This is a genomic window from Endozoicomonas sp. OPT23, from assembly GCF_009653635.1.
GTDB lineage: Bacteria > Pseudomonadota > Gammaproteobacteria > Pseudomonadales > Endozoicomonadaceae > Endozoicomonas_A.
This window is the reverse complement of record NZ_PPFD01000006.1, coordinates 575465-632397: the sequence shown is the minus strand read 5'-3', so window position 1 is coordinate 632397 and position 56933 is coordinate 575465. Positions and strand designations below refer to the sequence as shown.

The window sequence follows — 56933 nt, the reverse complement described above, 5'->3', positions numbered from 1 at the left end:
GATGCGATTGTCATTGGTGGCGGTGGCGCTGGCATGCGTGCTGCACTGCAGTTGACTGAATCAGGCATCAAAACAGCTTGTATTACCAAGGTGTTTCCCACTCGTTCGCATACGGTATCTGCTCAGGGCGGTATTACCTGTGCGATTGCCAGTAATGACCCGAACGATGACTGGCGCTGGCATATGTACGACACCGTAAAAGGGTCGGACTATATTGGTGATCAGGACGCTATCGAGTATATGTGTGAGGTCGGTCCTCAGGCAGTATTCGAACTGGAGCATATGGGTCTGCCATTCTCCCGTACCGAAGAAGGTCGAATCTATCAGCGTCCTTTCGGTGGTCAATCCAAAGACTACGGTAAGGGTGGTCAGGCTGCTCGTACTTGTGCTGCTGCCGACCGTACCGGACACGCACTGCTGCACACTCTGTATCAGGCAAACCTCAAGGGCGGTACCACTTTCCTGAATGAGTGGTACGCCGTTGATCTGGTGAAGAACAAAAAAGGTCAGGTGGCGGGCGTTATTGCTATCTGCATGGAAACGGGTGAAACCGTTTATATCAAATCCAAAGCCACCGTTATGGCAACGGGCGGCGCTGGTCGTATTTACTCCTCCACAACCAATGCTTTGATCAATACCGGCGACGGTATCGGTATGGCGCTCCGTGCCGGCTACCCAATGCAGGACATGGAAATGTGGCAGTTCCACCCAACCGGTATTGCCGGTGCAGGTGTTCTTGTTACTGAAGGTTGTCGTGGTGAAGGTGGTTACCTGATCAACAGTGAAGGTGAGCGCTTCATGGAGCGTTATGCGCCAAACGCGAAAGACCTTGCAGGTCGTGACGTAGTGGCTCGTTCCATGATTATCGAGATTCTGGAAGGTCGTGGCTGTGGTCCTGATAAGGATCACGTAATGCTGAAGCTGGATCATCTGGGTGAAGAAATTCTGAATTCTCGTTTGCCAGGTATTTGTGAGCTGTCCAAGACGTTTGCTCATGCTGATCCGGTTAAGGTGCCAGTGCCAGTAGTACCAACCTGTCATTACATGATGGGTGGTATTCCGACCAACGTTGGCGGTCAGGCATTGTTCCCGGATGCAGATGGCAACGATCAGGTGGTTGAAGGTCTGTACGCTTGTGGTGAAGCAGCTTGTGTATCCGTACACGGCGCTAACCGTCTGGGTGGTAACTCCCTGCTTGACCTGGTGGTATTTGGTCGTGCGGCGGGTATTCAGATTGAGAAGAACTTCAGAGAAGGTTTTGACGGCGTTGAAGTGTCTGACGAAGATGTTCAGGCAGCGATGTCCCGTCTGGATCGCCTGAACAATTCCACCGGTGGTGAGAAAGTTGCAGATGTTCGTAAGGACCTGCAAAGCACCATGCAGTTGTACTTCGGTGTATTCCGTGAAGGCGACAGCATGAAGGAAGGTCTGAAAAAGCTGGATGAGCTGGGTGAGCGTCTGAAGAATACTCATCTTGAAGACAAGTCCGGTGCGTTCAATACGGCTCGTATTGAAGCTCTGGAGCTGGAAAACCTGTACGAAGTTGCTTACGCCACAGCAGTCTCTGCTGAAGAGCGTAAGGAGTCTCGTGGTGCACATGCCCGTAACGACTTCACTGAGCGTGATGACGAAAACTGGCTGGCTCATTCCCTGTACTTCCCGACTGAAAAGCGGGTTGGCAAGCGGGCAGTAAACTTCGCACCTAAATCCATGGAAGCTTTCCCACCGAAAGCACGGACCTACTAAGGAGGAGATGACTGTTATGACTAGCTCAACAGAAAGCTCATTAGTAGTCAGCGTATATTGCTACAACCCGGAAATCGACAAAAAGCCTTATATGAAGGACTACACTGTCGCGATTCCTGGTGGTAAGGACTTGATGGTTCTGGATGTTCTGAACCTGATCAAGGAGCAGGACACTGGTTTGGCTTACCGTCGTTCATGCCGTGAAGGTGTGTGTGGTTCTGACGGTGTCAATATCAACGGAACTAACGCACTGGCTTGTGTTACCCCACTGTCTGAAGTGATGGGTGGCAAGAAGAAGCTGGTTTTGCGTCCGTTGCCAGGTCTGCCGGTTATTCGTGACCTGGTTGTAGATATGAGTCTGTTCTACAAGCAGTACGAAAAGATCAAGCCGTTCCTGATCAATGAGACACCAGAGCCTGCTATCGAACGTCTGCAAAGCCCGGAAGAGCGTGAAAAGCTGGATGGCCTGTACGAGTGTATTCTCTGTGCATGCTGCTCCACAGCTTGCCCGTCTTTCTGGTGGAACCCGGATAAGTTTGTTGGGCCGTCTGGCCTGCTGCAAGCCTACCGCTTCCTGGCTGACAGTCGTGATACCGCTACTGAAGAGCGTCTGGCTGATCTTGATGATCCGTTCAGTGTCTTCCGTTGCCGCGGTATCATGAACTGTGTTGCTGTGTGTCCGAAAGGCTTGAATCCGACCAAGGCGATTGGTCATATCAGGCAGATGCTGTTCAGCAGCGCCTCCTGATTCGGCAGCTTTTAACTGTCGTTTTGACAGGGCAGAATTGGCACGGAATAGCCACTCTGCCACTGTCTGATAAAAAAAGTGAAGATGTGTTAAATAGGGGTGTTTTATTCCATTAAATACATCTACACTCTGCCAGTACTTGAAGGCAGCGCTGCTAAAGAAATCTGAAGCGCTGTCACACTAGAGTCCTCTGTAAATGGGTTTTGACAATAAAACCGTTCAGCAGGATTTGATCAGTGGGGCGACCGGACACCGCCGGTCTACCCATGAGGGGGAAAGCCGAACTCGGGGGCTTTCACAAAACGGGTCCCCAGTTCGGTGCGTATGCGAACTGCTGTTTCTCGCAGTTTTCTCCAGTGCACCTCATGAGTAGAACGCCCCCAATTCACGGGGTAGTGATGATGCAAGAAGGTGTGATGCAGCAAATGTGGGATACCTCACATATTTCCGGGGGGAATGCTGCATACGTCGAAGAGCTCTATGAACGTTTCCTACGGGACCCAAATTCCGTTGAGCAGAAATGGCGCGATTATTTCGAAAAATTGCCACAGGTGAATGGTGGCAGTCCAGACGTTCCTCATTCTACAGTTCAGGAAAACTTCGTTCTGATGGCGCGTCAGCGTCAAACTACACGCCCCATTGAAACCAGCACCGTTGCCAGTGATCATGAGCGCAAGCAGGTTCAGGTATTACGCCTGATCAGTGCCTTCCGCATCCGTGGCCATCAGCAGGCAACGATTGATCCGCTGGGCTGCATGCAGCGTGAAAAGTTCCCTGATCTCAGTCTTCAGTACCATGGTCTCAGCGATGCCGACCTGGATACCGAATTTCAAGCCAGCACCATTTTTATTGGCAAGGAACGCGCAACCCTGCGTGAAATTGTCGATGCTTTGACAGCTACTTACTGTGGCTCTATTGGTGTTGAGTACATGCACATTGTGAACACCGAAGAGCGCCGCTGGTTCCAGAGCCGCATGGAAAGTGTTCGTGGCAAGCCTGACGTTGGTGCCGATGCCCAGCAACATTTACTGGAGCGTCTGACTGCTGCCGAAGGTCTTGAAAAGTATCTGGGTACTAAATACCCGGGTACCAAGCGTTTCGGTCTTGAAGGTGGCGAAGCCCTGATTCCGATGCTGGATGAAATCATTCAGCGCTCCGGTTCCTATGGCGCCAAGGAAATTGTTCTTGGTATGGCTCACCGTGGTCGTCTTAACGTTCTAATCAATATTCTTGGTAAGAACCCTTCCGAACTGTTTGATGAGTTCGAAGGCAAGAAGATGGCCGACTTTGGTTCCGGTGACGTTAAGTACCATCAGGGTTTCTCTTCCAACGTAATGACACCGGGTGGTGAAGTGCATCTGGCACTGGCCTTTAACCCGTCTCATCTGGAAATTGTATCTCCGGTAGTAGAAGGTTCTGTACGAGCCCGTCAGGATCGTCGTAATGATGATGTTCGTGGTCAGGTTATTCCTGTCAATATCCATGGTGATGCAGCATTCGCAGGCCAGGGTGTTGTCATGGAAACCCTGCAGATGTCCCAGACCCGCGCCTACAAGACGGGCGGTACGGTTCATATCATCATTAATAACCAGGTTGGTTTCACCACCAGCTACCGTGAAGATGCCCGCTCTACCGAATACTGTACTGACGTTGCGAAAATTGTTGGTGCACCCATTCTGCATGTGAATGGCGATGATCCCGAAGCTGTTTACTTTGCGACCAAACTGGCGCTTGACTACCGAATGGAATTCAAGCGTGACATTGTTATCGATCTGGTCTGCTACCGTCGTCGTGGTCACAACGAAGCTGATGAGCCGTCTGCTACTCAGCCGATGATGTATCAGGTGATCAAGAGCCATACCACAACTCGTGACCTTTACGCTAAGCAACTGGTTGCTAAAGGTGTACTGGGTGAAGCGGACGATAAGGGGCTGATCGACAGCTACCGTACGGCTCTGGATAACGGCGAGCACGTTGTTAAAGCTCTGGTTAAAGAGCCTAACACTGAGTTGTTTGTTAACTGGGAACCGCACCTTGGTCATGAGTGGACTGCTAAACATGACACTCGTGTTGCACTGAAGACCCTTCAAGGTCTTGGTCAGAAGCTGTGCGAACTGCCTGAAGGGTTTGTGGTTCAACGTCAGGTTAACAAGATTGTTGACGACCGTCGTAAAATGGCGGCCGGTGCCATGCCGATCAACTGGGGTGCAGCCGAAATTCTGGCTTACGGCACTCTGCTGATGGAAGGCAACCAGGTGCGTATCACCGGTCAGGATGTAGGTCGTGGTACCTTCTCCCACCGTCATGCGGTGCTGCATAACCAGAAAGACGGTTCCCGCCATGTAGGTCTGGCTAACATCTCCGATGATCAGCCGAGCTTCCAGATCTGGGATTCTCTGCTGTCTGAAGAAGCCGTACTGGCCTTTGAGTATGGCTATGCCACTACAACGCCTGATGCACTGGTTATCTGGGAAGCTCAGTTCGGCGACTTTGCCAACGGTTGCCAGGTGGTTATTGACCAGTTTATTACCAGTGGTGAGCACAAGTGGGGTCGCCTCTGTGGTCTGACCATGCTATTGCCGCACGGTTATGAAGGTCAGGGACCTGAGCACTCTTCAGCGCGCCTGGAACGTTACCTGCAGCTGTGTGCCGAGCACAATATTCAGGTGTGTGTACCGACGACACCAGCACAGGTATTCCACATGCTGCGTCGTCAGGTGCTGCGCCCATTGCGTAAGCCTCTGATCTGCTTCTCGCCAAAGAGTCTGTTGCGTCATAAGCAAGCCGTATCCAGTCTTGAAGAACTGGCTGAAGGCAGCTTCCAGACCGTGATTCCAGAAGTGGATGAGCATCAGGAACAAGACATTACACGTCTGATTATGTGCAGCGGTAAGGTTTACTACGATCTGCTTGACTACAAGCGCACTCATGAGTTGAACGACACTGCCATTATTCGAATCGAGCAGTTATATCCGTTCCCTCAGGACGATCTGGACGAGATTATTGCCCGCTACCCGAACCTGAAAGATGCTGTCTGGTGTCAGGAAGAGCCTATGAATCAGGGCGCCTGGTACTGCAGTCAGCATCACATGCGTCGGGCGCTGGATAATCATGATGCAAGGCTGAACCTGGTGTATGCAGGTCGTGACGCCTCTGCAGCTCCGGCATGCGGCTATATGTCCAAGCACGTAGAAGAACAGCAGAAGCTGGTCGCAGACGCATTTAACGTATAATTGACATTGCCCCGGTACTCGTAAAACAAGCAACGAGTGACCGGGGAGAATGGTCGAAAACCCAAGGGATCACAAATGGCCACTGAAATCAAAGCACCCACATTTCCGGAATCCGTAGCTGACGGTATCGTTGCAACCTGGCACAAGCAGCCAGGCGAAGCATGCTCCCGTGATGAGCTGCTGTGCGATATCGAAACGGATAAGGTTGTACTGGAAGTTCTGGCGCCTGCCGACGGTGTAGTAAAAGAAATTGTTAAGAATCAAGACGACGTTGTTTTGAGTGGCGAAGTTATCGCTATCTATGAAGAAGGTGCAGCGGCCTCTGCTCCTGTTGCCGCTACAGCGTCAGCTGCACCAGAAGTTGCTGCGACAGCTGAAGGTGAAGATCCAATTCTGAGCCCTGCGGCTCGCAAGATTGCTGAAGAAAAAGGTATTGATCCAGCGGCTATCGCTGGTACCGGAAAGGGTGGTCGGGTTACTAAAGAAGACGTTGTTCGTCACGCTGAAGCCAAGCCTGCAGCGGCAGCTGTTGCTGCTCCTGCAGTGGCTGCGTCTTCTGCACCACAGGTTGAAGCAACGACCCCTGTCTTCGCCGGTGAACGCGTAGAAAAACGAGTGCCAATGACCCGTCTGCGTGCTAGAGTTGCTCAGCGTCTCGTAGAAGCACAACAGACTGCGGCCATGCTGACCACGTTCAACGAGGTCAACATGAAGCCTGTGATGGAGCTGCGTGCCCGTTACAAGGATCAGTTCGAAAAACGTCACGGCGTTCGCCTTGGCTTTATGTCATTCTTCGTCAAGGCCTGCACAGAAGCATTGCGTCGTCAGCCTTCTGTTAATGCTTCCATTGATGGTAACGATATTGTTTATCACGGTTATCAGGATGTCGGTGTTGCCGTATCAAGCGACCGTGGTCTGGTAGTGCCTGTTCTGCGTAACGCTGAAGACATGAGCCTGGCTGATGTTGAAGCTAAAATCCGTGAATACGGTAAGAAAGCCCAAGGTGGCAAGCTGGGTATTGAGGATATGACCGGGGGAACCTTTACCATTTCCAATGGTGGTGTGTTTGGTTCGCTTCTGTCCACACCAATTCTGAACCCGCCTCAGTCCGCTATTCTGGGTATGCACAAAATTCAGGAGCGCCCCATGGCTGTTAATGGCCAGGTGGAAATTCTGCCTATGATGAATCTGGCTTTGTCCTACGACCACAGGCTGCTGGATGGCAAGGAAGCAGTAACATTCCTTTGCACAATCAAGGAACTGCTGGAAGATCCGGCTCGTATTCTGCTGGAAGTTTAATTTCTCATGGGTTTTTAGGTGGCTGATGACTACTATTCAGCCGCCACAGGTATTTTGGAACAGAAGATATGGCAAATCAGTTTGACGTTGTAGTCATTGGTGCAGGTCCTGCAGGTTACGTTTGCGCCATTCGCGCAGCACAGCTGGGTCTAAAAACCGCTTGCATCGAAAAGTGGACTGATGACAAAGGCAAGACAAAATTGGGGGGTACTTGCCTTAACGTAGGTTGTATCCCTTCCAAGGCACTTCTGGACAGCTCTCACAAGTTTGTTGAAGCGCAGAAGGATTTTAAACTGCACGGTATCAACCACTCCGGTGTTGAGATGGACGTACCGCAGATGGTTGCCCGTAAAGACAAGATCGTTGATCAACTGACTGGCGGTGTTGGCGGTTTGTTCAAGGCCAACAAGGTTACCCTGTTTGAAGGTGCCGGTAAGGTTCTGGCCAACAAGCAGATTGAACTGACCAAGGGCGACGGCAGTGTTGAAATTATCGACACTAAGAACGTAGTTATCGCTACCGGTTCACGTCCGGTTGAGATTCCACCAACACCGACAGATGGTGACCTGATTGTAGACTCCACCGGTGCTCTGCAGTTCCAGGAAACACCAAAGCGTCTGGGTGTTATCGGTGCCGGCGTAATCGGTCTGGAACTGGGCAGTGTTTGGGGCCGTTTGGGTTCTGAAGTTATCGTTCTTGAAGCTATGGATCGTTTCCTGGCGGCTGCTGATGAGCAGATCTCCAAGGAATCCCTGAAGATTTTCAAGAAGCAGGGTCTGGACATTCGTATGAGTGCCCGTGTAACCGCTTCTGAAATCAAGGGTAAAGAAGTTCACGTCACTTACTCTGACGCTGATGGTAACGACAATGTCGTGGTATTTGACAAGCTGATCGTAGCGGTTGGTCGTCGTCCATACACTGAAAGCCTACTGTCTCCTGATTGCGGCGTTAACATGGATGAACGTGGCTTCATCTTCGTTGATGAACATTGCGCAACTGACGTACCGGGCGTTTACGCTATTGGTGACGTGGTTCGTGGTCCAATGCTGGCGCATAAGGGCAGTGAAGAAGGCATCATGGTTGCAGACATCATTGCTGGCCACGTTGGTCACATGAACTATGAGCTGATTCCTTCTGTTATTTACACTCATCCGGAAATCGCCTGGGTCGGTAAGACCGAGCAAGAGCTGAAGGCTGAAGGTGTTGACTACAAGATGGGTACTTTCCCGTTCGCTGCCAGTGGTCGTGCTCTGGCTGCTAATGAGAAAGAAGGTATGGTCAAGGTTATTTCTGATGTGAAATCTGACCGTATCCTCGGTATTCATGTTGTAGGCCCAAGCGCTGCTGAACTGGTTCAGCAGGGTGTGATTGCGATGGAATTCGCAGCCAGCACTGAAGACCTGGCTCTGACCATCTTCTCTCACCCGACTCTGAGTGAAGCGCTGCACGAAGCTGTACTGGCCGTTGACGGTCAGGCGATTCATATTGCAAATCGTAAGCGTCGCTAAGACACACTGTTCTTTTTAAGAGCAGGGAGGGCTGGCACTGTTTAATCGACAAGTGTCAGCTTTCGACTAGATTCCTTTATTGATTTGACCATGAATGAAAGTATGAAGGGCTTTCGGGGATTCTGAATCCGGACTGGCTTGAGTGAATAAGCGAATTACAGCCTTGATAATAATTACAGCCACAGGCTGAACTCTGATCAAGCGCTGAATTGTCAACGGTACCTGAGGGTGTGTACCGCAGACAAAAGAACTGATCCACGGATGTGGGTATAAACAAAAAAATCAGACAACGTTGGTAGTGTCAGTATGAATCTCCATGAATATCAGGGTAAACAGCTGTTTGCTGAATATGGCCTGCCGGTATCCAAGGGTTATGCCTGCGATACTCCGGAAGAAGCTGCAGCTGCTGCAGACAAAATCGGTGGTAGCCAGTGGGTAGTTAAAGCTCAGGTTCACGCCGGTGGCCGTGGTAAGGCTGGTGGTGTAAAGCTGGTAACCACTAAAGAAGAAATCAAGGCTTTCGCCGAGCAGTGGCTGGGCAAGAATCTGGTGACTTACCAGACAGACGAAAATGGTCAGCCAGTGAGCAAAATTCTGGTTGAAAGCTGCACCGATATTGATCAGGAACTGTACTTGGGTGCTGTTGTTGACCGTTCTACCCGCAAGATCGTTTTCATGGCATCTACCGAAGGTGGTGTTGAAATCGAGAAAGTTGCGGAAGAAACACCTGAAAAAATTCTGAAAGCGATTATCGATCCGATGGTTGGCGCACAGCCATATCAGGGCCGTGAGCTAGCGTTCAAGCTGGGTCTGAACACGACTCAGGTTAAGCAGTTCACCAAGATCTTCCTGGGGCTGGCGAAACTGTTCCAGGACTTCGATCTGGCTCTGCTGGAAATCAATCCGCTGGTTATCACTGAAGCCGGTGACCTGCACTGTCTGGATGCCAAGCTGAACATCGACAGTAACGCCATGTATCGTCAGGCTCGCCTGAAGACCATGCACGATCCTTCTCAGGAAGACGCTCGTGAAGCGCACGCTGCTCAATGGGAACTGAACTACGTAGCTCTGGATGGCAACATCGGCTGCATGGTAAACGGCGCTGGTCTGGCAATGGGTACCATGGACATCGTTAAGTTGTCCGGTGGCGCTCCAGCTAACTTCCTGGACGTTGGTGGCGGTGCTACCAAAGAACGTGTTACTGAAGCGTTCAAGATCATTCTGTCTGACGACAATGTTAAGGCCGTACTGGTTAACATCTTCGGCGGTATTGTTCGTTGTGACCTGATTGCTGAAGGCATCATCGGCGCTGTTAAAGAAGTAGGCGTAGAAGTTCCTGTTGTTGTTCGCCTGGAAGGTAACAACGCTGAACTGGGTGCCAAGACTCTGGCCGAGTCAGGTCTGGATATTATTGCTGCTAGCAGTCTCTCCGACGCAGCAGAACAGGTAGTTAAAGCCGCGGAGGGTAAATAATAATGAGCGTACTGATTAATAAAGATACCAAGGTTATCTGTCAGGGCTTTACCGGTTCTCAGGGTACTTTCCACTCCGAGCAAGCCATTGCTTACGGCACCAAGATGGTTGGTGGCGTTACTCCGGGTAAGGGCGGCCAGGAACATCTGGGTCTGCCAGTATTCAACACCGTTGCTGATGCGGTTGCTGAAACCGGTGCTGAAGCTTCTGTTATTTATGTGCCAGCACCTTTCTGCAAAGACTCCATCCTTGAAGCAGCCAACGGCGGCATCAAGCTGATTGTCTGCATCACTGAAGGCATTCCTACTCTGGACATGCTGGAATGCAAGGTTCGTTGTGACGAACTGGGTGTTGTTCTGATCGGTCCAAACTGCCCAGGCGTTATCACTCCTGGAGAGTGCAAGATTGGTATCATGCCAGGTCACATTCACAAGCCAGGCAAGGTCGGTATCGTGTCCCGTTCCGGTACCCTGACTTATGAAGCCGTTAAGCAGACCACAGACTTCGGTTACGGTCAGTCTACCTGTGTTGGTATCGGTGGTGACCCGATTCCGGGTTCCAACTTCATCGACATCCTGAAGCTGTTCGAAAAAGATCCACAGACTGAAGCGATCGTAATGATCGGTGAAATCGGTGGTACTGCTGAAGAAGAAGCAGCTGCTTTCATTAAGGAAAACGTAACCAAGCCGGTTGTTTCCTACATTGCCGGTGTAACTGCACCTCCAGGCAAGCGTATGGGTCACGCTGGTGCGATCATCTCCGGTGGTAAGGGTACTGCAGACGAGAAGTTTGCTGCTCTGGAAGCGGCTGGTGTGAAAACCGTTCGCAGTCTGGCTGAAATCGGTCAGGCTCTGAAGGAAAAGACGGGCTGGTAAGCACCAGTAGTCAGTTCTTCAAAAACCCGTGCTGAGAAGTGCGGGTTTTTTTTGCGCTGGAATAAGTGAGTGATCTATCTCCTAAGAGGGACTGTAGATAATGGCCAAACTGCTATGCTAACCGGTCATATCATTCTTGCGGTATGTCGCTATAGGCTGGGAGCTTAGATAAGCGCATAGTCGCTGGTTTTTCAATCGGTAGCTGAGACACTGTTTGTGGAAACACCGAACCTGAATCCGGATAAGTATCGCTTCTTCACAGCGCTACGACCTTTCTCTTTTTCTGTTGCCTTGATCTGTTGCGGTCTGGGTATTGCCATTGCTTTTGCTCGAGGTGAGGGTGACTGGCTACGTGCTATCGATATCATTTTGTGTGGTCTATTACTGCAGGCGGCTGCCAATCTTGCCAATGACTACGCGGATATCCAGTTCTGGAAAGACAGTGGTCATCCTGACGAAGATCACGTGATAAAACAGATAAAGAGCAATTTCAAACTAGCAGGTATTTTCACCTTTACCGCTATTGGTTTGGGGCTCTGGCTGGTTTATCTGGTGGGCTGGGAGCTTTTTGCCCTGGGAATATCAGGGATTATTGCAGGTTATTTCTATACTGGAGAGCCTGTCGTTTATAAACATAGGGGCTTTGGTGTGCCTGCGGTGTTTATCCTTACCGGTGTGCTGATGGTGTCAGCATCTTATTATGGTGTGACAGGTGTCTGGGATAATCAGGTAGCTATTATTTCTATTCCTGTCAGCCTGATTACAGCGGCTTTGCTGGTGGCTAATGAGCTCCGTGATTACGTTGATGATAAGAATGATGGGATTGGGACGTTGACCGTTCGAATGGGTTTTGACCTGTCCAGAGCCTTTTATGTAATTTTACTGTTTGCGGTTTATCCCGTCAGTTTGAATCTTTATTTGTACGACTTTCTACAGCAACCGTTGTTTCTTCTGTTGCCATTGCTGGTAATTTGGCAGCCCATCAGGTTGTTAAAAGAAGAGCCGGGTAGTGAGGTTTTGAAGAAGTTGCCGCCCCTGACAGGAAGATTTTTTATGGTTTTTGGTGTCTGTTTTATTGCCGTGCTGTTTTAATTGCTGAAGGTGATGCATGAAAAAGCCAGCTGAAGATAGCTGGCTTTTTTGTTTCTCTGGTTACGAATTAATTTTCAGTTTGCCAGAATTTCTTATCTTTCTTTCTCAGGTCAAAGGCTTCCGGTTCAAACAGTGTGTCAGGGTCGTCTGGAAGCATCTCTGGAGTCTGTTTGTTCCTTCTCAGGTACTTGAGTTTGCTGAAGCGATCTCGTGTTGCCTTGGCTAATGTTTCTGAATTTCTCATGATAGTCGGTCTGATAAACAGCATCAGGTTTCGCTTATCCACTTTGTCTTCTTCAAATCGGAAGAACTGTCCCAGCAGAGGAATATCTCCTAGCAGAGGGACTTTCTTTTTAGTCTGAATTTTTCTGTCTTCAATCAGCCCACCGATCACAATAGTCTGGCCATCATCGACAAGAACAGTTGTCTTCAGGGTTCTGTTATTAAAGATGAGGTCACCGCCGCCCAGGTCTTTGGTCGCTGCTGAGTCCAGGGATGAAACTTCTTGTTCCATTTCGAGACGAATGCTGTTGCCTTCACTCAGGTGAGGCGTGATTTTCATCTTGATACCCACATCTTTACGATCAGTTGTGGTGAACGGTGAGTTACCGCCACCACCAGCACTGGTTTGATAAGAGCCGGTTTTGATCGGAATATTCTGGCCGACAAGGAATTCAGCTTCCTGATTGTCCAGAGTCAACATACTGGGTGTAGATAGAATATCGTTGTTGGATTTGGAGCTGAGAGCTGTGACCAGAGCACCGAAATTAGGCGCTCTAAAAGCAACACTGCCAAGTGTTATGGCTGCATTATCAAGAATGTTACCGGTGATGCTTCTCTTTTCACTGGTAGTTGTTGAAGTTGCATCACCTGTTTTTGTAGTGACATGCCCGGCAGATGTCTGAGTGCCATCTATGCCCCACTGCACACCGAGCGCGTCGCCGATACCACCAGAAACTTCAACAATGACTGCTTCAAGTAGGACTTGAGATCTGGGCACATCTAACTGACGGACTATGTGCTCCATCTCGGCCAGAGTATCCGGGTCAGCGATCATAATAAGAGCGTTCTGGGTTTCATCCGCTTTTACAAAGACATTCGGTGCAGATTTAGCCTTACCCTTGCTGCTGCTTTGTCCTTTGGTTTCCACTTTAGGTGCCGTGGGTGATGCTGGAGTTGGTGCGGGTGTAGCGACGGATGAGCTGCCCTTATTTTTTTTGTTGTTGCTGTCCTGAATCGTTGATGACGCTTCGGCCAGAATATCTGCAATGTTTTTGGCGTCACCGTAACTCAGGAAAATAACCTTGGTATTGGATTTGCGAATACCTGCCTTATCCAGTGTTTCAACCAGCTTTCTGACTCTCACTCTTTTGCTGCTATTGCCTTTAATCACCAATCGATTGCTTCTCTCATCAGCGATCACCTGCAAACCACTGGGTAGCTGTCCTTTACCGGTTACCAGTGTTTCCTGAATGATCTTGGAAACATCGCCTACCCATGCGTGCTTGAGTTGAAGCACTTCATAATCATTGTTACCAGTGTCATCGAGTTCTCGTACCAATTTGGTAATACGTGCAACGTTGTCAGCAAGGTCACTGACAATGACGGCGTTACTTGAGGCTGAAGCAGCGGCGTGGCCATATTGGGCAATCAAGGGTCGAATGATCGGAATCAGTTCGATAGCAGAGACGCTGTGCAGTTCAATGACCTTGGTGGTCATGATCGCGTCTCTGGGCCTTTTGCCTTTTTCATGAGGTGATGCGGTCTTCGCAGTAGTGCTGGGTGTGATATTGATGACACTGCCTTTAGGAATAACCGCGTAACCATTGGCAGAAAGTACTTCCAGAAAGACGTCGTAGACTTCATCGCTGCTTAAAGGTTTGGATGACAGTACGGTGACTGTGTTTCCGCCTTTAATGCGTGGATCGATAACAAAGGTTTCGCCGGTAATTTTGGCGATCTGACCTATGAATTCTCGGATATCAGCATTCTGATGGTTCAGTGTCCATTTCTTGTCACCTGGAGCTTTGCTGTCAGGCTTTTTCTGTGCGACAGGTGCTGCTTTGGGCTGAGCCTGCTGAGCAGAGGCGGGTTCCACTGACGGTATAGCTACCGGGGCGGCCGTGCTGTCTTGCAGAGGCAGGATCGACAGCAGTGATGCCAGGGCAAACGTGCTGCTACTGCTCGCTAATGGACAGATTCGTAGTTTCATCACTCAACCATTTTTATAAGTAACTGTTGTTATCAAATCCCTTGGTTTGCACCTTGCAGTTTGTCTCTTAGCTCCTGCATACGCTGTTCAAGTGATTTTCCGTCAGGTTCCTGGGTAAATCCTGGTTTCTCGGCTTTTGGTGCCGAACTCTCCACTGGGTTGCGATATTCCTGCAAGGCCCTGGAGTCTTTAGCTGCTTCTGGAAAAGAAAGTGTTTCCAGTTGTCCCCCCCGATTCAGAACCACATGGTCTGAATGAATTTCTTTTAGAGTGGCGCCACCTGGCAGGGTATCGCCAATACCGTAAAGCTTGTCCTGGCTGCTGCTCTGGATGATGGCGCTGGCTTCATCAGTCCTGCTGCCAAGTTCTCCCAGTGCTCCCCTGAGTGTCAGGTTTAATCTTGTCTTGGGGATATCGGCACCCTGTTTTTGTGCTTCAGCTTTGTTGCTGAAACCAAACAGAAGTTCAAAATCTTTGACGGTTAATGGCTTGTTATCAGCCAAAGCGGGGCCTGTTTGGCTATCATTTGGCATTTCTGGCTGACTGGCCAGCTGCTGATAAAATGAATAGCCATGGAGTGAGAGGCTGGCCAGCATGGCAACAGACAAAACAACCATCAAAAGGTTGCGATTCTTCTTCTGGCCCCATTTCAGATAGCTGGACACAAGCTCTGAATTCATAGTGCTCTCTGTAAATTGTTGTATTTCACTTAATATCGGATGGGATTAACCGAGCCATGAACTATTCTTTTATCTAAATAAAGCATAAGACTTTTATTTGTAAAAGAAGTGAGCCTTTCTTGATCAAATTAATACCCCGTTTGATCCTGTTGGATAAATGAAGTCTCACTATTTTTATTGTTTTGCAGAAAAACTCTATGTGCGTTGTATTTATTAAGAATTACCCGAAATTTTTCTTACCGTAATTTAGTGTGGCAAGAATAATATGAAGATCCAGGGAGTCTGACTTGAATACGGAACCATTACAGAACACTGACGAACTCACCGCAGATGATCTTCCGGGTGTTCAGAACCAGAGGTTGCCCTTCACCTTTGCCAAGCGTCATGGCGTAGTTCTTAGCTGGGAGCAGGAATATCCGGTGCTCTACTTTCAGTCGGTTCCTGATGCGCTGATCTTGTCTGAAGTAACGCGGGTCACCTCCCAGTCACCTCGCTACTGTAAGGTTGGGGCGGAAAAATTATCCGAGATACTGTCCGAGTGTTATCACAACGACAGTTCCGAAGCTTTGCAGAATGCAGCCGGCATCAGTGATGATCTGGATCTGAGCAGTCTTGCTGACGCAGTGCCAGTGACAGAAGACCTGCTTGAGCAGAGTGATGATGCCCCGGTTATTCGGCTGATTAATGCCCTTCTTACAGAAGCCATCAAAGAAGGTGCTTCTGATATTCATATTGAAACCTTTGAATCAACACTGATTGTTCGTATTCGTGTCGATGGCGTACTCCGGGAGATCCTCAGCTTGCAGCGCACACTGGCTGCATTGCTGGTTTCCAGAATCAAGGTTATGGCACGGCTTGATATTGCCGAGAAGAGAATTCCTCAGGATGGCCGTATCTCTCTGAAGGTTGCGGGTAAGGACGTAGATGTTCGTGTTTCAACCCTGCCGTCCAGTAATGGCGAGCGAGTCGTGCTACGTCTGCTGGATAAAGCAGCAGGACGATTGGAACTTGGTCATCTTGGAATGGATGCCCGGGATATGGAAGTTGTCTCCGCTCTACTCGCTAAACCCTATGGCATCATACTGGTTACCGGGCCGACCGGTTCAGGTAAAACCACTTCTCTCTACGCCAGCCTTACATCATTGAATGATAAGTGCCGCAACATTCTTACCGTCGAAGATCCTATTGAATATAACCTCGAAGGTATTGGTCAGACGCAGGTTAACTCAAAAGTTGATATGACCTTTGCTCGCGGCTTGAGGGCGATTCTTCGTCAGGATCCAGATGTGGTCATGGTAGGTGAGATTCGTGATACCGAAACCGCTGAAATAGCGGTGCAGGCCAGTTTGACGGGTCACCTTGTGCTGTCAACGCTGCACACCAATACCGCAGTAGGTGCGCTTACCCGGTTGCAGGACATGGGTATAGAGCCGTTCTTATTGTCTTCCAGTTTATTGGGTGTCGTTGCTCAACGGCTGGTCAGAGTGCTCTGCGAACACTGCAAAAAGCCTTATACCGCTGATGAAGCTGAATGTCATGAACTTGGTGTCAGTAATGATCAGGCCGTTCAGTTATACCACGCTCAAGGTTGTAAGGAGTGTAACTTTACCGGCTACAGAGGTCGCTGTGGTATTTACGAGGTCGTTACTGTCAACGAGCAGCTAAGAAGAATGATTCATGCTGGAGAAGGTGAGCAGGCCATAACGGATTTCGTACGTCAGTCTTCACCTGGCATTAGGGATGATGGCAGCCGTAAGGTGTTGTCTGGTCTGACAACCCTTGAGGAAGTTCTGAGAGTGACTCAGAAAGATTGATCCGTACTGGAGGCGGATTGAGACGACATGGCAGCATTTGAATATATCGCTCTGGATCAACAGGGTAAGCAACAGAAAGGCACGATGGAGGCTGACAGTAGTCGTCACCTGCGTCAGATGCTGCGTGATAAGGAATGGACGCCCCTTGCGGTCAATCAGGTTAGTGAGAGTCGCCAGCAAAAAGCCTCCATGGGTTGGTCGCAGCTGTTTCAGCGAGGCGTCTCTGCCATAGAACTGGCAACACTGACACGGCAGCTGGCAACCTTGATTCAGGCGGCCATGCCAGTCGAAGAAGCACTTTATGGTGTAGCGTGTCAGCAGGAAAAGAGACGTCTGAAGAATATGTTGCTGGCTATACGTTCAAAAGTTCTGGAAGGTCATACCCTGGCTCGAAGTCTTGAAGATTTTCCTAATGTCTTCCCCCAGATGTTCCGGGCAACAGTAGCAGCAGGTGAGCATGCAGGGTATCTGGATAAGGTACTGAACCGGCTTGCGGACTACACAGAAGCCCGAATGAAGTCGATGCAGAAGATCCAGCAGGCTCTTCTTTATCCCATTATTTTGATTGTTGCGGCATTGAGTATCGTCAGTTTTCTGCTGGGGTTTGTGGTGCCCGATGTTGTAAAGGTTTTTGTCGATACTGGTCAGGAGCTGCCATGGATTACAACCGCCTTGATTGGAGCCAGTGAGGGATTCCAGTCTTACTGGCCAATTATGTTGGGTGGCATTATTGCGATAGTGGTGGGGGTAAAGCAGGTACTGAAAAAACCAAGTGTTCGTTTTTCATGGGATCGTTTCTTTCTGAAGCTTCCTATCCTGGGGCGATTCAGCAGGACGCTTAGTGCGGCAAGGTTTGCCAGCACGCTGAGTATTCTGACTCGTAGTGGTGTATCGCTGGTGGAAGCGCTTCTTATTGCTTCACAGGTTATTGATAACAAAGCTATTTGTGAAGGAGTGAAGGGGGTTGCAAGACGTGTCAGTGAAGGCTCCAGTCTCAATCGTGCTTTAACAGAAACAGGCTTTTTCCCACCTTTAATGCTGCACATGATTGGCAGTGGTGAGTCTACGGGTGAGCTGGATGACATGTTGGAAAGAACAGCTCAAAACCAGCAGATGGAGCTGGATGGACGTATAGCTCTGCTGCTGGGATTGTTTGAACCCTTAATGCTGGTGGTTATGGGGGGCATTGTCATGGTGATTGTTTTGGCTATTCTTTTGCCTATTTTGAATATGAATCAGTTGTTGAATTAAGACAATAAAGCGGGCAGTCAGTGCCCACCAATTTAATGAATGGTATGGACTCCTCCGAGGTGCGGACATGAATAGAAAGCAAATTCAAAAGGGTTTTACCCTGATTGAAATAATGGTGGTGGTAGTCATTCTGGGGATTCTGGCCGCTATGGTTGCGCCCAAGATTCTAAGTCGTCCGGATCAGGCAAAAGTCACTGTTGCTCGCTCGGATATAGAAAGTGTTTCTCAGGCGCTAGAGCTGTACCGGCTTGATAATGGTATGTACCCGTCTACTGATCAGGGGCTTGAAGCTCTGGCCAAGAAGCCGACGATTTCTCCAGAACCAAGAAACTGGAACCCTGAAGGTTATCTCAAGAAAGCGCCTCTGGACCCATGGGGTAATGCGTATATCTATCTTCAGCCAGGCAATCACGGTAAGTACGATCTCTATTCTCTCGGTGCTGATGGTCGTGAAGGTGGTGAAGGTCTGAATGCTGATGTCACTAACTGGGAGGAGTCGTGAGGCGGAAAGGATCTCAGGGCTTCACGCTGGTAGAACTGCTGGTTGTTATTCTTATCATCGGAATTCTGCTGGGTATAACCTTACTCAGCCCGATTACCGGTAATGTGCAGAAAATGGTTCAGGAGCAGGCATCCAGATTGCAGGTGTTGTTTGCCCAGGCCAGAGATAAGGCATTGCTGGACAATGCTGAATATGGATTTTCCGTGGAAGAAGGCCGGTATCGCTGGTGGGTTCTGCCGCTTGAGAGCAAAGAGTGGCGAACCATTACCGAGAAGCCGTTTCAGCCTTTTCGAATACCGTCCGCTTTAGAGGTGATCCTCAGTACTAAAGAAGGTGATATTCCCTATCTGGACAAGGAGCAGGAAAGCAGAGATGGGCCAACGGTTGTTTTTTTCTCCGATGGTCAGATAACACCTTTTTCACTGGATATAGTGCCTGTTGAGAATAAAAAGCAAAAAGTGCTTCTACAGACAGATGGACTCTCGAATGTCGAACTCTTTCGATAACAGAGGTTTTACCCTGATTGAAGTCATGGTGGCTTTGGCTGTCTTTGCTGTTGCCGCCGCCATGCTGATGCTGGCTGATGGTAACAGTATTCGGCAAACACGCTACATGCAGGAGAAGGTCCTTGCAGCACAGTTAGCGGATCAACATCTCAGTCGTATAGAAGCAGAAAAAAAATGGCCTGATACCGGCCTCAGTGGTCAGGCAGAGGTTTACGCGAACCATGACTGGTATGTTCAGAGAGTGGTTCGAAACAGCAGTCTTGGTGATTTTCGTAAAATTGATATTGAGGTATTTACCGGTAATAAAAAGCCGGAGGACAACGATCAGGCCATGTACTCCCTGACGACGCATATCAGGAAGTACAAAAAATGACGGGGCAAAAAGGTTTCACTCTGCTGGAGTTGATGATCTCGATCATGATGTTCGCAATGATCAGTACCGCGGCTTACAAGTTGTTTGAATCTGTGAGCAGGGCCCAGCAGGTAACCGATGGCATTCTGGATCGTCTGGATGTTTTGCAAAGGGCTCAACTGATTATGGAGAAAGACCTTTTTCAGCTTGTGGGAAGGTCCATAAGGGATGAGTTTGGTGATCGGAAGCCTGCGGTTCAGGCACCGGCTGGAGAGGGGGAGCTTATTGCCTTTACTCGATCCGGTTGGAGAAATCCGTTGAATGAAATACGCAGTGATTTACAAAGAGTTCAATATGAGGTCGATGAAGGAAAGCTGATTCGCAGCTATTGGAAGATGCTGGATCGTGCACCGGACCCTATCCAGATTCGGCAGGTGCTTTTGGAGCAAGTCCAGAGAGTCAGGTTACGGTTTATGGATGAGAAGAAGAGCTGGCGCAGCACCTGGCCGCCCGAAAAAACAGAAGCTCCCAATCAGGCGCTGACTCAAGCACAAGGGCAGGCCAAAACCGCAAGTGCAGCTGGTAAAGAAGATAACTCATCGATGTTACCTGTTGCCGTGGAGCTGACAGTACAGCATCAGGATTTTGGAACGATGACGACTATTTTGCCTGTCAGTGATTTCAAACCGAGTGATATTAAAGCGCTTTCTGACGGACAACAAAAGAAAAACCAGCCAGCAGACAGCAAGCAGCAGAGGCAGCCTCCAAAAGGAAGAGAGCAGGACAGACCTGAAGGTGGGCCCAATAATGAACCTTAAGAAAAACCAATCAGGTATAGCTCTCATTTATGTGTTGCTGATTTTTGCCATCATTACCTTGATGGCTTCACAGATGGTGACCAGCCTCTGGTTGCACACAGAAAAAAACAGCCGCTATCTGGAAAGAGTGCAGGCCAGACATTTGGCGCTCGGCGCTGAGCAATACGTTGCTTTGCTGCTGGAACAGGATGCAGAAGAGGATAAGAAAAAGAAGAAGCTGGTGGACCATGAAAAAGAACGTTGGAACGTAACTGAAGTTGCTTACCCAGTAGAGCAAGGTGAAATTGAACTCAGGATTGTTGATGAAAACAGTTTGTTTAACCTCAACTGGTTGTCGGCCAAGGCACTTGATGCCAAACGATTTGATCGAATGTTCGATCAGCTGCTGAAAAATCAGGGAATAGACAGCGGCGTTAAAGACAGCATCAAGGACTGGCTTGATAGTGATCAGGAAGCTTTGGAGAACGGCGCTGAAGATAACTATTACCTGTCGATGGATCCTGCTTATCGCACGGCGGATACCGCTATTGCTTCTTTAACAGAGTTGAAGTTGATCAAAGGTATTGGTTTAGAGGAATATGAACAACTGCTGCCGCTTCTGACCAGTATCCCCGGATCCAGTCGTATCAATATCAATACAGCGTTGCCTGATGTACTCAGAACTATCTCTGACAATCTCTCGGAAGGTGATGTGGTTTCCATCATCGACAGCAGAGGGAGTGAGGTTTTCAGCAAGATTGACGATCTTGCAAAACTACCAGCCTTGAAAGAAAAAACAGCAGATCTGAAGTCCGCTCCTCTGGGGGTGGTCAGTAATTTTTTTACAGTATTTATAAAGGCCAGGTATCGGGATACGACATTCTATTTAAGAACTCAATTATTTCGTAATGCAGAAGGGCAGGTTCAGGTCGCAGGACGTGAGATTGGGCCTAATGATTACTGGGTAGTAGCCAAGAAGGAATCCTGAGGTCCAATAATGAAGAAAACTCTATTGATCCGTGTTCCACCGCCACTGACCTCTCTTTCAGGTGATGCTGTGGTGCAGTGGGCCTGTTTTGGTAGTAACGGCCAGATGCAGGGGGAGGTTCATGTTTCCGGTTTGGAACAGACACGATCCGAATGGCTGGAGCTGCAGTCGGGTTATGATGCAGAAAAGGACTCTGAAGGCGCTTTGGCGGAAGAGTTTCTTCCGGACGAAACAATTATTCTGCTTCCGGCAACGATGGTTGTTCATCGTCAGCTCGATGTCAGCCCTGGACAAAAAAAGCACCTCAATACTGCCTTGCCTTTCATGCTTGAAGAAGAAACGGCTGAAGATGTCGAATCATTGCATCTGGTCAGCCAGCTGGTGCCAAAAACTGACCAGGTTTTAGTATCAGCGATCAAGCACCAGTTAATACAGAAGATTCTTGTTACCTTCGAAGAAATGGGGCTGACGGTTCAGCACGTGCTGGCAGAGCAGCAGCTGATTGATCCTGAAGTCAGTGCTATCAGTCTTTATCCTGAAAGTCGTTCAATCCTTATGGCAAGGCCTGGGCAGGCAGCCGTTGAGTTGGACTATGATGCTGTAGAGCTTATTCTCAGCAATTGGCAGGAAGTTTCTGAAGAGTCAGGTGTGCAGATTGCAGACAGCGCAGAGCCTCAGGTTGCACGGGTTTGCTTAAAATTTTCAGAAGGTATTCTGCCGACACCAGAAGAGAATCGATTGAGTATCAGACGCTCGCTGGACGAGGCTGGCTGGCTTGTGACTGAAGAACCACTGAGGCAGTCACTGTTCGAACATCTGGCAGAGAAGTACTTTAAAACCAAAAGAGGCGTCAGGCGGGTCGATTTGCGTTCTGGCGTTTATCAATGCCCAAGAAAAGCCAGCAGGCAAATACGCCGTTGGAAACCTCTCGCTCTGGTTGCTTCGTTCTGGCTGGTGATGGAAATGGGGTTGATGATTACTGAAGGCTTTTTCTTTCAGCATAAAGCCCAAGAGCTCTGGTCGAACAGTGCCGGTTTGTATCTGGAGGTGTTTCCTCAAGATCAGATGGTGATTGATGCCAGGAAAACAGTCAGTGCCAGTGTGGATATTAAAAGCCGCATGGAGAGTCGGCTGAAGAAGACCGGGAATACTGTGGCAGGAGAGCCTTTTTTACCGATGCTGCAACAGGTCTCGAAAATATCAGCCTCGATCAAAGACAGTAACCTGAAGCCCGTCACTATGGATTTTAATGAGGTGAGTGGCAAGTTGATACTGGACCTGAAAGCAGACTCTCTGGAAGGTGTTGAAAAACTGTTGGCTGCGGTTAAATCTGATGGTTTGAATGCCAAGCTGGACAATGCCAATCAGGAAAAGACGGGTGTGAATGCCCGAATGACAATTGACAGGTAGAGCCATCATGAAGCTACTAAACACTCTTGATCAGCTACCTGTTATTCAGCAGCTGAAAGAAAAATATGAACTCTTGCAAGAGAAAGATCGCAGGGCTCTGTCGTTGCTTTCGATAGCACTTGTGGTGGCGGTATTCTATTTCATGGTCTGGGAACCTGTGGCAGGCTGGAGTAGTTCTCAGGAAGCAGAGTATAAGCGACAACTGAATACGTATGAGTGGATGCAGGTTAATGCTGAGTCTGCAAAGCAGTCGATTAAAAAACAAAAGTCGGGCATGGGACAGAAGGATCTATCTTCAGTGGTTTCATCGACTTCCAGACAGGCTGGTCTTGTTCTACATCGAGTGCAACCTGATCGTAAAGGTCTGGGGGTCTGGATAGAAGATGCCGCTTACCAAAAGCTGCTTATGTGGTTGATTACTCTTAACACTCGCTATCAGATCGATCTGCAACAGGTCAAAATCGAGAAGGGCAAAGAGGAGGGACGTGTTAAGGCGGTATTGCACTTGGCACGATAGAGCCTTCTTATATAAAAAGGATGGTCTTCGATATGAAGATCGTCCATTCCTGTCATTATTACCTCACTGCGAATCTCTCTTGAAATAGTCTATTGACAGGCTGTCCATATTCCGTAAAATGCCCAGTCAAATTCAACGACGTTTGATTTTTTGGGTGATTAGCTCAGCTGGGAGAGCAGCTGCCTTACAAGCAGCGGGTCGGCGGTTCGATCCCGTCATCACCCACCATCTCTTTATGAGATTGCGTGACTCATGATTGTGTATAAATAATCATGAAATGCAGCGGACCGGTAGTTCAGTTGGTTAGAATGCCGGCCTGTCACGCCGGAGGTCGCGGGTTCGAGTCCCGTCCGGTCCGCCATCTATTAAAAAGCCTGAAGACGACAGTTTTCGGGCTTTTTTGTATGAAGGAAAAACTATTTTTCTCGGTAACTGGTCCCAGTTAGCTAAATTTTCAAAAAATCTACTTTCTTCACCTGTTAATCTGTTGCTGTAACGGAAATTTGGTTTATACTCATTGTGAATAGCTTGAAGCCATGTAATATGGGCACCACGTTATAAGTGCGTTTGATTCTTTATGTATAGATTTAGTGTTCCGAGAGTAGTATCTCGTCCTGTTCTGCCATAAGTAATAACAAAACTTCTAGCTTAACCGCCTTTCAGTCCATCAGGGTTGGAAAGCACATTTACTTTGATACACAGGATATAGATATGTCTACTACTACCGGTACCGTTAAGTGGTTCAACGAAGAGAAAGGTTTTGGTTTCATCGCTCAGGACAACGGTCCTGACGTGTTTGCTCACTTCCGTCAGATCGTTGGCGACGGCTTCAAGACACTGAAAGAAGGCCAGCAGGTTGAATTTCGTGTAACTCAGGGTCAAAAAGGCCCACAAGCTGAAGATATCCGTCCTCTGTAAGGATTGGATTGCACCAGCTGCAATTAGAAGCTTCTTGCTCTAGAGTGTGAAGTTGAAAAAAAGGCAATCTTTAGGTTGCCTTTTTTATTGCCTGTAAGAAAGTCTTTGTAGAAGGTGTGCTGGCAAAATTATCTAGCACATATGTATCAAATAGATATTAGAGCTCTATTATTCTATCCACTCAATAACATCTGTCTCTTGATGCCGAGTTTTGGGGAAAGGTTCATTTTCCCTGTAGCCGAACGCAACCATGCAGCTGACACCAAATTCACCTCTTTTCAGTAAATTCAGCTCAGTCATTTTTTCTTCCAAAGGTTCACGATCAAAGCCTTCTATAGGGCAGGAATCGATTCCTATTTGGGCGGCCACGCTCATCATATTACCGAGAGCGATATAGGTCTGTTTACAGGACCAGTCAAACATGGCTCTGGGTGATTCAGTCAGGCTGAAATGTTCTTCCTGAAACTGTTTATAAAAACCTGACTTCATCTCAATTACTTCATTGGGAAGCTGGCTGATATTTTTCATATGATCGAGAATGTAATCCGAGGCGTGATGCATACTCGATTCACGTCGTGCAAGAATAACTACAAAATGGCTGGCTGTCGGAAGTTGTCCTTGCGCTCCCCAGCATAGGGGGTGAAGTTCTTCTCGAGTCTCGGAATTTTGTATGACGAGAAATTTCCAGGGTTCAAAGCCGAATGAGCTTGGGGATAGTCTTGCTGCTTCCATAATAAAAGAAAATTCTTCATCGGAGATTTTTTTCTCCAGATTAAAGCTCTTGCAGGCATGTCGAAAATTGAAGGCATTAAGGATCTGCTGGCGAAGTGCTGCTTTCATCTCTAAATCTTTCGGTTGAAGGAGGTATGCAAAGCATAGCCACTCAAATTTTGAGTGGTGAGAAAATCGAGCTCGGAGAAAGGGTTATTATTGATTGCCTTTCAGGTCAGTATTTAAGGCTACTTAAAGTGTCGTTTATTTAGGCCGTAAAACAGGCTGTTAGCTGCGAGGCTGCCGGTAAAAATATTCAGGATAAGTACTAGTATGTTGATGTAGTCATCGAGCATCTTTGCGGATATTTTTGTGGGTATGGCAGAAATAAATCGATGATTCTCAATACTATGGGCAATTTCTTCACTGGAGAAGACAATGTCAAAGCCTGCGATGGCACCGAAGATAATCAGGGTCATACTGACAACAAGGTAGTGCCATTGGTGTTGGCTTTGTGTCAGTGCCAGCAGTAATAAAATGATCGATAAGGCGTAGCCAATAAAACCGTAGGCAGGAAAGTGTTGATAGGGCTGAAACAACAGGGATACGCAGCCAAGTATGAAAAAAAGCAGGATGGCTGATAACCAGCAGGACAGAAACCATGAGTTGGTGGTTTTACGCAAATCAGGCCTCATCGGTGAGTTGGCAAAGCAAAAGATCTTTCTAAAAGAAATATAATACTTAGGGCTTTTAGTCAAATTGTTGGAGTTTGTTAGATGGCTTGCTTTAATTTTATTTTGTTATCGTCCATATGAGGTATATGGGTATAAAGGGGTATTTTTAATGCAGTTATTGGCTTGATGTGTGAACTGGGTCAAATTATTAGGGGTGATCTGACGTTTAATTACAGGCAGACTTTGTTGGCATCGGACCGATGGACATAACCTTTTGTGATAGTGGATGTTGCTACTGGTATAGGGCTCAACGCTTAGTCAGCCTGCTCCGGGTTCATTCTGTTAAACAATAATAGTAAGGAAGTTATGTTGAATCTTATCTCCAGATGGGCTTTATCCCTCTTTCTGTTTGGAGCGTTCAGTTTTAATGCTATTGCAGCTCAATTAAGTGTTGGTAATGAAGCCTTTACTGAGCAGCGATTGCTGGCTGAATTAACAAAACAATATCTGAACAGTCAGGGGCATGAAATCACCAGTAAGGGTGATATGTTTGATAAAAACCTGCGCCGCTCAATCGTGTCGGGTCGTGTCGATATTGCCTGGTTCTACACTGGCTCTGCCCTGAGAGATTTCAATCAGATTGAAACAGCCATGACTCCGGTTCAGGCCTATGAACTGGTTAAAAAACTGGATAAATCCCATGGCATTCTCTGGTTGGATATGTCCGAAACCAATAATAGTTATGGCATTGCTGTAAGAAGGGAGGATGCCGAGAAATATGGCATCAATAATATGTCTGAGCTGGATCGTCTCATGTTGGAAAACTCCCATTGGAAGCTGGCAACAGACTCCTCTTTCTATTCAAGAAAGGATGGTTTGAAGCCACTGATGAAGCATTACGCTCATAAGATGTCTCATGGTAATTTGAAAATCATGAAGCCGGATGAAACTTATGACGCCCTGAAAAGTGGTCGTGTAGATATTGCTATGGTGTATGCAACCGATGGACGTATTAAGGCTTATGATCTGGTTGTTCTTGAAGATGACAAGCATTTCTTCCCTGGCTATATTCTGGCACCAGTAGTTTCGGCAACGCTTCCTGCTGAGGAGCAGGCTCAGGTGACAGCTTTACTGAACAATCTCTCCGGGGTACTGACGACAGAGAGTATGATTGAGATGAATGGCCGAGTTGATCTTGAGCAGAAGTCTGTGAGAGAAGTAGCGAGCCACTTCCTGAAAGCAAATAAGCTGCTGTAATCATTCTTGTTGTTGCTGAATGTCTCTTTTCGTTTGTCGTAAAGAGGCATTGGCTGGCTTAACTGCAGGATTCTATTGCGTTGGGTGAGCTGTAACTGTGTTTTAACTCTACAACCTCTACTTTGTAGTTCTTGTACCAGCGATTTTTTCCTTTTTCTTGTGCTTCTATGTGCTTAGAACAATTTTTCCACTCTTTGATGCTGGCAAGATCTGGCCAGTAAGAAATGGCCAGCTCCTGTGAGTGCTCGCTGAATGATTTGAATTCAATGCAGCCGTATTTTTCAATAGCCAGCGTTCGCAGTTCTCCGGCCATTGAAAAATATTCAGAGTCGATTTCATTCATTTCTGCGCTAAAGATAACAGCAAACATTAGTCTTCCATAGCCAGATAGTCGGGCGCTTCTTCGATTTTCAAAAGCCACTGTTTTATGGCTGGGTACTTCTTCAGATCAAAGCCGCCTTCATCGGCTACATGGGTGTAACCGTACAGTGAGATGTCTGCAGTGGTCATCTGTTCACCCGTTAGGAATGGTGCTGTCTGCAATTGCTGCTCCATAATATGTAGAGCTTTGTGACCGCCATCCTGCTTGTTGTAAAACTCGGCTTTTCGTTCGTCAGGCATTCCCTGATATTTATTGATAAACCGGGCAACAGCAATGTATGGCTCATGGCTGTATTGTTCGAAGAATTGCCATTGTTGAATCAGAGCCTGCTGAAAAGTATCTTGCGGGTAAAGCTCAGAGCCTGCTGCCAGATAATTCAAGATGGCATTGGACTCTGACAGATATTGATCATCGCTCAACTCGAGCAGTGGTATCTTGCCGGTGGGGTTTTTCTGAAGAAACGCAGGTGTGTGAGAATCACCATTCAAAATATCAACATGAACCCACTGATGTTCAATATTGAGCAGCGAAAAAAGTAGTTTGATTTTGTAGCAGTTACCGGACTGACTATCGCCGTATAGGATCATTATTGTTCTCGATGGACGACTGTTTTTTTGAATAGTAATGTTTATGCTGTGGGCTGTATAGCACAAGAGCCGTGTTGGCGGCTCTTGTGCAAAGGTGTAGCAGTTTGAACTGGAAAGGGTTTAACGGCTGGCTGTTTGCTGTTTCTCCAGAGTAATCAGGTCAGCAAGGATTTTTCCAGCCTCAAGGATAAAGGCGTCATCATCCTTGTCCTTGCTTTTCTTTTTGCCGTGGTTGGCAGCCGTTTCTTTTTGCTCGGCATCTTCCAGCTCATCAAGGTTGTTGAGCAGATTCTGCCCTTTGGACTTCCTCAGTCTGTTTTCTATGGCTAGTCGCTGGCTGCGCATGGTTTGAAGCTCAAGCTTGCGTTTATTTTCATTGAGCGACACTTTTTCAGTGTTTTCGTACCTGGACAAGTAATTTTTCATCTCGTTCAGGTAAACGAAATCTGCATTATCCTTTGTACGCTTGATGTGAGCCTGCTCCAGAGGTTTCAGGTAGGGTTTGAAGTCTCCGTAGGATCTGAAACTGATCGGGCTGATAGTGTCCCAGGGGAGGGCATCTGGCAATTTACTTTCACCTATATCACGGCCGTCATAGAGTGATGGGTAAGTGATGTCGGGTAATACACCCTGATTCTGAGTGCTTTGGCCCGAAATGCGATAGAACTTGGCCAGTGTCAGTTTCAGTTGACCATGATTTAGTGGCTGAATGCTTTGAACAGTGCCTTTACCGTAGGTCTGGCCACCGATAACGATAGCTCGGCCATAATCCTGCATGGCACCGGCAAAGATTTCTGATGCAGAGGCACTTAAGCGGTCGACAACAACGGCCATTGGTCCACCATACACCTGGCTTGGATCAGGATCTTGCTGTCGTTCAGTTCGGCCTCTACTGTCGCGGACAAGAACCGTAGGTCCCTGGTCAATAAATAGCCCGGTCAGCTCATTGGCTTCCTGTAGTGAACCGCCACCGTTGCCGCGAAGATCAACAATAAGACCATCAAGGTTTTTATTCTTCAGATCATTAAGGATTTTCCGCACGTCACGAGTCGTGCTTTTGTAATCCGGATCACCACGTTGTGCAGCTTTGAAATCAATGTAGAAAGTAGGGATTTCAATAACACCGATGCGTTTGGTTTTTTTGCCTTCCTTAACTTCAAGGATACGGCTGCTGGCATCCTGTTCTTCAAGTTTTACCTTGTCACGGACAATCTCATAAATTCTGGTTGTGTTGCTTTTGCTGGAGCCGGGAATCACTTCAAGGCGAACCAGGGTCTGCTTCTTGCCTCGAATCAGTTTTACGACATCATCCAGGCGCATGCCGACAACATCTTCCATTGTACCCTTTCGGCCTTGAGCAACACTGACAATCTTGTCGCCCGGTTTAAGCTGCCCTGCTGTTTCTGCCGGGCCACCTGGAACTACGCTGACTACTTTGGTGTACTCGTCCTCGGAGGATAGAACTGCACCAATACCTTCCAGAGAAAGGCTCATATTGATGTCGAAGTTCTCGGCTGTTTGAGGCGAGAAGTATTGAGTATGAGGGTCAAAGATACCGGTAAAGGAGTTGATGTAAGTCTGAAACGCATCTTCGCTCTTGCTCTGGTGCAGTCTGCGAATCAGGTTGTTATTACGGCGAGTCAGCTGTTCAGAAATCTCTTCATCTGTTTTATTGTTCAGTTTGAGTGATAGGACACTGTCTTTAAACTGTTTACGCCACAGGTTTCGCTGTTCCTTTTTGCTGGTTAGCCATGGCTCTTCCTTGCGATCGACGACAAGGGATTCATCTCGCTTCAGGTCAAGTTTACCAAGACCCTGTTCGACCAATGCCAGCATAAAGCGGGCTCTTTCTTCGGCACGGGTACGGTAGCGGTTAAACATGGCAAAAGCGGGTTTCAGGTCGCCATTCTTCAGAGAGCTGTCCAGCTTCTCCCGGTAACCGTCAAATTCCTTGATGTCACTTTGCAAAAAGAAACTGCGATTAGGGTCCAGTCGATCAAGATAGCGCTGAAAAACCTTCTCGCCATTTTCCTGGTCGATCGGTAATTTTCGGTAATGGTTTCGTGATAAGAGTTGAACCACATTGACACTGGCTATGGCTTGCTGGAGGCTGGGTTTCAGCTCTTCAACATTGCGTCCAAGATCCTGATCGGCAGCAATAGCAATATTAACAGACAGGCATAGTGCAGAGATCCAGCCTAGGGTTACCGAGGTGCTTTTCCTGGCTTTTCGCAGGGTCGGAATCATGAATTATGGAGCTCCGTTTCGTTTTCGTTGAACTTGCCGCCTCGGCGCAGTTACAAAAAGTTCTGTTCAGTCTGGGCTGAAACTGATGTTCAGGCTGTTGCATCAAGATTGAAGAAGAGTCTTGCGAGCAAATTCTGCATTTATGAATCTTTTCATGTAAAAAGAGCCCTGAATTCAAAGTTACCAGTGCTTGCGACAATAATACAATCTATATCCATCTGAGCCAATCGAAGGCGTCCTAGCAGGAACTATCGGCGGGGTTAAGGAAACTTGTTATGAATCAGGAAGTCTATGGGATTCGGGCTGAATCAGGTCATCCAGACTGGCAGAAAATAGCGGTTCCGGAAGTTGGTAAAGGTCAGGTAAAAATCAAGGTTACAGCGGCTGGATTGAATCGAGCCGATCTGGTTCAGTTGGCTGGACAGTATCAACCGCCTTCAGGCACGACTAACGTACTTGGTCTTGAGTGTTCGGGGGTCGTTGTTGAGGCAGGGGAGTTATCGGGCGACTGGGTAGTAGGACAGCGAGTCTGTGCTCTGCTAGCCGGTGGTGGAATGGCTACAGAAGTAGTGTGTGACCATCGACAGTTGCTGCCAATCCCGAGTGGTTGCTCGATGATTGAGGCTGCATCATTAATGGAGACTTTCTCAACCGCATGGCTCAACCTTTTTATGCTGGGGGAAGCCAGAAAAGGCGAAAAAGCGCTGATAATGGCTGGTGGTAGCGGTGTGGGAGTGGCTGCTGTGCAGTTATGTCGTGAGTTTGGTGTTGAGTCTACCGTTGTTGTCGGCAGTGATAAAAAGCTGGCTGAGTGTCTCAGTCTGGGGGCTCAGTCAGGCATTAACAGAAATCGTCAAGATCGGTTGGAGCTAAAACAGTATGGGGCTTTTGATCTGGTTCTGGACTGTTGTGGCGGGGACTGGCTGGAGCATCATTTGTCACTGATGGCTGATGATGGCAGGTTGATTAATATCGGCTTTATGGCGGGTCGATACGGGAAGCTGGATTTTGCCCGGGTATTAATGAAACGTCTGCAAATCAGGGGTTCAACCCTGAGGTTTCTTTCAGTAGAGAGGAAACAGGAAATCCTGACAGATTTGCACAAGCAGGTCTGGCCCTTGATCGATAAGGGCAGTATTCAGCCTGTGCTGGATCAGGTGTTCTCAATCACCGATTGCAAGGCTGCTTTTGCTCATCTGGCCAGTAATCAAACGCTGGGCAAAGTCATCCTGACTCTGCCCGACAGCTGATGAATGCAGGCTCAGTTATAGCCAGTCTCATAACACTGCTCATCAACACCTTTTTGTGTTGGCAGACGGCTTGAGTTTTTCATCAGTGGTTTAGCGGTTTGAGGCCAGGTTTCAAACGCCATGGCCTGAGAGTTTTGCCTAACGCTGTTTCTTTTTCTTGGTCTTGAGGTAGCAAAGTGTTGCTGGGTTTTCATCGTCTTGCCTGACTTTGAATGTGAGTGGGTACTCTTCAAGACTAACAACAATCGGCAGAACCGGTTAGTTGCAATATGTACTTATTAAGCAGCAATGATTAGCGGTATGAAATCAAAAGTAAGCTGGGTAACTGAAATGTGTTCAAATGTTAATCAGAAAGGTGTCCGGACAAACAAAACTGAATGTCCGGATACTGATGAAAATTACAGCGGCAGTTTGTTCATGGAATAAAACTGGCTCAATACGCCGGTCAATTCATAGGCATCACGAACGCCACAGGTTTCACGAATGGAGTGCATGCCAAAGGTTGGCAGGCCAATGTCTAGGGCCTTGACGCCCAGCTCGCCAGCGGTCAGAGGTCCGATGGTGCTGCCGCAACCCATGTCAGTACGGGTCACAAAGTGCTGGCATTGCGCTTTCTCAGCCTGACAGAGAATACGGAACATAGCGCTGGTTTCATCATTGGTGGCGTAACGCTGATTGGCATTCACCTTAATAACGGCACCTTTATTCAGCAGTGGGCCATGGTTGCCGTCATGACGATCCGAGAAGTTCGGATGAACGCCATGAGCGTTATCGGTAGAGATCACCACTGAACGGGCCATGGTGCGAGTCAGTTGTTCGGAAGAACCACAAACACGTTCCAGAATGGATTTCAGCATGGGGCCTTGGGCGCCAACGGCGGTCTGGCTACCTACCTCTTCATGGTCGTTGCAGACCAGAACCATAGGCGAGATTGAGCTCTCGACAGCCTTCAGCATGGCATCCAGACCGACATAACAGCTCAGCAGGTTGTCCAGTCGGGCACTGACGATGAACTCGTTGTTCAAACCTATTACTGCAGCACTCTGGGTGTCATAGAAGCTGATGTCATATTCCAGCACCTCGACAACATTGTCATAGCCCTCGGCATTCAGTTGGGCCTTGAGAATTGAACGGAAGTCCTTTTTCTCTTCTTTGCCCAGCTGACAGAGCACTGGAGGGATATCAGTCTGCGGGTTAATGCTGCGGCTCTTGTTGGCTTCGCGATCAAGGTGGATAGCCAGGCTTGGAATCATGGCAACCGCTTTCTTGAAATTAACGAAGCCGGAAGAGAGTTCGCCAGAATCATTCAAAAACTGTACGCGACCTGCCATGGATAAGTCCCGGTCAAACCATGGGTTCAGCAGCACACCACCATAAACTTCGACACCCAGCTGGAAGTATTGCTGCTTATTCAGCTCAGGTTTTGGTTTCACTTTCAGGCAGGGGGAGTCGGTGTGTGCGCCGACCATGCGGAAACCCTGATCCAGATTACCGTTGGTGAAAGCAACGATGGAAGAGTCGTTGCGGGTCACATAGTAGCGACCCTGGTCAGCGAGCTGCCAGGCGTCAGCTTCTTCCAGTTTTTTGAAGCCTTTTTGTTCCAACCTTTCTGCAATGCTTTTCACTGCGTGGTAAGGCGTGGGAGAATCATTCAGAAATTGAATCAGATCCTGATTGAACAGGCTCTGTTTTTGTTCACTGGTCATATTTATTCCGATTTAAGTATGTGGACATAAAAAACTGAGTGCCTGTCTGTGTCGGACAAGCAACTCATAAATTCGTATGTCCTGGTACTTACTGCAGTTTCTTTTCAAAAGATTAAGGGTCGAATGAAAACGCGTCAAATGAAAGAGAGTCGAATGAAAATACTCTTGCTGTCCGCCTATGATGCCATGAGTCATGGCTATTGGCGAAAAGGGCTGGTGAATGCCTTTCCCGAATACGACTGGACAGTATTGACGCTGCCTCCCAGATATTTCAGCTGGCGCTTGCGCGGTAACAGCTTGAGCTGGGCCTGGGGAGAGCGTGAGACCCTGGAGGCAGATTATGATCTGTTGATCTGTACGTCAATGACAGACCTTTCGGCTCTCAAGGGTATGGTACCATCTCTGGCGGCTATTCCCACGCTTTGCTACTTCCATGAAAACCAGTTTGCCTACCCAGCCTCTGCTAATCAGTCGCAGACCGTGGAGCCGCAGATTCTTAATATCTATACGGCTTTGGCTGCTGATCATGTGTTGTTTAATACAGCCTACAACCGTCATACTTTTCTGGAAGGTGCGAAAGCACTGTTACGAAAATTGCCGGACCATGTACCAGCTAATGTGATTGAGCAGCTTGAGCGAATTTCATCGGTTTTGCCTGTCCCTTTGCCGGAAAAAGTGTTTCAGAATAAGGGGGAGAGTAGTGACAGCTGTCTGCATATTCTCTGGAATCATCGCTGGGAGTACGATAAAGCACCGGAACGCCTGTTTAAAGCCATTGAACTTCTAGAACAAAAAAATACCGATTTCAAACTTCACGTAGTCGGTCAAGGCTTTCGAAACTCACCTGCCGTCTTTGCAGCTGCTCGAGAGCAGTATGCAGATGTTATTGGTCACTGGGGTTATGTTGATAGCGAAGCTGAATATCGTCGTTTGCTGTCAACTTGTGATCTGGTGATATCGACAGCTATTCACGATTTCCAGGGAATTGCAGTACTGGAGGCTGTGGCCGCCGGATGTTTGCCGGTAGTGCCTGACAGGCTTGCTTATAAAGAGCTCTTTGCAAACCGGTTTCGTTATGAGTCCTATAATGATCTAGAGCTGGAATCGAAAGCTCTTGCGGAAAAACTGTTTGAGTATTCAGTTATGAAGGAGGAGGGGTGGTTGCCGGAAGCTCCAAGTGTCAGCGGTTTAAGCTGGAGTTCACTCAGAGCTTGTTATGATCAGCGTATAACTGAGCTGGCAGAAAAAGGCTGAGATAGAGTCTTAATCAGGTAGTTGAACGTTCACTTCCAGATAAGAGTGTTGTTCATCATTCTCAAGACGAATAGATACATTGTCTTTTGAAATCTGAATGTACTTCTCAACGACTTTAAGAATATCTTCCTGCATGGCAGGTAAAAAGTCATGACTGACGGAACGAGACATTCGCTCGTGTGCCACCAGTATTTGCAGCCTCTGCTTTGCCACAGAGGCGCTGCAGGTACTTTCCTTGTTACTTTTGAACATATCCAATAGGCTCATGCCCTGCTCCCGAACATTTTCTGCAGAAATCCTTTTCTGGGCGGTTCAGTAAAACGGTGTGGCAGCTCCGCACCCAGGAAACGGGCTACCATGTCTCTATAGGCTTGGCCGGCATCACTGTCATCCTGATGAATGACCGGTACACCATGGTTCGATGCTTTCAGTACTGAAGGTGATTCAGGAATCACTGCCAGCAGTGGGATAGCCAGAATATCGGTCACATCCTCAACGGTCAGCATATCGCCATTATCAACCCGGCTCGGATTGTAGCGAGTCAGTAACAGGTGTTCCTTAACCGGCTCAAGATTCAGTTCCGCCCTGCGAGATTTACTCTGAAGAATACCCAGAATGCGATCAGAATCACGAACCGAAGACACTTCAGGGTTCGTAGTGATAATCGCTTCGTCAGCAAAATAGAGTGCCATCAGGGCACCGTGCTCAATGCCGGCAGGAGAGTCGCAGACGATGTATTCAAAGTCTTCAGACAGCTCTGCAAACACCTTTTCAATGCCTTCTCTGGTCAGGGCATTCTTATCACGAGTTTGTGATGCTGGCAGAACACAGAGGTTATCCGTGTGCTTGTCCTTAATGAGGGCCTGATGAAGCGCTGCTTCGCCATTAATGACATTAATCAGGTCATAAACGACGCGGCGCTCACAACCCATGATTAAATCCAGGTTACGCAGGCCAACATCAAAATCGATGACCACGGTCCTGTGACCTTGCATGGCAAGACCTGTGGCGAAAGACGCGCTGGTTGTGGTTTTACCAACACCACCCTTTCCTGATGTTACAACGACGATGCGAGCCAACTTGACTTCCTGTATACGACTATGAGTTGGGATAGGAGAGTATTTCCTAAAGTGCCCTGATACGCAAGTGACCCGTTTCACGCATTACACAAGCCGATTGTCCCCAGAGTTCTGACCATGGGCTGTGATCTGGCTGACAGGTCAATTTATATTGTCCGCAGATGGAGACCAGCTCTGCTTCAAATCGTGTTGCGTAAATTCTGGCGTCTGAATCGGTGCTGTTGATGCCAGCCAGAGCTCTACCTCTGAGTGGGCCATAAATATGGATGCTGCCACCCGCAAGAAGCTCAGCGCCGGCACTGACAGGTGCCATGACGATTAAATCACCTTCCGAGAAAACCTGTTGTCCGGAGCGAACCGGTGTAGTGATTATTTTTGTTGCGACAGGTTTCGGGAAGCTGCTTTCCTGAGGGTCTATCGATTCGATGTCTACGTTTTTATCCGGGTCTGCCAGCATTACAACATTGCTTTGTTTCTCGGCTTTCTGAGCGGGAAGCCAGGCAATGTTGGCAATTCCGGCTTCTTTCTTTTGATGTTGACTGCCTCCTCGAATAGCAACAAGTACCATGCCAGCCTCATGCAGCAGGTGTTTTGCTCTGCTGACATTAAAGGCTCTATCGTTGCGGAGTTGATCAAGAGCGATGATCACAGGTGTCTGTTGAAAGAAGCTGGGTGCTTTATCAGCCATAGAGGCTAGTTGTTCAGCAAGGTCATCCACTGACGGGCTGTGCAATTCCAGTGTGGTCAGTGTATAAATACTGCCTTTCAGCTGAAATGCAGCTGCTGGTTGCCTGTTGCTTTGTGTTTGAGTCATGGCACGTCTTTACAGCTTGTTAGAGTGGCCTGTATCAGGCAAGGTCAAGGTTATGGCCTTACTGATGAAAGCTCAAGCGATTTTACAGGCTCGATGACCGGTTACGCAGTTGTTACGAGTTAAATAATATTGGAATCACAATGTCGACACCCGTGAGTAACACGACAGAAGCAGATCAATTTCACTGGCAGTTTGTTCAGCCCAAATACTGGCTTACCTGGTTGGGTTTAGGGTTCACCGCTCTTGTTTCATTGTTGCCCTATTCTGCATTGCGACTTCTCGGAAAAGGACTGGGGCGGCTGCTATTGAAATTTGGTGGTTCCAGGGTGCGAATTGCCAGAACAAACCTTGAGAAATGCTATCCGGAACTGTCTGAGAATGAGCGACAGCAGTTGTTGGAAAAAAACTTTGAATCCACTGCTATGGGCTTGGTTGAAGTATTGATGGCCTGGTGGTGGCCGCGGTCACGACTGGAAAAGTTGGTGACCTATAAAGGCCTTGGGCATCTGAAGTCTGATTCAGGGCAGGGCAACCTTCTGTTGATATTGCATTTCACTACTATTGAAATAGCGGGTGCGCTGATCACTATGAAGCACAGTGTTGATGCAACCTATCGTGAGCACAAAAATCCGGTATTTGAATATATGCAGCGCCGTCAGCGCCTGCGTTATGACTCTGGCAGCTGTCTGCTGGGGCGCAGGGATATTCGCGGCATGCTGCGTTCCATGAGGCAGGGTAAGACGGTCTGGTATTCCCCTGATCAGGATTACGGCCCGAAACAGAGTGTCTTTGCACCTTTCTTTGGTATTGAAACGGCTTCTGTCACTGGTACTTCCCGTATGGCAAAAATGGGCAGGGCCAGAGTGGTCCCCATGACAGTTACCCGTCGTGATGATGGTAAGGGCTATGTGCTGGAAGTTATGTCTTCCTGGGACGATTTCCCGGTTGGAGACGATTTACAGGATGCCACTAGGGTGAACCAGTTTGTTGAAGCGCAGGTGAGAAAGAATCCCGATCAGTATATGTGGCTGCATCGTCGTTTTAAAACCAGGCCGGAAGGTGAGTCTGGTTTTTACTGACTCCATGATTGAAAGAACATAATGAATAAAGAACGTTTTGATGCGCTACTGGCAACAGTAAATATAAAGAATCAGATTGATCTCGGCAGTGACTGGTCCAATGGCAGCGAGACCTATTTCAGTGAATTGAAGAGTGAGCTGGATGAGGTTGCTGAAGAGCTGGAGTCTGGACGTCGCTGTTATTTGGAGGATGAATTGGGTGATGTGCTCTGGGATTACCTGAATTTGCTGACAAGTCTGGAACAGGAGGGGCGGATTTCTATTGAGTCTGTTCTGGAGCGTGCTGACAGGAAATACCACGAACGTATATCAGGCATTCAGCAGGGTAAGAGCTGGAAGCAGGTGAAAGAACAGCAGAAGGGAAAGCTGGCGAAAGAGTTTGCTGAGACGGACTAGTTGGCTGGTTGATAAGTAGATAGACAAAAGCTGCCAGAAGGCAGCTTTTGTCGCTTATGGCGCAGGTAAAAGAACGTTAACCTGCAACCATCAGACGAATAGCATCCAGTCTCAACATAGCGTTTTGCAGACACTGATGGCCCATCGCTGCTCTCAGCTTCAGGTGTTCAATCTCTTCATCACGCACATTCGGGTTCACTGCTTTCAGTGCCGCCAGACGTTTGATCTCTTCTGTAACGCTGCCCAGTAGAGATTTGCAGGCATCGGCGACAATGGGCGTCACCTGTTGCTTGGCATAACCCTCTGCGGTTCCCAGCATGGCCAGAATCGGTTCACGCTGTGCTTTCACCAGTTTCTTCGCCATACCTTTCTTGATAGGCTGCAACTGCGCGTTCAGCGTATCAAAGGCAACCTTTTCGGCCAGGTTGTTCTTACCCGGGTCAATCAGGCAGCGAATAGGCGTCGGTGGCAGATAACGATCCAGCTGCAACTGTTTCTCGCCAGCGGCTTCAATCACATAGATCGCTTCCAGCAGCATGGTGCCCGGCTTCAGTGCCTTGTTTTTCAACAGAGCGACTGAGGTGTTACCCATATCACTGGTTAACAACAGATCCATGCTCTCGCTGACCATTGGGTGTTCCCAGGTCAGGAAGTGCATGTCCTCGCGAGACAGCGCCATTTCACGGTCAAAGGTCACAGTACAGCCGTCAGCAGGCAAGCCCGGGAAAGACGTCACCATATGACTGCCGGGACGAATCACCAGGCAATGTTTGGAGTGATCTTCTGAATCAACACCAAAACCTTCAAACAGCTTTTCCATATAGCGTTTCAACTGTCGAGGCTCTTCCTGTTCCTCGATATCGTTGATCAGGTCTTCCGCTGAAACGGTGCCGCGAGAGTTAATCTCCAGCAGACGATCACGACCATTATGAAGATGGTCGCTCATTTCGGCGTTCAGTGCTGCAGTACGTTCCAGCAGTGGCTGAATATCTTCCAGTGTCGTATTACGGACAGGTGAAAGAGCTTCTGAAAACTCTTCGCCCAGCTGTTCGTAGACAGTGCTGCCGGAAGGACAGGTATCTGCAAAACCGTTCAAACCATGATTATACCAATGGAACATCAGCTCCTGACTGGTACCGGTAATATACGGTACATGAATCTTGATGGTTTCAGTCTGGCCAATTCGGTCCAGACGACCAATACGCTGTTCCAGCAGGTCCGGATGACCCGGTAGATCAAACAGTACCAGGTGATGTGCGAACTGGAAGTTACGACCTTCACTGCCGATTTCGGAGCAGACCAGCACCTGTGCACCGTACTCTTCATCCGCAAACCAGGCAGCAGAGCGATCACGCTCAACGATGGACATATTCTCGTGGAAGATTGCTGCCGGAATACCGGACAGAACCCGCAGCGCAGCTTCCAGATCCAGAGCGGTATCAGCGTTGGCACAGATCACCAGCACTTTCTGCTTCTTGAGCAGTTTCAGCAGGTCAATCAGCCATTCGACTCTAGGGTCTACTTTCCACCAGGGGTCCATATCATCGACTTTAATATGTCGCTGATAAGCCAGCTCAGGGTAGAGAGAGCCGGATGTTTCCGTCTCTTCTTCCTGAGCAATCTGGTAGAGCTCAGGCATTTCCTGTGGATAGCCCTGAACAACACGTCCTGGGAAGCCGCCAACCGCTGCACGGGTATTTCTGAACAGTACACGACCAGTGCCGTGACGATCCAGAAGGTTTCTCAGGAGCTGAGTACGAGCGTCTTCACATTCTTCCGGTGAGCCGGTATTAATGGCTTCAATCAGAGGTTTGCAACCGTCGCCCAGAAAACCGATCAGGTGATTGCAGGAGGCTTCAGGGAGTTGGTCATTATCGAGCAACTCCTGAACGGCATCAGCAACCGGTTCATAACTGCGCTCTTCTTCCTGATAGGCAGCGAGATCGTGGAAACGGTCAGGGTCCAGCAGGCGAAGGCGGGCAAAATGGCTTTCCGGTCCCATCTGTTCTGGTGTTGCTGTTAGCAGCAAGAGACCTGGAATGTGGCGAGACAGATTTTCAACCACCTGATACTCACGACTCGGTTCGTCTTCAGACCAGATCAGGTGATGGGCCTCATCGATGATCATCAGGTCCCAGTCGGCGTCGAGCGCCTGCTGGTAACGATCTTCGTTCTGGCTGATAAAATCCAGACTGCAGAGAATCAGTTGTTCAGCGTTGAACGGATTGTCGGCATCAGCTGCACGACAGCGTTCTTCATCAAACAGACTGAAATGCAGATTGAAACGACGCAGCATCTCGACCAGCCACTGGTGCTGAAGTGTTTCAGGCACCAGAATCAGAACCCGACGGGCACGCTCGGTAATCAGCTGTTGATGCAGAATCAGGCCGGCTTCAATGGTTTTACCCATGCCAACTTCATCGGCCAACATTACTCGAGGTGCGTGACGTCCAGATACTTCACGGGCAATATTCAGCTGGTGCGGAATCAGACTGGTTCTTGGACCAATCAAACCCCGCATGGCTGTGCTGCGTAAACGACTGTTGTTCTGCAGTGTCTTGTAGCGCAGGGAGAAGTTACTGTTCTGATCAATCTGACCAGCCAGCATTCGGTCCTGCGGTTTATTAAAGTGAATAAAGTTACCCAGCTCTGATTCGGGTAGCTCTTTCGGCTCCCCATCAGGTAGTAAACCTTTATATAGATGCAGACCATGTTCTTCGATGACTTCCGTCACCGTCATGATCCAGCCTTCATGGCTCTCAACCTTATCGCCAGGATTAAACTGTACCCGGGACAACGGGCAGTTATGCAGAGAGTAAAGTCGGGTTTCACCCGTGGCGGGGAACAGCAGGGTGACCATGCGACTGTCAAATGTCAGAACGGTACCTAACCCTTGTTCTGATTCGGTGTCGCTGATCCAGCGCTGCCCGGAAACGAAGCTCGTCATGTCGTGACTACATACCTTGCCAGACAAAAAGGCCGCTATATTAGCGGAAAAAGTTGTATAAGCAACCAGTACAAGTGCTACTTACCATGATTACTGCACCATGCTTCTGAATTTTCAGCTCTGCATGAGTGGTAAACGTGGTTAACAAACAGAAATAGTATAGCCAGTTAGTGTTAATGAGTTAACTGCTGATAGTGATAAAGCGGGGGAGGTTTGCCCGCAACTGAAAGCGGGCAATGAAAACCTGGAATTAAGCGGCTGTTTCAGACTCTTCAGTAACGGTTGCTTTACCAATTTCCAGAATAAGGTCTGGCTTGCCTTTGAATGCTTTGGCAAAGTCGTCTTTGTTGCGGGCAAACAAAAGGCCTACTTCTTCGGCCAGTGTTTCATCAATCTCGAAGGAATCTTCCAGCAGGCTGGTGATATTGGCAGCCAGCTCGAGCATACGATCGTATTCTTCAGCGGCTTTCTTGTCTGTAAACATGCTTCCGTCCCGATCAACTCGCCACATGGGGGTAATGGACATGGGGTATTCCTGTAGGCGTTATTTCTTATTACTGTATATAAATACAGTATAGTTGTCTAGTTGTAGAGAGGCCCGATGGTTGTTGATGAGAATATTTCCAGATACCAGAAACACAAAACCCGCCAGAAGGCGGGTCTTGAGAAGGTTAAGCAAGATCAGCTATGACGGCCTTTCTTGAACTTGCCGACTTTCTTGTGAGGAGAAGGCTTCTTCTTTTTAGTGGTAGGAACGTTTTTGCCTCTTTCGCCTTTCATTTTCAGGCCTGTTCTGGTCTGACGTGGTGCTGCACGCTGAGTTGGCGCTGCTGGTGCAGGCGCCAGGTCGGCAATGGCTGCCAGCTCGTCAATTTCAGCCTGTGGCACTTCTTCCCATTGGCCCATACGCAGATGGTCAGGAATGATCACGTTACCAAAGCGTACGCGCTTCAGGCGGCTTACCTGCAGTTCCTGGGATTCCCACAGACGACGAACCTCACGGTTACGACCTTCCAGCAGGCAGACGTGGAACCAGCGGTTGATGCCGGCACCACCTGAATCAACAATGTCAGTGAAGCGGGCAGGGCCGTCTTCCAGTTCAACACCGTCAAACAGGTTTTTAACTTTGCGTTCAGTCACTTCACCCATGACTCGAACAGCGTACTCGCGTTCAATTTCATAGGAAGGGTGCATCAGGCGATTGGCCAGCTCACCGTCGGTGGTGAACATCAGCAGGCCGGAGGTGTTGATGTCCAGACGGCCAATAGCGATCCAGCGTTCACCGTTCAGCTTTGGCAGCTTGTCAAAAACAGTCGGGCGACCTTCAGGATCGGTGCGGGTACAGATCTCGCCTTCAGGCTTGTTGTAGGCGATAACACGACGCACTTTAGAGGCGTACATGTCCAGTTTTACCGGACGGCCATCAACGGTGATCTTGTCTTCAGCCGATGCGCGATCGCCCAGCTTAGCGGTGCTGGTGTTAACGGAGACGCGGCCTTCGCTGATCCAGCGTTCCATCTCACGGCGCGAGCCAAGGCCGGCGCCCGCCAGGATTTTCTGGAGCTTTTCACCCTGGGGAGGAATAGTTTCAGTTGTCATTGGTTTCTACGGCAGAGCCGTTTTACAGTTTAAACAGAGGGCGAGTATAGCGATCCTGTTGGTGAGGGCAACCGGGGGATATACGGCAAGTGAGCCAGGCAGCCATTTTTCAGGCTGTCTGCTTTGGGGTTAGTGCCGGGTGGGTTCTGAAGAGGTTTCGTTTAGTTCGGGCTCAGGCTCTGATTCTTCATGGGCAGATATTGCCTCAGGCTCATCGTCATTCTGTTTTTTAGAAGCGGCTTCAGACGTAGCTTCAAAAGAGCTTTCAGCTTCTTCAGGTGCTGGTTCTGGCTGCTCAGTCTCTGTTGTAATACTACCCAGTTCTTCAACCTTCTGCTTCTTAATCATGTCAGCGAAGTTGTCTGGCAGATCGGCTTCCAGTTCATCCAGTTCTGCAAACAGCTCTTCAGCGGTCTGGTGTTCAGACTCGTCCACTTCTGCTTCTTCGGCTTCCTCGACAGAAATATTGTTGGCTTCTTCGGCAAGTGTCTGGGCTGCTTCTTCCAGATTACGAATTTCAGCCAATGGTGGCAGTTCGTTAAGGTTTTCCAGATTGAAATAATCAAGAAACTGTCGTGTGGTTGCGAACATGGCCGGGCGGCCGGGAACATCACGATGACCCACGACACGAACCCATTCCCGTTCCTGAAGGGTGCGAATAATATTACTGCTTACAGCGACACCGCGAATTTCTTCAATCTCGCCACGGGTAATGGGTTGGCGATAAGCGATCAGAGCCAGGGTTTCAAGCAGAGCCCGAGTATAGCGTTGTGGTTTCTCTTCCCAGAGTCGGCCAACCCAGGGAGCCAGTGCCTGTTTAACCTGAAAACGGTAGCCGGATGCCACCTTTTTCAACTCAAAGCCGCGATCTTCGCAGGATTCAGAAATGGCGACCAGGGCATCACGAACCTGATTGCCATCAGGTCTATCCTCTTCCCTGAAGACTTCTTCAGGAAACAGTGCCAGCATTTTTTCAACGGTCACTGGCTTGTGGCTTGCCAGAATGGCGCCTTCCAGTATCTGTTGCAGTTTGACGATATCCATCAGTCAATTCGTGCCTTAACATGAATAGGCCCAAAGGGCTCACTTTGAATCAGCTCGATCAGGGATTCCTTGATCAGCTCCATAACAGCCATAAAGGTAACTACGACGCCGAGTCGTCCTTCTTCAACCCTGAATAGAGCTACAAAAGGCGTGAAACGCTCAGCGGTCAGCATTGAAAGCACCTCACTCATTCGTTCACGCGTTGAAAGGGCTTCCTGCTCGACCTTGTGATCAACAAACATTTCGGTACGACGGAGAATTTCCCCCATCGCCAGCATGACTTCCTGAATGTCGACCGTAGGTTGTGCTTTTTCCTGTTCAAGATCCGGTGCTGCTGCATTGGCAAGATGAATGTTACGGTTCTGCCGTGGCATTTGATCAATGTCTTCTGCCGCTTTCTTGAATCGTTCGTACTCCTGCAGTCGTCGAATCAGTTCAGCACGGGGGTCTTCTTCCTCACCTTCGTCTTCGCCAACTCTGGGCAGCAGCATACGGGATTTGATTTCAGCAAGAGTTGCCGCCATCACCAGATATTCGGCGGCCAGTTCAAACTGACTGGATTCCATCAGATCAACATACTCCATGTACTGACTGGTAATCAGTGCCACTTTGATATTGAGAATATCCATGTTGTTGCGCTTGATTAGATAGAGCAACAAATCCAGCGGGCCTTCAAAGGCGTCAAGAAACACCTGAAGAGCATCAGGTGGTATGTATAAGTCGTCGGGCATTTTGGCCATGGGTTGCCCCATAACCAGTATCTGTTGTTCTACCCGGTCATCCGGGATTTCCGGTTGGACAGAAAGTTCTGTCTCAGCCACGGCTTCCGTCGTGGTCATTAAAAACCCCCGTACAGGTTAAATACAGTCATAAACGGCAGAGACTTATTTTTTTGAAAGAACTCTGCCGTAGAATATTGCCATTATTCCAGAGCTTGATTGAATCCGGTAATGTGGCAATTAACGATTGCGTACTATTAATAACTTAGATAGTTAGCGGCAACGTTTTATTTATGACTATATCTCAATGAACCATAAGCCTCAGCGATAGTCCAGTCCTATGGCTTCACGGACTTCTCTGAGAGTGTCCTGAGCTTCGTCCCGAGCGCGTTCTGAACCTTCGGCAATAATACTTTTTACCACGTCAGGGTTGTCTTCCAGCTCTCTGGCTTCCATGCGGATAGGTTCGAGTTCTGCCTGTATGGCATCTATCAGAGGTTTTTTGCAATCAAGGCAGCCAATGCCTGCTGAGCGACAACCTTGTTGCACCCATTCCTGTTGTTCGTCGTCGGAATAAATCTGATGCAGTTGGTAAACCGGGCATTTATCGGGCTCACCGGGATCGTTGCGGCGAATACGGGCCGGGTCGGTGGGCATCTTTTTCAATTTGCTGGCAACATCATCAGGTGCTTCACGCAAGCTAATGGCATTTCCGTAGGACTTGGACATCTTCTGGCCATCCAGTCCGGGCATGCGAGCTTGAGGTGTCAGCAGTGCCTGAGGTTCAGGCAGAATAACCTTACCGGTCCCTTCGAGATAACCAAATAGACGCTCCTGGTCGCCAACAGTGATATTGCTCTGTTCTTTCAAAAGAGCTCTGGCGGTTTCCAGTGCCTCTTCATCACCCTGTTCAAGGTAAGATTTTCTCAGACCTCGGTAGAGTTTGGCGGTTTTTTTGCCCATCTTGTTGATGGCCATTTCAGCATTCTGCTCAAAGCCGGGCTCACGACCGTAGATATGATTAAACCGTCGGGCAATTTCCCGAGTTATTTCCACGTGCGCTTCCTGATCTGCACCAACAGGAACCTGACCGGCACGATAGGCCAGAATGTCAGCACTTTGAAGCAGTGGATAGCCAAGGAATCCGTAGGTTGAGAGGTCTCTTTCACGCAGCTTTTCCTGCTGATCCTTATAGCTCGGAACACGTTCCAGCCAGGACAGGGGCGTCATCATGGACAGCAGCAGATTGAGTTCGGCGTGCTCGGGCACTTTCGACTGAATAAACAGAGTGGCAGCGCCGGGATTAATACCCACTGCCAGCCAGTCAATCACCATATCCCAGACATGGTCTTCGAGCTTGGAAGGGTCTTCGTAATGGGTAGTCAGTGCGTGCCAATCAGCTACAAAAAAGAAGCATTCGTATTCGTGTTGAAGACGCAGCCAGTTTTTTAATACGCCATGGTAATGGCCAAGGTGAAGGCGGCCGGTGGGTCGCATACCGGATAAAACTCGCGACTGAGGGTCTACAGCGCTCAAGAGGCTCTCCTGTTGGAATCCTGAACGCACAGATTACGATAGAAATTCCTAATGGAAAAGCCGGAAATTGGTTTTATAGAGGTATGTCAGTTTTATTTCATTTAACTGAAAGGGGAAATGTCGCCTTTACCTTCACGAAGTACTTCAGGTGTTTCATTCAATAGACTGACAACCGTTGTAGCTTCAATGCCCCGATAGCCACCATCAATCACCAGATCCAGGTGTGATTCCAGCGTTTGACGAATATCGTAAGGATCCATCATAGGTTCATCATCCCCGGGCAGCTGTAAAGTACAGCTCATGATTGGGGCGTTCAGTTCATTGAGCAGGGCGCTGACAATATTGCACTCAGGTACACGAATACCAATGGTTTTCCGTTTCGGGTGCATCAGTCGTCTTGGTACTTCACGGGAACCCTGAAGAATAAAGGTATAAGGGCCGGGCGTATGGTTTTTCAGTAGCCGGTATTGAGTGTTGTCGACGCGAGCATAGACTGCCAGTTCCGACAGGTCACGACAAACCAGGGTGAAGTTATGCTTGTCATCCAGTTTGCGGATCTGACGGATCCGGTCAACAGCGTTTTTATCACCGATCACACACCCAAGCGCATAGGCCGAGTCAGTCGGATAGGCAATTACACCACCCGTGCGCATGATTTCAGCAGCCTGACGGATCAGACGCAGTTGCGGGTTGTCCGGGTGTATCTGAAAAAACTGACTCATGGCTGCCTGTAACATGGAGCCTGCGTCCTGATTGGCCTGTATCAGGTCTCTTTCGGCAGGTTCCAGAGCTCTTTAGTTCTGAATGAGCGCGCATCATACCACCGGCAGTGGACAGTGCAATGATTCAGGGCAGTTGCAGAGAACTCAATAGGATAGACTGCTCACTGGTGGTGAGAGGGCGTATCTGATCAGTACCAAGGTCTGACAATAATAGGTTGAGTATCCTTAGTCGCTGTAAGTCTACAACCATGTAGCCAAGGGCTTTGCACATTCTTCGAATCTGTCTGTTTTTACCCTCGGTCAGAGTGATAAAAAAGGTATTTGTAGCAGTTTGTTCGACCTTGCAGGGGCGGGTTTTAACATCTCTATACTGGACACCGGTGACCATTGTCTCAATAAAGGTGGGTGTGACCGGTTTGTCGACAGTCACCTGATATTCCTTTTCATGGAAAAAATCAGGGTGGATCAGGCGATGACAGAGTTCACCATCGTTGGTCAGCAGTAAAAGTCCATGGGAGTCTTTATCGAGACGGCCAACAGGAAAGGCTCTTGGGGACGTTGGCAGTTTGTGAATTATGCTGCTTTTGTCGTCAGTTTTGCAGACGCAGTCAATACCTACGGGTTTGTTATAAAGCCAGTAAACTCTCTCTGCATCTATATTGAGTAGCTCGCCATCTATGTGTATCTGATCTTGATCAGTAACGTGGTCAATGTGATTAGCGGGACGGTTGTTAACAGTTACTCGATCAGCATCAATCAGGCGACTGGCGCCACGACGGGAACAATAGCCTGCTTCAGCAATATATTTGGCAAGTCGGGTGGTCATCGTTGTCTATAAGCTTTCTTTAAGGAGTTACCAGTCTTGCCAGACAGGAGTGATCTGCTCAGGTAAAGGGTGAGGCTTACCCAGTTCTACCCAGGGGTTTTTCGGAGTGTGAAAATCACTGGCACGGGAACCCTGCAGGTTAAAGTCCAGACAAAGTTCAGCCAGCTCTTCTTTTTGTCCCGGAGGCTGGTTGCAACCACTGACTTCCAAAGCGGCACCACCAGCAATAGAGAAGTCCCTGACCAGAGCACGGAGCTTGGTGCGAGTCATACTGTATTTTCCCGGATGAGCCAGAACCGCCTGACCATTCACCGCTCTTATCCAGGCAATGGCTTTGCTCATGGGCGGCCAGAAGGCTCGCAGGTTCCCTAGCTTGGTGTGAGACAGGTATTTATCAAAGGCAGGCTGCATCTCTTTGACATAGCCCTGTTCGATCAGCCACCAGGCAAAGTGCGGGCGACCGGTTTGAATGTGTTCTTTAGACAGTTGAAAATCATCGCTGGTGTCTTTCTGGCGATTCAAGGCCAGCTCAACTACCTCCTGATAAAGCTCTTCAGCAGTTTTCGAAAGTTTCAACTGTTTGACCAGCTTACCGGCAATCAGAAGTGATCTCTGCTTTCGGGCTTCGTTCTGATGTTGAATGATCATGTCCAGATCAGGGTGATCCAGAGGAAAGTTCAGGCCAACAATATGAATCTCCATATTGGACCAGGTTGTAGACAGCTCCATGCCGGTAATCAGCCTTGGCCCCTGCAGTTCTTTTTTCGCCAGATAACGATGGGCTTCAACAGAGTCATGGTCAGTAATGGCTAGAAGCTCCACGCCCTGATCAGTTGCTCTTTGATAGAGCTCAAGGGGGCCCATGGAGCCGTCGGAAGCGGTGGTGTGGCAATGAAGGTCAGCGTTCAGGGTCATAAAAAGACTGGAGTGATTCCAAAGAAAATTCTATATCAATGCACTTTAACCTTTATCAGGATGCTGAGCCAGTTAAGAAAACGGGCGTGAAAACGTAAAGGCTTTTTAAATGTAAGTAAGGTTTATCTATACGCTTGTTCTAAATGTACTGGGATACCACCACCATTGATATATACTTTACCTCCTTAAGTAACTTCCCTATGGGCTGTTCGTGAAGAATCCATTAGGGTAAAGCCATAATGATTAATCTAACTGGTTGAGTATGAAGCAGCTGATCGACTTTATTCCCCTGATCGTTTTTTTCACCGTTTATAAAATGGACCCAAGGGTTGTTGAGCTGGGAGGTCAACAGCTTGATGTAGGTGGTCCGTTCAGTGCGACAATGTTCCTTATGGTGGCTTCAGCCATTGTCTATGGCGGCATGTTTCTTAAGAATAAAAGCCTTGAAAAGAGTCAGTTGATTACTCTGGCAGCGGTTATGCTGTTTGGTAGTATGACTCTGACGTTTCACGATGAAGCCTTCCTGAAATGGAAGGCTCCGATTGTGAACTGGATCTTTGCCGCTGCTTTCCTTGGCAGTCAGTTCATTGGTGAGAAGCCATTGGTTCAGCGCATGATGGATCATGCCATTAGTCTGCCTAATGAAATCTGGCTGAAAATGAACCTGAGCTGGGTCGTGTTTTTTATTCTGCTCGGTGCGGCAAACCTGTTTGTGGCCTTCACCTTCCATGAAATCTGGGTGGACTTTAAAGTGTTTGGCAGTCTGATTCTCACCTTTCTGTTTGTTATCATTCAGTTTGCTGCCATCTCCCGCCATATCAGGACTGAGGAAAAATAAATGCTGTACGCCGTAATCAGTGAAGATGTAGAAAACAGCCTGCCATTGCGTATGAAGGCCAGGCCTGCTCATTTAGCACGATTAGAGCTGCTGAAGTCGGAAGGTCGCCTGGAAATGGCTGGCCCTTGCCCGGCGATTGACAGCAGTGACCCGGGTGAAGCCGGCTTTACCGGCAGTATTGTTGTCGCAGAATTCGATAGTTTGGAAGCTGCCCAGAGTTGGGCGGATAATGATCCCTACATTGAGGCAGGGGTATATAAGGCCGTTGTTGTTAAGCCTTTCAAAAAAGTCCTGCCCTAAGAGAGAACGTGTGAAAAAGACAGCCAGCAAATTCTCGCTGCTGATGTCCGGAATACTGTTGTCAGGAAGTCTTTTCCTGACAACGCCGGTCATGGCCGAGACCAAGTACATTTCCGATGTTGTGTATGTGCCTCTGCGTGCAGGGCCCAGTAACCAGTTCAAAATTCTTCATCGTGGACTGAAAACCGGTGTTCGAATGACGGTTCTGGAAGCGGATGCCGGAAATGGCTACAGTAAAATCAGAACCAGTGGTGGCCTTGAAGGCTTCATCCAGAAGCATTATCTGGTGTCTGAAGAACCTGCTCGTACTCGACTGCCAAAAGAGCTGGAGAAAATGGCTCAGCTGGAACAGAGTATTCAGCCATTAAAAGAAACACTTCAGGAAACGAACTCGGCACTGCAGGACTCTGAAAGCAGTCTCGATGCCGCTACTCGTGCGCTGGATGAAAAAACGTCCGAATTCATTGCTTTGAGAGAAGCAACTGCAGACCCTCAGGCTCTTGATCTGCGAAATAAAGAGTTGATGGAAGAAAATCTGCAATTAAAGAATCGTGTGGAAGTGGTGGCTGCAGAAAATAGTCAACTGGTGAATAATACCAGCCTGCGCTGGTATCTCTATGGTGGTGGTACAGTGCTGCTGGGTATTCTACTCGGTCTGTTCCTGCCAAGGCTGCGTATTCAGAGAAAAACCTCTTCTGACTGGGTGTAAACCCAGTCTATTGGTTGTTGATTCAGCGATCGTTATGACCCAGATCTCTGTCTGGGTCGATCAGGTCCCGAACCTTTTGCTTGATCTCCTTGGGTTGCGGAAAACCGCCGTTGGCTTTTCGCTCCCAGATTTGCTCGCCATTCAATGTGATAACAAAAATACCACCTGTTCCGGGTTTTAACCGGACTTCACCCAAGTCAGTGCTGAAAGTACTCAATAATTCCTGAGCCAACCATGCCGATCTAAGCAGCCATTGGCACTGACTGCAGTACTCAATTTTAATAATGGGTTTGTCGGACACATCAACCTCTGAAAAACTCTGATTATTACGGTGAATTCTAACATGAGGCTGTCGAGTTCTTTGTTAAAATCCACAGTTAACCAAAAGCATTAGAGTTAATCGGTCCCTGGCTGATTAATTATTTATGAAATTACAGGAAGATTAATGACGGTTATCACTCAGCCGGAAATAGAGCAGTACTGCCAGTCCATTACCGGAGAATCTGAATCCTTGCAGGCGTTATCCGCTGCAACCGAAGAGCGAACCCGTTATCCGGGCAATATGTCGGGTAACCTGGTCGGTCAGACATTGAAAATGCTGGTAGCTATAAGCAGCAGCAAACGAGTGCTGGAAATCGGTATGTTTACGGGCTATGCCGCCCTTTCAATGGCAGAAGCACTACCAGAAGGCGGTGAGATTTATTGTTGTGAGACCAATCCGCAAGCTATAGAAGTTGCGGAAGAGTTTTTTCAGAAAAGCGGTCAGGGTAATAAATTAAAAGTCCTTTTTGGCAGGGCATTGGACACTATTCCTACCATTGAAGGTGAACTGGATTTTGTGTTTATCGATGCAGACAAGAAAAAGTACCGTGAATACGTTGATCTGGTTTTGCCAATGGTGAGAAAAGGTGGCCTGATTGTGGTGGATGATGCGCTCTGGAAAGGAGGAGTTCTTGACCCGCAGGATGAGCGGGATCAGATTATTGCTGATTTGAATCAGTACTTCTCCGGGAGAGTAGACCTGGAAAATGTATTGCTTCCCATAAGGCACGGACTGCATATTATAAGAAAAACGTATGCGTAACTTAGCCTTATGAACCTTTAGTTGCAGATTGTTCAGGATTGCTGAGAGCATCTTTAAATATGTCAGAGAATACACCGTGAGCATTTCTTAAATTATGATTCGCTTTCACAACCTTGACATGGCCAGAGCTCATATAAGGAGTAACGAAATCAGCCATTCTTGAGCCTTCACAGATAAGTGAATCATCCTGATTCTGCATAACAGTTACATCGACGTTTCTATCGATCAGTTTCTTCATTGACTTTTCGGCGTTGACCAGTCCGCCGACCGCCCAGCCTATGGTATCTGCAAGCAGCGGGGCTGAAGGAAGAATAACTCTCGACGTTGTCGTGAATGAGTCGTGGCTAATCAGGTTTACTTTGCGGTCGGGTAAATCGCCCAGCTCGTTCAGAACGTTATCAAGGCTGGTTGTGGCTACGGCACCACCGAGAGATGTTCCTGCAACTTCTACATGATAAAAGCGGTCGAGAGCATGTTTGATGGCAGCAGTACCATCTTCAACAACGGTATTGTTAGTCGGAAGTGGCGAGTTTTCGGTCTTATTAAAACCGGTTCCCCTGTAGTCAAACATGATGACCGGACAGTTTCTTTCTCGTTGCAGTGCGCCCGGCAGGCTTTTTTCTGATAGCTCCAGTTTTCTTGTTGAGCGGTTACGTTCAATGAAAGAACTCAATACCATCCCGTTGGGGTTGTTATAGACAACACAAGCATCATTGTTTGGTTTGTCATGATTCCAGCCTGCTGGGAAACAGATAACTGCCTGGAATTTATCGTCCCCATCCGATACATCGATTTTCGTAAAAGTGGGGCAATCACTGCCTGACTGCGCGCAGAGATCATCCAGAACTGCTTTGCTGGTTACAGAGTCGCAACCTGCTGCCCGCTGAGAGGGTATTAATATTTTTCCGACTAGTTTGGACATTCCCAACCTGTTTTCGGCCAGCCAGAAGGTAGGTTTGGCTATCATTGAGGCGCCACGCTCCATAATAGATATGGGCACAAACCAGGACATTTTCATTGATTCTTGAGCCAGTTTGCCTAGATAGCTGGTACCTTCTTCAGGCTCAATGCCCGAGCCATTGAAATTGGCGCTCTCAGGACTCTCGTGAATGTCCTGATTGTCTTGCCCAGGGCTAACCCAGGATTTAATTGCCTTGCCAATTCCACTGAACATGCTGTTGTCCCTCTAAATTACGCAGTTATAGTCGGAACTATCGGTCGTTTATTGGCTTAAAGGTAGCTATGACGCTGATTTCAGATGTGTTCAGCATCCTGTCGGGTTGAAATGCAGTTTGTCTCAGGGAGTTTGTTGCAACTGAGGGATGAAGGGGGTTAGATCAAACAAGTCTTTGCAAAGAAAATCATGATCTAATCCGGCCGTTGAGTGTTGTTCTGCCATTACTTATAGTAATCCAATCTTGAAATCTTATTTCTTATAACTGGAGTCTTGAATGGATCTGGAGTTACTGAATCGTGAGCTGTCTGAACTGAGTCCTCAGGAGATTATTCGCTGGACTCTGGACAGAGCTGAACAACCACTGGTGACCACTAACTTCGGACCCCATGAGGCAGCCATTCTTCATATGGCAACCCGTATCAAGCCAGATCTTCCGGTAGTCTGGATTGACTCGGGTTATGGGACGGAAGCAACCTACCGTTTCGCCCGTGACCAGATTGCAAAACTGGAACTGAATATCCAGGTATTTCATCCTGAGTACAGCCGCGCTTATCGTGATGCAACAATGGGTGGTGTGCCGGAAGTGGATACGGCTGAGCACGATGAATTTACCCATCAGGTGAAGCTTGAGCCTTTTGCCAGAGCCATGAAAGCTTCTGCGCCAGACTACTGGCTGACAGCAATTCGTAAGGATCAGACTGAGTTTCGTCAGGGGCTTGAGGTTCTGAGTGCGACTAAAGACGGCTTCTACCGTGTAGCACCACTGCTGAACTGGACGGAGCTGGATATTGAAGAGTACCTGGTTGAGAATGATCTTCCCATCGAAGAAGACTATTACGATCCAACCAAAGTACATGGTCATCGTGAGTGTGGTTTGCACACGTCAGTGTCCAAATAAATTGGTGAAACGGCTTTAAAATAGTCCGCTGGTGGGTCTTGGGAGTATCTGTTCGGATTTAAGGACTCTTGGCCAGCGGCCGCTTTTGTGACAACTTTCCGGGTTGTCTTCAGTGACAACGTAGAGTCGTGTAAAAGGCCCGTCCGTCGCAATCAATCCTTGTATAAACTGCTGGTGGTTCAGTTCAAACCAGTGGCTTTCTCCAGTAATATCCTTCTCCATAAAAGCATCAATAATGATCTTTACCGGTCGTGGCTGAAAACGATGCCAGATACCGCTTTTTATGGATTCCAGTCGAGCCCAGCCGCCCTGGGGTGTTTGCCCAGGCTGGATTTCTCTTCTCCCCCAGGGTACCAGTATTTGTTCACCTTTACGGGTCAGAACTGGCAGTCTGGCTTTTGGGTTCGGAAAGTAGGTTTTGATGGTTTGACCATCAATGTTGAACTGGGCTCCACCGCACACGACTGGTTAATCCTTTATTTACCGCCACCCATACAGTTTGGACTGTCTGGACTGTTGTTTTGACGTTGTTCCCATTCAGTTGGGGTATAGGTATGAAGAGCCAGCGCATGTATACCTGCCTGCATTTCCTCTGACAGTAATTTGTAAACCATTTGATGACGTTTAACGGGGAGCTTGGCCTGAAAGGCTTCGCTAACCAGTACGACCTTGAAGTGGGTTTCAGAGTTAGGTGGCACATTATGCATATGACTTTCGTTCTCAACCTGAATAAACAGTGGGGAGAACTCACTGGTCAGTTTATCACTGACTTTTTCCTGCATGCTCATTGGTCTTATTAGCTCTGATGAATTAGATGAAACAAAAATGGCTATAGATTAACAGGAACTGACAACTCAACGAAGAGTTCGTTCCTTTATTGGCAGTAATTTGAGAGCGGATCGAATATTAAGGCCATGGCTTTCGAGTGTGGCAATAAAGTTCCGTTTCCCTGAAATAATCAGTTCAGACTCGCTCTTGTCAGAAGCCACGTCAGAAGTTACGTCAGCCGCTAAATCAGCAACTGTGTCTGCAATTTTTCCTGCTTCATGGCTCTTGAGAAAATGGTATGAAAAGCTTTTGTACTGTGTCGACAGTTTCTCAAAGAAATGCTTAATATCAGGTGCGGTGGAACCCGTATAAAAACAGTACAAGGTTACTTTTGCGTCAGGCTTTAACAGGCTGCAGTGCTTAATCACTGCAACCATTGGGGCAAGGTGATTTTCATGGCAGATTAGATGAAGTTGCCTGTTCATCGTCTCAACATTAATGCCAATTCCTTGTGGCTGCCCCAGTTGAATTTTATCTCCGACTCTGGCGACTTCATGTGCCCAGGTGCTGAATGAATCTCCAACCTTTCGTCGTATATAAATCATGGGCTGGCTATCAATTGGGCTTGATGCGAGATAGCAATCTTTACTTAGTCGCTGATTGGCAGAAATGTTTAGATGCTGGCCTGGTTGGTAGGATAGCGGCTGCCTTGGAGACAGCGTTAAAACCGCTAGTGTACTTTCCGGTTTTTCGATCGCGGTAATGATCGCTGAAATAGGTTTGTTCTCGGGCAGGGAAACAGTCATATCATCTGTCGGGTAACACTGACAGGCCAGAAAATACTGAGCGCTAGCTTTTTCTCTGGGAAGTAATAGTTGGCTTTGCAGAGGAGGTTTGCCGCCATCAGATTGAAGCATACAGGCATGGCAGACACCTGAGCGACAGGAGTAAGGTATTTTCTCACCTTGACTGAGCAGGCTATCGAGCAGGCATGTATCACTGTCGGCCTGCAGTTGTCGGCTAGCAATGGTTATTTTCGGCATAACCACAGTCTATCAGAGGATTTGCCGGTGAGAGAATGGTTCGTTCAAATCGGTAACAAAAATGTACTGATCAATGCTGAGGAATAATGTTTTCCACTGCTAAGGATTGGTATAATCGCTCCAGCATTTGGGGAGGGGATATAAAGGGCCCCGATTGCCTTGCTGTTGTCATCTATATCTACAGCAATCAAGTTGCAATAAAGTAGCGATAAAAAACAAGAAGACAGATGACCTAGGTTTGTTTTTGGATCATCACATAATAAGTGAGATACCAGAAACCCGGTCAGAGATGAGACCATGGGAGTGGGAGCCAATGACTGTAATTAAAGAACATGATCTGATTGAGAGCGTAGCGGATGCTCTGCAATTTATCTCCTGCTATCACCCGGTAGACTTTGTTCAGGCGGTGCATGAAGCCTGGAAGACCGAGCCGTCAAAGGCGGCAAAAGACGCAATGGCCCAGATTCTGATCAATTCCAGAATGTGTGCCATGGGCAAGCGCCCGATTTGTCAGGATACCGGTATGGTAACGGTATTTCTAAAAATAGGTATGAATGTTCGTTTCGAAACAGATCGTTGCCTCGAAGATTTGGTCAATGAAGGTGTTCGTAAAGCTTACACCCATCCTGAGAACGTTCTGCGAGCATCTGTACTGGAAGATCCGGCTGGTGCTCGAAAGAACACTAAAGATAATACCCCGGCTGTTATTCACATGAGGCTGGTGCCGGGCGATACCGTTGAAGTTGAACTGGCTGCCAAAGGTGGTGGCTCCGAGAATAAATCGAAACTGGCGATGCTGAACCCTTCCGATGATGTCGTTGAATGGGTCAAGAAAACCGTTCCGACCATGGGTGCGGGTTGGTGTCCACCAGGCATGCTGGGTATAGGTATTGGCGGTAGCCCGGAAAAGGCGATGCTGATGGCCAAGGAATCCCTGATGGATCCTATTGATATCCATGAGCTGCGTGAACGTGGTGCTTCAAACCGTGTTGAAGAGCTGCGCCTTGAACTGATGGATGCAGTAAACAGTCTGGGTATCGGTGCTCAGGGCCTCGGTGGTCTGACTACGGTCCTGGATGTGAAGATCAAGGATTACCCGACTCATGCTGCGTCACTGCCGGTTGCCATGATTCCTAACTGTGCCGCAACCCGTCACGCTCACTTTACCCTGGATGGCAATGGCCCTGTTTACCAGGAAGCACCGAGTCTGGATAACTATCCGGAAATTGCAATGGATATGAGTGAAGGTGTTCGCAAGGTTAATGTTGACGGCATCACTAAAGAAGATATCAAGAGCTGGAAGCCGGGTGAGACCCTGTTGTTGTCCGGTAAGATCCTCACCGGCCGTGATGCGGCTCATAAGCGCATGATCGATATGATGGATCGTGGTGAAGAGTTGCCGGTCAGCATGAAAGGTCGCTTTATCTACTACGTTGGTCCGGTTGATCCGGTTCGTGATGAAATCGTTGGCCCTGCTGGACCTACTACAGCAACCCGTATGGACAAGTTCACTCGTGCAATGCTCGAGGAAGCTGGTCTGGCTGGCATGATTGGTAAAGCGGAGCGTGGTCCTGCGGCCATACAGGCGATCAAGGATAATGAATCTGTTTACCTGATGGCTGTAGGTGGTGCGGCTTATCTGGTATCCCAGGCCGTTAAAAGAGCTGAAGTGGTTGCCTTCCCTGAACTGGGCATGGAAGCCATCTATGAGTTCGAAGTTGAAGATATGCCGGTGGCTGTAGCCGTTGATCATACGGGTGATTCCGTTCATCACACGGGTCCACAAATCTGGAAACAGAAAATCGAAGAACAGGTGCTTGAAGTCAAGTAATCCTGCCTGCTGTTAATGAGTCCGGCTGACAGTCGGGCTCATTCCTCGTCCCTTCCGTTACCTTTCATTTCTTCTCTATATAGCTGTTTCGTTATCTACCTATAATCAGGTTCAAGACGTACTCATCAGGGACGCAGTATGGTTAAGAAGTCCATGCCTGTTGATAAAAATGCTGCTGTTAAAAGCACTGTTGTTAAAAGCGCAGTGGTTGAAAAGTGGCAAAGTTATCTGGCCATTTTGCAAGACAAATTACAGGCTGTTGTGAATACCCTTGCTGTCTGGGCAGGCAAGGAAACAGCAGTTTTACCTCAGCTCGTCTGCGCTACAAAAGGGCGCTATCTCCGATCCTGTTATATAGTTTTTCGTGTTCACGATCATTACGAACTGATTCATATCGAAGAGAATCGTCAAAGTAAGCCACCAGCAGATGATGGTTTAAATGAAGGGACGGTTGAGCTTTTCTCGGAATTACTTAGTCTTGAAAGTGACTGGATTAGCCAGCAGCAGATGCGGGAAGGTGGAAACAAAAAGTCTGACAGTTGATAAGAGAAATATCTAATAAAAAGCCCTCACAGTTGCGAGGGCTTTTTTATAACCTGAAAGCCTGACAAACAGGTTTT

General features: G+C 48.3%; 56 protein-coding genes and 2 tRNA genes (1 of these 58 cut by a window edge). 32 read left to right on the top strand and 26 right to left on the bottom strand.

Translation table 11 applies throughout. The annotated features are described in order from the left end of the window. The 8 genes from sdhA to EOPP23_RS16690 all read left to right on the top strand — a co-directional run. On the top strand, positions 1–1746 hold the 3' portion of the coding sequence (sdhA, locus tag EOPP23_RS16725) for a succinate dehydrogenase flavoprotein subunit (protein WP_153767121.1). It extends 27 nt beyond the left edge of the window; only the last 1746 of its 1773 coding nucleotides appear in the window; its start codon lies beyond the left edge, outside the window; it ends in the stop codon at positions 1744–1746. Between the two features lie 16 nt (positions 1747–1762). Beyond that, the gene (locus EOPP23_RS16720; protein WP_153767120.1) at positions 1763–2494 is read left to right on the top strand and encodes a succinate dehydrogenase iron-sulfur subunit; all 732 of its coding nucleotides are present in this window, start codon (positions 1763–1765) and stop codon (positions 2492–2494) included. A 401-nt stretch (positions 2495–2895) separates the two neighbouring features. After that, positions 2896–5727: a 2-oxoglutarate dehydrogenase E1 component gene (locus EOPP23_RS16715; RefSeq protein ID WP_153767242.1), complete on the top strand. Its 2832-nt coding sequence runs from the start codon at positions 2896–2898 to the stop codon at positions 5725–5727. 75 nt (positions 5728–5802) lie between these two features. After that, positions 5803–7026, top strand: coding sequence for a 2-oxoglutarate dehydrogenase complex dihydrolipoyllysine-residue succinyltransferase (gene odhB, locus EOPP23_RS16710; protein WP_153767119.1), 1224 nt, complete (start codon positions 5803–5805; stop codon positions 7024–7026). Between the two features lie 68 nt (positions 7027–7094). After that, positions 7095–8534: a dihydrolipoyl dehydrogenase gene (gene lpdA / locus EOPP23_RS16705; protein ID WP_153767118.1), complete on the top strand. Its 1440-nt coding sequence runs from the start codon at positions 7095–7097 to the stop codon at positions 8532–8534. A gap of 306 nt (positions 8535–8840) precedes the next feature. Beyond that, positions 8841–10007 carry an ADP-forming succinate--CoA ligase subunit beta gene (gene sucC / locus EOPP23_RS16700; protein ID WP_153767117.1) on the top strand — a complete coding sequence of 389 codons (1167 nt, stop codon included), beginning with the start codon at positions 8841–8843 and terminating at the stop codon, positions 10005–10007. Between the two features lie 2 nt (positions 10008–10009). Next, a complete protein-coding gene (gene sucD / locus EOPP23_RS16695) occupies positions 10010–10882 on the top strand; it encodes a succinate--CoA ligase subunit alpha (RefSeq protein WP_153767116.1) in 873 nt (290 codons plus the stop codon). A 216-nt stretch (positions 10883–11098) separates the two neighbouring features. After that, positions 11099–11974 (top strand): prenyltransferase, encoded by an 876-nt coding sequence (locus tag EOPP23_RS16690; RefSeq protein ID WP_194842646.1) that lies wholly within the window; start codon positions 11099–11101, stop codon positions 11972–11974. A gap of 67 nt (positions 11975–12041) precedes the next feature. Here the strand turns inward: EOPP23_RS16690 and gspD are convergent, their stop codons facing one another. Beyond that, positions 12042–14186, bottom strand: a complete 2145-nt coding sequence (gspD, locus tag EOPP23_RS16685; RefSeq protein ID WP_153767114.1) for a type II secretion system secretin GspD — start codon at positions 14184–14186, stop codon at positions 12042–12044. A gap of 32 nt (positions 14187–14218) precedes the next feature. After that, entirely contained in the window at positions 14219–14866 is a 648-nt protein-coding gene (locus EOPP23_RS16680; protein WP_153767113.1) for a type II secretion system protein N, read from the bottom strand. 287 nt (positions 14867–15153) lie between these two features. On the opposite strand from EOPP23_RS16680, the gene gspE reads away from it, so the two are divergent. From gspE to EOPP23_RS16620, 12 genes are all read left to right on the top strand, one after another. After that, on the top strand, positions 15154–16680 hold the full coding sequence (gspE, locus tag EOPP23_RS16675; RefSeq protein ID WP_153767112.1) for a type II secretion system ATPase GspE: 1527 nt from the start codon (positions 15154–15156) through the stop codon (positions 16678–16680). Between the two features lie 27 nt (positions 16681–16707). After that, positions 16708–17931 (top strand): type II secretion system inner membrane protein GspF, encoded by a 1224-nt coding sequence (gspF, locus tag EOPP23_RS16670; RefSeq protein ID WP_153767111.1) that lies wholly within the window; start codon positions 16708–16710, stop codon positions 17929–17931. A gap of 67 nt (positions 17932–17998) precedes the next feature. Continuing rightward, positions 17999–18433: a type II secretion system major pseudopilin GspG gene (gspG, locus tag EOPP23_RS16665; protein ID WP_153767110.1), complete on the top strand. Its 435-nt coding sequence runs from the start codon at positions 17999–18001 to the stop codon at positions 18431–18433. Beyond that, positions 18430–18939: a type II secretion system minor pseudopilin GspH gene (gspH, locus tag EOPP23_RS16660; RefSeq protein WP_194842645.1), complete on the top strand. Its 510-nt coding sequence runs from the start codon at positions 18430–18432 to the stop codon at positions 18937–18939. Before gspG ends, gspH begins: the two co-directional genes overlap by 4 nt. Then, positions 18920–19312 carry a type II secretion system minor pseudopilin GspI gene (gene gspI / locus EOPP23_RS16655; protein ID WP_194842644.1) on the top strand — a complete coding sequence of 131 codons (393 nt, stop codon included), beginning with the start codon at positions 18920–18922 and terminating at the stop codon, positions 19310–19312. Before gspH ends, gspI begins: the two co-directional genes overlap by 20 nt. Beyond that, entirely contained in the window at positions 19309–20109 is an 801-nt protein-coding gene (gene gspJ / locus EOPP23_RS16650) for a type II secretion system minor pseudopilin GspJ (protein WP_153767107.1), read from the top strand. The genes gspI and gspJ overlap by 4 nt, the downstream gene beginning before the upstream one ends. Beyond that, a complete protein-coding gene (gspK, locus tag EOPP23_RS16645; RefSeq protein ID WP_153767106.1) occupies positions 20099–21076 on the top strand; it encodes a type II secretion system minor pseudopilin GspK in 978 nt (325 codons plus the stop codon). Before gspJ ends, gspK begins: the two co-directional genes overlap by 11 nt. Positions 21077–21085: 9 nt before the next feature. Next, positions 21086–22486 carry a type II secretion system protein GspL gene (gene gspL, locus EOPP23_RS16640; protein ID WP_153767105.1) on the top strand — a complete coding sequence of 467 codons (1401 nt, stop codon included), beginning with the start codon at positions 21086–21088 and terminating at the stop codon, positions 22484–22486. 7 nt (positions 22487–22493) lie between these two features. Beyond that, the gene (gspM, locus tag EOPP23_RS16635; RefSeq protein ID WP_153767104.1) at positions 22494–23003 is read left to right on the top strand and encodes a type II secretion system protein GspM; all 510 of its coding nucleotides are present in this window, start codon (positions 22494–22496) and stop codon (positions 23001–23003) included. 152 nt (positions 23004–23155) lie between these two features. After that, positions 23156–23231 (top strand) — tRNA-Val (locus tag EOPP23_RS16630). A gap of 56 nt (positions 23232–23287) precedes the next feature. Next, positions 23288–23364: transfer RNA gene (locus tag EOPP23_RS16625), tRNA-Asp, on the top strand. 350 nt (positions 23365–23714) lie between these two features. Then, on the top strand, positions 23715–23921 hold the full coding sequence (locus EOPP23_RS16620) for a cold-shock protein (RefSeq protein ID WP_153767103.1): 207 nt from the start codon (positions 23715–23717) through the stop codon (positions 23919–23921). A 168-nt stretch (positions 23922–24089) separates the two neighbouring features. Here the strand turns inward: EOPP23_RS16620 and EOPP23_RS16615 are convergent, their stop codons facing one another. Together EOPP23_RS16615 and EOPP23_RS16610 are read right to left on the bottom strand one after the other, a co-directional pair. Then, positions 24090–24761: an NAD(P)H-dependent oxidoreductase gene (locus EOPP23_RS16615; RefSeq protein ID WP_153767102.1), complete on the bottom strand. Its 672-nt coding sequence runs from the start codon at positions 24759–24761 to the stop codon at positions 24090–24092. A gap of 119 nt (positions 24762–24880) precedes the next feature. After that, a complete protein-coding gene (locus EOPP23_RS16610; RefSeq protein ID WP_153767101.1) occupies positions 24881–25315 on the bottom strand; it encodes a hypothetical protein in 435 nt (144 codons plus the stop codon). A gap of 357 nt (positions 25316–25672) precedes the next feature. On the opposite strand from EOPP23_RS16610, the gene EOPP23_RS16605 reads away from it, so the two are divergent. After that, positions 25673–26563 carry a glycine betaine ABC transporter substrate-binding protein gene (locus tag EOPP23_RS16605; RefSeq protein WP_153767100.1) on the top strand — a complete coding sequence of 297 codons (891 nt, stop codon included), beginning with the start codon at positions 25673–25675 and terminating at the stop codon, positions 26561–26563. 58 nt (positions 26564–26621) lie between these two features. On the opposite strand, the gene EOPP23_RS16600 is transcribed toward EOPP23_RS16605, so the two are convergent. From EOPP23_RS16600 to EOPP23_RS16590, 3 genes are all read right to left on the bottom strand, one after another. Next, entirely contained in the window at positions 26622–26933 is a 312-nt protein-coding gene (locus EOPP23_RS16600; RefSeq protein ID WP_153767099.1) for an antibiotic biosynthesis monooxygenase, read from the bottom strand. Continuing rightward, complete coding sequence (locus EOPP23_RS16595; protein ID WP_153767098.1) at positions 26933–27532, bottom strand: glutathione S-transferase family protein; 600 nt, start codon at positions 27530–27532, stop codon at positions 26933–26935. The genes EOPP23_RS16600 and EOPP23_RS16595 overlap by 1 nt, the downstream gene beginning before the upstream one ends. Before the next feature lie 120 nt (positions 27533–27652). Continuing rightward, positions 27653–29779, bottom strand: a complete 2127-nt coding sequence (locus EOPP23_RS16590) for a carboxy terminal-processing peptidase (protein WP_153767097.1) — start codon at positions 29777–29779, stop codon at positions 27653–27655. 275 nt (positions 29780–30054) lie between these two features. On the opposite strand from EOPP23_RS16590, the gene EOPP23_RS16585 reads away from it, so the two are divergent. Beyond that, the gene (locus EOPP23_RS16585) at positions 30055–31029 is read left to right on the top strand and encodes an NAD(P)H-quinone oxidoreductase (RefSeq protein WP_153767096.1); all 975 of its coding nucleotides are present in this window, start codon (positions 30055–30057) and stop codon (positions 31027–31029) included. Between the two features lie 11 nt (positions 31030–31040). Here EOPP23_RS16585 and EOPP23_RS16580 read toward each other — a convergent pair whose 3' ends face one another. Both EOPP23_RS16580 and EOPP23_RS16575 read right to left on the bottom strand, forming a co-directional pair. Continuing rightward, positions 31041–31223 carry a hypothetical protein gene (locus EOPP23_RS16580; RefSeq protein ID WP_153767095.1) on the bottom strand — a complete coding sequence of 61 codons (183 nt, stop codon included), beginning with the start codon at positions 31221–31223 and terminating at the stop codon, positions 31041–31043. Positions 31224–31427: 204 nt separating this feature from the next. Next, positions 31428–32735 carry a M18 family aminopeptidase gene (locus EOPP23_RS16575; RefSeq protein ID WP_153767094.1) on the bottom strand — a complete coding sequence of 436 codons (1308 nt, stop codon included), beginning with the start codon at positions 32733–32735 and terminating at the stop codon, positions 31428–31430. 153 nt (positions 32736–32888) lie between these two features. On the opposite strand from EOPP23_RS16575, the gene EOPP23_RS16570 reads away from it, so the two are divergent. Next, positions 32889–33989 (top strand): DUF3524 domain-containing protein, encoded by a 1101-nt coding sequence (locus EOPP23_RS16570; protein WP_153767241.1) that lies wholly within the window; start codon positions 32889–32891, stop codon positions 33987–33989. Positions 33990–33998: 9 nt separating this feature from the next. Here the strand turns inward: EOPP23_RS16570 and minE are convergent, their stop codons facing one another. The 3 genes from minE to minC are packed head-to-tail and all read right to left on the bottom strand — an operon-like array spanning position 33999 to position 35882. Beyond that, the gene (gene minE, locus EOPP23_RS16565) at positions 33999–34256 is read right to left on the bottom strand and encodes a cell division topological specificity factor MinE (protein ID WP_153767093.1); all 258 of its coding nucleotides are present in this window, start codon (positions 34254–34256) and stop codon (positions 33999–34001) included. After that, positions 34253–35068, bottom strand: a complete 816-nt coding sequence (gene minD, locus EOPP23_RS16560) for a septum site-determining protein MinD (protein WP_153767092.1) — start codon at positions 35066–35068, stop codon at positions 34253–34255. The genes minE and minD overlap by 4 nt, the downstream gene beginning before the upstream one ends. A 46-nt stretch (positions 35069–35114) precedes the next feature. Beyond that, positions 35115–35882, bottom strand: a complete 768-nt coding sequence (gene minC, locus EOPP23_RS16555; protein ID WP_153767091.1) for a septum site-determining protein MinC — start codon at positions 35880–35882, stop codon at positions 35115–35117. Positions 35883–36022: 140 nt separating this feature from the next. On the opposite strand from minC, the gene lpxL reads away from it, so the two are divergent. Together lpxL and EOPP23_RS16545 are read left to right on the top strand one after the other, a co-directional pair. Next, positions 36023–36961 carry an LpxL/LpxP family Kdo(2)-lipid IV(A) lauroyl/palmitoleoyl acyltransferase gene (lpxL, locus tag EOPP23_RS16550; protein ID WP_153767090.1) on the top strand — a complete coding sequence of 313 codons (939 nt, stop codon included), beginning with the start codon at positions 36023–36025 and terminating at the stop codon, positions 36959–36961. Between the two features lie 21 nt (positions 36962–36982). After that, positions 36983–37357: a MazG nucleotide pyrophosphohydrolase domain-containing protein gene (locus tag EOPP23_RS16545; RefSeq protein WP_153767089.1), complete on the top strand. Its 375-nt coding sequence runs from the start codon at positions 36983–36985 to the stop codon at positions 37355–37357. A gap of 76 nt (positions 37358–37433) precedes the next feature. On the opposite strand, the gene rapA is transcribed toward EOPP23_RS16545, so the two are convergent. The 9 genes from rapA to EOPP23_RS16500 all read right to left on the bottom strand — a co-directional run bounded on the left by rapA (position 37434) and on the right by EOPP23_RS16500 (position 47665). Then, positions 37434–40304: an RNA polymerase-associated protein RapA gene (gene rapA, locus EOPP23_RS16540; RefSeq protein WP_153767088.1), complete on the bottom strand. Its 2871-nt coding sequence runs from the start codon at positions 40302–40304 to the stop codon at positions 37434–37436. 250 nt (positions 40305–40554) lie between these two features. Further along, positions 40555–40830, bottom strand: coding sequence for a YebG family protein (locus EOPP23_RS16535; protein WP_153767087.1), 276 nt, complete (start codon positions 40828–40830; stop codon positions 40555–40557). Between the two features lie 155 nt (positions 40831–40985). Then, on the bottom strand, positions 40986–41903 hold the full coding sequence (gene rluB / locus EOPP23_RS16530; protein WP_153767086.1) for a 23S rRNA pseudouridine(2605) synthase RluB: 918 nt from the start codon (positions 41901–41903) through the stop codon (positions 40986–40988). Positions 41904–42032: 129 nt separating this feature from the next. After that, positions 42033–42947 (bottom strand): SMC-Scp complex subunit ScpB, encoded by a 915-nt coding sequence (gene scpB, locus EOPP23_RS16525; protein WP_153767085.1) that lies wholly within the window; start codon positions 42945–42947, stop codon positions 42033–42035. After that, positions 42947–43786, bottom strand: coding sequence for a ScpA family protein (locus tag EOPP23_RS16520; protein ID WP_153767084.1), 840 nt, complete (start codon positions 43784–43786; stop codon positions 42947–42949). Before EOPP23_RS16520 ends, scpB begins: the two co-directional genes overlap by 1 nt. Positions 43787–43987: 201 nt before the next feature. Continuing rightward, positions 43988–45202, bottom strand: coding sequence for a tryptophan--tRNA ligase (locus EOPP23_RS16515; RefSeq protein ID WP_153767083.1), 1215 nt, complete (start codon positions 45200–45202; stop codon positions 43988–43990). A gap of 101 nt (positions 45203–45303) precedes the next feature. Beyond that, the gene (locus EOPP23_RS16510; RefSeq protein ID WP_153767082.1) at positions 45304–45924 is read right to left on the bottom strand and encodes an L-threonylcarbamoyladenylate synthase; all 621 of its coding nucleotides are present in this window, start codon (positions 45922–45924) and stop codon (positions 45304–45306) included. Positions 45925–46048: 124 nt separating this feature from the next. After that, positions 46049–46750, bottom strand: coding sequence for a pseudouridine synthase (locus EOPP23_RS16505; RefSeq protein ID WP_153767081.1), 702 nt, complete (start codon positions 46748–46750; stop codon positions 46049–46051). A gap of 27 nt (positions 46751–46777) precedes the next feature. Continuing rightward, positions 46778–47665 (bottom strand): PHP domain-containing protein, encoded by an 888-nt coding sequence (locus EOPP23_RS16500; protein WP_153767080.1) that lies wholly within the window; start codon positions 47663–47665, stop codon positions 46778–46780. Between the two features lie 262 nt (positions 47666–47927). Between EOPP23_RS16500 and ispZ the strand changes: the two genes are divergently transcribed. From ispZ to EOPP23_RS16485, 3 genes are read left to right on the top strand one after another with little or no spacing between them, the layout of a single operon-like run. Beyond that, entirely contained in the window at positions 47928–48503 is a 576-nt protein-coding gene (gene ispZ, locus EOPP23_RS16495; protein ID WP_153767079.1) for a septation protein IspZ, read from the top strand. Beyond that, positions 48504–48803: a YciI family protein gene (locus EOPP23_RS16490; protein ID WP_153767078.1), complete on the top strand. Its 300-nt coding sequence runs from the start codon at positions 48504–48506 to the stop codon at positions 48801–48803. It begins immediately after the preceding gene. A gap of 10 nt (positions 48804–48813) precedes the next feature. Continuing rightward, positions 48814–49512: a TIGR04211 family SH3 domain-containing protein gene (locus EOPP23_RS16485; RefSeq protein ID WP_194842643.1), complete on the top strand. Its 699-nt coding sequence runs from the start codon at positions 48814–48816 to the stop codon at positions 49510–49512. Between the two features lie 22 nt (positions 49513–49534). Here EOPP23_RS16485 and EOPP23_RS16480 read toward each other — a convergent pair whose 3' ends face one another. After that, on the bottom strand, positions 49535–49813 hold the full coding sequence (locus EOPP23_RS16480; RefSeq protein ID WP_370514792.1) for a SelT/SelW/SelH family protein: 279 nt from the start codon (positions 49811–49813) through the stop codon (positions 49535–49537). A 144-nt stretch (positions 49814–49957) separates the two neighbouring features. Here EOPP23_RS16480 and EOPP23_RS16475 point away from each other — a divergent pair, with 144 nt between their 5' ends. After that, positions 49958–50596 carry an O-methyltransferase gene (locus EOPP23_RS16475; protein WP_153767076.1) on the top strand — a complete coding sequence of 213 codons (639 nt, stop codon included), beginning with the start codon at positions 49958–49960 and terminating at the stop codon, positions 50594–50596. 7 nt (positions 50597–50603) lie between these two features. On the opposite strand, the gene EOPP23_RS16470 is transcribed toward EOPP23_RS16475, so the two are convergent. Beyond that, the gene (locus EOPP23_RS16470; protein WP_153767075.1) at positions 50604–51770 is read right to left on the bottom strand and encodes a hypothetical protein; all 1167 of its coding nucleotides are present in this window, start codon (positions 51768–51770) and stop codon (positions 50604–50606) included. 277 nt (positions 51771–52047) lie between these two features. On the opposite strand from EOPP23_RS16470, the gene EOPP23_RS16465 reads away from it, so the two are divergent. Continuing rightward, positions 52048–52671 (top strand): phosphoadenosine phosphosulfate reductase family protein, encoded by a 624-nt coding sequence (locus EOPP23_RS16465; RefSeq protein ID WP_153767074.1) that lies wholly within the window; start codon positions 52048–52050, stop codon positions 52669–52671. A 15-nt stretch (positions 52672–52686) separates the two neighbouring features. Here EOPP23_RS16465 and EOPP23_RS21360 read toward each other — a convergent pair whose 3' ends face one another. From EOPP23_RS21360 to EOPP23_RS16450, 3 genes are all read right to left on the bottom strand, one after another. After that, positions 52687–53133, bottom strand: coding sequence for a hypothetical protein (locus EOPP23_RS21360; protein ID WP_194842642.1), 447 nt, complete (start codon positions 53131–53133; stop codon positions 52687–52689). Positions 53134–53147: 14 nt separating this feature from the next. Then, complete coding sequence (locus EOPP23_RS16455) at positions 53148–53459, bottom strand: BolA family transcriptional regulator (RefSeq protein ID WP_153767073.1); 312 nt, start codon at positions 53457–53459, stop codon at positions 53148–53150. Between the two features lie 66 nt (positions 53460–53525). Next, on the bottom strand, positions 53526–54482 hold the full coding sequence (locus EOPP23_RS16450) for a 2Fe-2S iron-sulfur cluster-binding protein (RefSeq protein ID WP_153767072.1): 957 nt from the start codon (positions 54480–54482) through the stop codon (positions 53526–53528). Positions 54483–54795: 313 nt separating this feature from the next. Between EOPP23_RS16450 and EOPP23_RS16445 the strand changes: the two genes are divergently transcribed. Together EOPP23_RS16445 and EOPP23_RS16440 are read left to right on the top strand one after the other, a co-directional pair. Beyond that, positions 54796–56313: a fumarate hydratase gene (locus EOPP23_RS16445; RefSeq protein WP_153767071.1), complete on the top strand. Its 1518-nt coding sequence runs from the start codon at positions 54796–54798 to the stop codon at positions 56311–56313. Positions 56314–56451: 138 nt separating this feature from the next. Then, on the top strand, positions 56452–56856 hold the full coding sequence (locus tag EOPP23_RS16440; protein WP_153767070.1) for a hypothetical protein: 405 nt from the start codon (positions 56452–56454) through the stop codon (positions 56854–56856). Positions 56857–56933: the final 77 nt, after the last annotated feature.

Coding starts and splice junctions, on each gene's coding strand:
- EOPP23_RS16720 (WP_153767120.1), top strand. CDS start 1,763: ATGACTAGCTCAACAGAAAGCTCATTAGTAGTCAGCGTATATTGCTAC.
- EOPP23_RS16715 (WP_153767242.1), top strand. CDS start 2,896: ATGCAAGAAGGTGTGATGCAGCAAATGTGGGATACCTCACATATTTCC.
- odhB (WP_153767119.1), top strand. CDS start 5,803: ATGGCCACTGAAATCAAAGCACCCACATTTCCGGAATCCGTAGCTGAC.
- lpdA (WP_153767118.1), top strand. CDS start 7,095: ATGGCAAATCAGTTTGACGTTGTAGTCATTGGTGCAGGTCCTGCAGGT.
- sucC (WP_153767117.1), top strand. CDS start 8,841: ATGAATCTCCATGAATATCAGGGTAAACAGCTGTTTGCTGAATATGGC.
- sucD (WP_153767116.1), top strand. CDS start 10,010: ATGAGCGTACTGATTAATAAAGATACCAAGGTTATCTGTCAGGGCTTT.
- gspD (WP_153767114.1), bottom strand. CDS start 14,186: ATGAAACTACGAATCTGTCCATTAGCGAGCAGTAGCAGCACGTTTGCC.
- EOPP23_RS16680 (WP_153767113.1), bottom strand. CDS start 14,866: ATGAATTCAGAGCTTGTGTCCAGCTATCTGAAATGGGGCCAGAAGAAG.
- gspF (WP_153767111.1), top strand. CDS start 16,708: ATGGCAGCATTTGAATATATCGCTCTGGATCAACAGGGTAAGCAACAG.
- gspG (WP_153767110.1), top strand. CDS start 17,999: ATGAATAGAAAGCAAATTCAAAAGGGTTTTACCCTGATTGAAATAATG.
- gspI (WP_194842644.1), top strand. CDS start 18,920: ATGTCGAACTCTTTCGATAACAGAGGTTTTACCCTGATTGAAGTCATG.
- gspJ (WP_153767107.1), top strand. CDS start 19,309: ATGACGGGGCAAAAAGGTTTCACTCTGCTGGAGTTGATGATCTCGATC.
- gspK (WP_153767106.1), top strand. CDS start 20,099: ATGAACCTTAAGAAAAACCAATCAGGTATAGCTCTCATTTATGTGTTG.
- gspL (WP_153767105.1), top strand. CDS start 21,086: ATGAAGAAAACTCTATTGATCCGTGTTCCACCGCCACTGACCTCTCTT.
- gspM (WP_153767104.1), top strand. CDS start 22,494: ATGAAGCTACTAAACACTCTTGATCAGCTACCTGTTATTCAGCAGCTG.
- EOPP23_RS16620 (WP_153767103.1), top strand. CDS start 23,715: ATGTCTACTACTACCGGTACCGTTAAGTGGTTCAACGAAGAGAAAGGT.
- EOPP23_RS16615 (WP_153767102.1), bottom strand. CDS start 24,761: ATGAAAGCAGCACTTCGCCAGCAGATCCTTAATGCCTTCAATTTTCGA.
- EOPP23_RS16605 (WP_153767100.1), top strand. CDS start 25,673: ATGTTGAATCTTATCTCCAGATGGGCTTTATCCCTCTTTCTGTTTGGA.
- EOPP23_RS16600 (WP_153767099.1), bottom strand. CDS start 26,933: ATGTTTGCTGTTATCTTTAGCGCAGAAATGAATGAAATCGACTCTGAA.
- EOPP23_RS16595 (WP_153767098.1), bottom strand. CDS start 27,532: ATGATCCTATACGGCGATAGTCAGTCCGGTAACTGCTACAAAATCAAA.
- EOPP23_RS16590 (WP_153767097.1), bottom strand. CDS start 29,779: ATGATTCCGACCCTGCGAAAAGCCAGGAAAAGCACCTCGGTAACCCTA.
- EOPP23_RS16585 (WP_153767096.1), top strand. CDS start 30,055: ATGAATCAGGAAGTCTATGGGATTCGGGCTGAATCAGGTCATCCAGAC.
- EOPP23_RS16580 (WP_153767095.1), bottom strand. CDS start 31,223: ATGAAAACCCAGCAACACTTTGCTACCTCAAGACCAAGAAAAAGAAAC.
- EOPP23_RS16575 (WP_153767094.1), bottom strand. CDS start 32,735: ATGACCAGTGAACAAAAACAGAGCCTGTTCAATCAGGATCTGATTCAA.
- EOPP23_RS16570 (WP_153767241.1), top strand. CDS start 32,889: ATGAAAATACTCTTGCTGTCCGCCTATGATGCCATGAGTCATGGCTAT.
- minE (WP_153767093.1), bottom strand. CDS start 34,256: ATGAGCCTATTGGATATGTTCAAAAGTAACAAGGAAAGTACCTGCAGC.
- minC (WP_153767091.1), bottom strand. CDS start 35,882: ATGACTCAAACACAAAGCAACAGGCAACCAGCAGCTGCATTTCAGCTG.
- lpxL (WP_153767090.1), top strand. CDS start 36,023: ATGTCGACACCCGTGAGTAACACGACAGAAGCAGATCAATTTCACTGG.
- EOPP23_RS16545 (WP_153767089.1), top strand. CDS start 36,983: ATGAATAAAGAACGTTTTGATGCGCTACTGGCAACAGTAAATATAAAG.
- rapA (WP_153767088.1), bottom strand. CDS start 40,304: ATGACGAGCTTCGTTTCCGGGCAGCGCTGGATCAGCGACACCGAATCA.
- EOPP23_RS16535 (WP_153767087.1), bottom strand. CDS start 40,830: ATGTCCATTACCCCCATGTGGCGAGTTGATCGGGACGGAAGCATGTTT.
- rluB (WP_153767086.1), bottom strand. CDS start 41,903: ATGACAACTGAAACTATTCCTCCCCAGGGTGAAAAGCTCCAGAAAATC.
- scpB (WP_153767085.1), bottom strand. CDS start 42,947: ATGGATATCGTCAAACTGCAACAGATACTGGAAGGCGCCATTCTGGCA.
- EOPP23_RS16520 (WP_153767084.1), bottom strand. CDS start 43,786: ATGACCACGACGGAAGCCGTGGCTGAGACAGAACTTTCTGTCCAACCG.
- EOPP23_RS16510 (WP_153767082.1), bottom strand. CDS start 45,924: ATGAGTCAGTTTTTTCAGATACACCCGGACAACCCGCAACTGCGTCTG.
- EOPP23_RS16505 (WP_153767081.1), bottom strand. CDS start 46,750: ATGACCACCCGACTTGCCAAATATATTGCTGAAGCAGGCTATTGTTCC.
- EOPP23_RS16500 (WP_153767080.1), bottom strand. CDS start 47,665: ATGACCCTGAACGCTGACCTTCATTGCCACACCACCGCTTCCGACGGC.
- ispZ (WP_153767079.1), top strand. CDS start 47,928: ATGAAGCAGCTGATCGACTTTATTCCCCTGATCGTTTTTTTCACCGTT.
- EOPP23_RS16490 (WP_153767078.1), top strand. CDS start 48,504: ATGCTGTACGCCGTAATCAGTGAAGATGTAGAAAACAGCCTGCCATTG.
- EOPP23_RS16475 (WP_153767076.1), top strand. CDS start 49,958: ATGACGGTTATCACTCAGCCGGAAATAGAGCAGTACTGCCAGTCCATT.
- EOPP23_RS16470 (WP_153767075.1), bottom strand. CDS start 51,770: ATGTTCAGTGGAATTGGCAAGGCAATTAAATCCTGGGTTAGCCCTGGG.
- EOPP23_RS16465 (WP_153767074.1), top strand. CDS start 52,048: ATGGATCTGGAGTTACTGAATCGTGAGCTGTCTGAACTGAGTCCTCAG.
- EOPP23_RS16455 (WP_153767073.1), bottom strand. CDS start 53,459: ATGAGCATGCAGGAAAAAGTCAGTGATAAACTGACCAGTGAGTTCTCC.
- EOPP23_RS16450 (WP_153767072.1), bottom strand. CDS start 54,482: ATGCCGAAAATAACCATTGCTAGCCGACAACTGCAGGCCGACAGTGAT.
- EOPP23_RS16445 (WP_153767071.1), top strand. CDS start 54,796: ATGACTGTAATTAAAGAACATGATCTGATTGAGAGCGTAGCGGATGCT.
- EOPP23_RS16440 (WP_153767070.1), top strand. CDS start 56,452: ATGGTTAAGAAGTCCATGCCTGTTGATAAAAATGCTGCTGTTAAAAGC.